Below are 56,578 nucleotides of genomic sequence, written 5' to 3' on the forward strand. Positions count from 1 at the left end.
GTGAGAGGGACCGCCTGTGTGTAGTCGTGCCCGGTAAGAACGCGGAGGTGAACGTCGACTGGCCAAAAGGGCGGGTGGCGACGTCGGTCACGCGGCCCGCGGCGCGCGCCGCGGCGGTCCCGAGCGGGTCGATGTCCGACAGGGGCTTGTGCCGTGCGGCCGGCCCCGCGGGCTGAGGGGCGCGCCTCTTGGGCATCGTGCTGAGGTTCATGATGGCTTCGTCGCTCCGGTTCGGGTGCGTGGAACCGAGTCTGGTCCCGATGGTGCGGACCCTATACCAGGAATGCCCGGCGAACCTCTTGTGCACGGGGCTGCTTTCCCCACTCATTGTGTTCTTAGGCCATCTTGTCGGGGGCGCGCGCAAGTCTTCGGAGGCGTGCGGTGAATTCGGGGGGCGTTCATGGGGGCCGCAAGCACTCCTGTACCGGGTACCACCCTGGGCGAGCAGGATCTGCCGCCGCTGTTCCAGCTGAGTGACCAGTGGGCGTTACGCCATCAGAGTGACTCGTTCCGGGCGGTGCGTACGCACCTGGTCCTGCTGCTGCTGGCCACCGCGGCCGCCGTCCTGACCGAGCAGGCGTCGGGGCACGTCATGACGGTGCTGGCGGCCGTGCTCTACGCGCTGACGATAGTCCTCGGCCTGAGCACCTCCCGGCGCCGGTCCCGGGCGCACTGGCAGGCCCACCGGGCGGCCGCCGAGCTGCTGAAGTCGCTGGCCTGGCAGTACATGGTGCACGGCGGGCCCTTCCACTCCCATGTCGTCGACCCGGACGCGGTGTTCGCCGAGCGGCTGGAGGAACGCCTGCGCGAGCTGCGGGCCTGCGGCTGGGAGGACTCCCGCGACCCCGAGGAACGGCGCAGGGGGCAGATCACCCCGCGGATGCGCGCGGAACGGGCCAAGTCCTACGCGGCCCGCCGGGACCTCTACCTGCGCGACCGGCTCCTGGAACAGGCCGTCTGGTACAAGAACCGGGCCGCCCGCGCGCACCGCGCCGCCGCCCGCTGGTCCTCCGTCACCGCGGCGCTGACCCTGTGCGCCCTCGCGGCCGCCCTGCTGCGGACCGTCGGCCTGCTCGGCGGCGCCGACCTCGCGGGGCTGCTCAGCGCGGCCGCCGCGGCGGGCGTCGCCTGGCAGGAGGTACGCAGGCACGGCCCGCTGACGTACGCGCACTCCCTCATCGAACAGGATCTGGAGACCACCCGGATCGCCATGACCACCACGGTGACGGAGGCGGGCTGGGCCGAGGCGGTGGGGGAGGCGGAGCGCCTGATGTCCCCGGCGCACACGGAGTGGCTGGTGCGCTTCGGCACCTGAGGCGGGCCCGCCGCGCCCCGTCAGTCGCGCAGCACCCCGTCCGGCCACAGCACGGTCACCGGCACGCCGATGTGCCGGGCGTAGGCCACCACGTCACCTGTGCCGCCCAGGCCGCGTGCCGGACGGCCGTCCCACACGGCGAGCAGTTCGTCGGAACGCTCCGCGATCCACTGGCCCGCCGCGAAGTACGCCTGCTCGTGGGTGGGCTGGACAGGGAGCTCGACCCGGTTCGCGCAGCGCCGCAGGATCCTGCGGTACGACGCCCGTGCCGCCTCGTCCCCCAGGTGGGCCTCGTAGTCCATGCCCGGGATCACGGCCGTCACCGGGACGCCGTGCGCCAGGGCGAGGTCCGCGAAGAGCTGGTCCGTACCGGCGGCGAGGCAGCTGAGTGCCTCCAGGGCCACGTCGGTGCGGCTGAGGTGCCGGTGCAGGGCGGAGCGGACGTAGGGCAGGACGGCCGGCGGGATCACCCGGTGCCCGGTCACGCCGACGCGGGTGACGGCGAGGCGGGGGACCGGTGCCGTCTCGGCGAGCTGGTCGGTGAACATGGTGATGTCGGCTGTCACGGAACGTCCCCTCCCGTCACCATCGGTGAGTCCACCCTAATCGAGGAGTGACGAGGCGCGCACGGGGCGCGTCGGCTCACATCGGTGCCCGGTCGGCGGGTACGCGTGTTCAGGCGGCCAGCGGGTCCAGCACCAGCGGCTCGATCCGGCCCTCCAGCATCGCCCCGATGCCCTGGACGGCGCACACGTCCGGCCGCTCCGCGATGTGCACCGGCATGCCGGTGGCCTCCCGCAGCAGCTGGTCGAAACCGGGCAGCCGCGCCGAGCCGCCGACCATCACGATCCCGCGGTCGGCGAGGTCGGCGACCAGGTCGGGCGGGCAGTCGCGCAGCACCTTGCCGATCCCGTCCAGGACGGACATGAGGGGCGTCTGGATGGCGTCCCGGACGGCCGCGGTGTCCACCCGCACGCTGCGGGCCAGCCCGGTGACCACGTCCCGCCCGTGGATCTCGGTGGAGGCAGGGCCCTCCGGGGTGAGGCCGGTGCCGTCCAGGGCCAGCTGCAGGGGGCGCACGGCCTGGTTCGGCAGCATCAGCTCGTGCTCGTGCCGCAGGTGCTGGACGATCGCGTGGTCCACGGCCTCCCCGCCGACGGGCATCCGCTCGGCGCACACGATCGACCCGAGGGAGAGCACGGCGACCTGGGTCGCGGCGGCCCCGCAGACGAGGATCATGCTCGCCTCCGGCCGCTCGACCGGCAGCCCGCACCCCACCGCCGCGGCGATCAGCGTGTCGACGAGCTCCACCCGCCGGGCCCCCAGCCCCACCAGCGTCTCGATGGTGGCCCGCTGGGCCAGCGGGTCGGCGTCGTGCGGGGTGCAGGCCGCCGCCCGCAGCCGGGGCTTGCGGCGCAGCGAACGGCGGATCTTGTCGCCGAGCAGCTGGCGCAGCATGCGCTGGGCCATCTCGATGTCGACGATCGTCCCGCCGGAGACGGGCCGCACGACACGGATGTAGTCGGGGGTACGGCCCGTCATCCTCTCCGCGAAGTCGCCGACGGCGATCAGGGCACCGGTGCGCGTGTTCATCGCGGCGACGGAGGGCTGGTCGACGACCAGGCCCATGCCCCTCACGTACACCCGGGTGCGGGCGGCCCCCAGATCGACGGCGAAATGGCAGCGGCGCAACTGCTCCAGACTGACGGTCACGGCAGATCCTCCCGGTGCGCGGGCCGTGTGGGGTGGCACCGCCGGTCGGCGGCCTGCTTCGCATCCTCCGGGGGATCGCAGCGGCGCGCCTGCGGGGAGGGTCCGGGCGGGGCACCGCTGAATGGGGGGTTTCGGGCCCGCCCGGCCGCCCGCGGGTCAGCCGGGCGGTGCGGTCGGCGCGGGCGCGGCGAGGCCGTCCGGGGAGTTACGCACGATGCCGCGGACCACCCCCAGCTCCACCAGGTCCTGGGGCCGGATCCGCAGCTGGCCGGCGGTGGTCTGGACGTCCTCGGGGGCGCGTTTCAGGATCGCCGCCGCCAGTTCCGGTGCGATGACGGAGAAGTAGCTGTCCGGGGTGGCCCAGGTGTTGCCGGGCGCGGCCAGCGCGAGGGCGCCGCCCGAGCCGCCCTCCCCGACGACGAGGGTGGTGATCGGCGTCCGGGCCGCCGCGACCTCGCCGAAGAGCTCCGCGATGGCGGCGCCCGCGCCCTGCCGTTCCGCCTCGGCGTCGTTCGCGGCGCCCGGGGTGTCGACGAGCGTCAGCACGGGGATCCCCAGCCGGTCCGCGAGCCGTATCAGGCGGGCGGCGGTGCGGTATCCGGCGGGCCTGGTCGCCGTCCCGGTCTGCGCGGCGAAGGCGACCGTACGGCCGTCCGCCCGCTCGCCGAACCCGCACAGCATCCCGCCCGGGTCCGCCCCGCCGCACCGGTCGCCGACCAGGGCGACGCGGCGGGTGAAGTACGCGTCCAGGTAGGCCTCGGCGCGCGGGCGGTGCGGGGCGCGGGCGCGCCGGACGGCCTCCCAGCCGGTGGCGGGCAGCGCGCCGGCGCCGAGGGCGAGCGGCGGGTCGGCGGGTATCGGGGCGGGCGCGGTCAGCAGCCGCAGCCACAGCCCGAGCGACGCCTTCAGCTCCGCCGGGGGCACCACGGCGTCCGCCGCCCCCGCCGCGAGCTGCGCCTCGGCCGTGTACGCGGCCGGGTCGGCGTCCGGCGGGCGGACCCGCGAGCCGGCGAAGCCCACCTGGGCGCCGGGCAGCGCCAGGATCACGTCGGCCCCGGCGCCCAGGGTGGCCCAGCCGCCGCCGGTCGTCGGATCGCGCAGGACCGCGACCTGCGCCAGCCCCGCCTCCCGGGTGAGCGCCGACTGGCGGGCAACCCGCTGGAGCTGGGACAGGGCGAGCATGCCCTCCTGCATCCGGCTGCCGCCGGTGGCGACCAGCGGGACGACCGGGAGCCGGTGGGCGCGGGCATGGACGTACGCCGCCTCCAGCCGGTCGCCGGTCCGCTCGCCGAGCGAGCCGCCGAGGAAGCCGAACTCGAAGGCGATCAGCACCGCCGCCGTACCCTCGACCCGCGCGGTGCCGACGACGACGGACTCCTCCTCGCCGGTGCGCTCGGCGGCGCGGGCGCGCGAGGCGTCGTACCCCTGCCAGCCGAGCGGGCCGTCGGGCACCGACTGCCGCGCCGGGTGCGGGAGTTCGGCGAAGGTGCCGGGGTCGGCGACGAGGGCGAGGGCGCGGCGGGCGGAGAGCCGCGCGGGTGCCGGACCGGGCGCCGGCCCCGGCTCAGACACCGAGGGCCCGCTTCATGATCTTCCCCATGTCGTTGCGGGGGAGGGCGTCCAGGTAGTGGACGACGCGGGGCCGCTTGTGCGGGGCGAGCCGCCCGGCGACGTGGTCCGCCAGCTCCTGTGCCGAGGGCGGCGACTGAGGCTCCGCCGGCACGATCCAGGCGACGATCCGCTCGCCCAGGTCCGCGTCCGGCTCCCCGGTGACCGCGGCCTCCCGCACCCCCGGATGCTCCAGCAGCGCGTTCTCGATCTCCCCGGCGCCGATCTTGTAACCCCCGCTCTTGATCAGGTCGGTGGCCTTGCGTCCGACGATGCGCACATAGCCGTCCGGCTCGCGCACCGCCATGTCCCCGGTGCGGAACCAGCCGTCGGCGGTGAAGGCGGCGGCGGTCGCGTCGGGCCGGTTGAGGTACTCGGTGAACAGGTTCGGGCCGCGTACCTGGATCTCCCCGACGGTCTCCCCGTCGTACGCCGTGATCGCGGTCCCGTCCTCCTCCACCAGCCGCAGCTCCACCCCCGGCAGCGGCACCCCCACGGTCCCCGCGCGGGCCTCGCCGTCGGCCCTGACACTGGTGTTCATCAGGGTCTCCGTCATGCCGTACCGCTCGACGACCCGCCGTCCGGTCGCCGTCGCGATCCGCTCGTGGTCGTGGACGGGCAGCGCGGCCGAGCCGGAGACCAGCAGCCGGGCCCGGCCGAGCGCCTTCGCCAGGCCGGGGTCGGCGGGCAGCGCCTCCGCGATGCGGTGGTACATGGTCGGCACGCCGAAGAACATGGTCGCGCCGCCGTTCAGTTCGCGGGCGACCCCGTCGGTGCCGAACCGGCCGAGGTGCCGGACCGAGCCGCCGCGCCGCAGCGGCCCGAGGATGCCCAGCACGAGCCCGTGCACATGGAACAGCGGCAGGCCGTGGACGAGGACGTCCTCCCCGGTCCACTGCCAGGCGTCGGCGAGCGCGTCCAGGGTGGCGGCGAGCGCCCGGCGCGGGATGACGGCGCCCTTGGGCGGCCCGGTGGTGCCGGAGGTGTACACGACGAGGGCCGGGTCGGACTCGTCGGTACGGTCCTCGGGCACCGGCCCCACGGCCGCCGCGTCGACGTCGATGCGCGGCAACCCGGCGAGGGCCGAAGGGAGTTCGGCGCCGGGGGCGGCCAGCACGGCGGCCGGCCGACTGTCGGCGAGGATGTGCGCGAGCTCCTTCTCCCCCGACCTGGGGTTCAGCGGCACGGCCGCCCGCCCGGCCAGCAGGGTGCCGACGACAGCCACCGCCGTCTCCAGCTCCGGCGTCGCCCACACCGCGACCCGCTCGGCGTCCCCCACCCGTCCGGCGAGGGCGCCGGCCGCGGCGGCGAGTTGCCCGTACGTCAGCGACCGCGCCCCGAACCGCAGGGCGGCCTTCCCGCCCGGACCGTCCACCAGGGCCGGAAACAGAAACGACACGCGACGACTCCTCACCGTTCGGAACCTCGACAGCCTCTTCCTACACCAGCCGCCACCCTCCGGGGCCGCCCCACTCGCGCTCCGCACCACGACGTTGATCACACCGTCGGCCCTTCACCACCGCCGTGTCCCGACGACCGCGCTCAGATCGGGCGCGAGCCGCACCTCCACCGACCGGAGGGCGGGATGCCCGAGCCAGTGCAGCCGCGCCCGATCGACGTCCCCGCCGAACCGGGGCGGCCACCGGTCGGCGGGGGTGAAGTCGAGGCGGCTTTTCGTTCCGGTCGGGTCTTGTTCTTCCCTGGTCTCCTATCCGGCCGAGACGGGTGGATGGGTGGGCGGTACGACGTCGGCCACGACCACGCTCACGTTGTCGGCGCCGCCCGCTGCATTGGCCGCCTCGGTCAGCGTTCGCACCGCGTCGCCCGGTTCGCCGCCGCCCAGCAGCTCCCGGATCCGCTCGTCGGGGACCTGCCTCGTCAGGCCGTCCGAGCAGAGCAGGTACCGGTCGCCGGACCGGGCCTCGTGCAGTTTCAGGTCCGGGGTGTCGGCGGCGTTCCCCGGCAGCGCCTTCGCCAGCAGCATCCGCTGCGGATGGCTCTCGGCCTCCTCCGGCGTCAGCCGGCCCTCGTCGATCAGCGACTGCACCACGCTGTGGTCGTGCGTGATCCGGAACAGCTCCCCGTCCCGCAGCAGATACGCCCGCGAGTCCCCGATGTGCACGAGGGCCAGCCGGGACCCGGTCCACAGCAGCGCGGTGAGTGTCGTACCGACGTCCGTACTCCCCTCCGCCACCTCCTGTACCGCCTCGGCCGCCGAACGCACCGTGTCCTCCAGGAGGTTCAGCACGTTCCCCGCGGACAGCTCCGCCTCCTCCAGCGGCCTGAACGCCGCAACGGCGGCGGCACTGGCCGACGCCCCGGCCGGCCCGCACCCGTCGGCGACGGCCAGCAGCCGGCGCCCCGCGTACGCGGTGTCCTGGTTGGACGGCCGGACACGCCCCCGGTCCGAGTGGGCGGCATAACGCAGTTCCAGCATGTTCGTGGTATCCCTTCTCGACTCTCCGGACAGGTGGTCGACGAGGAACGCGGCCAGGTCACGCCGTACGGCGGTGTCCGCCTCGACACGGGCCCAGTACGCCCGCACCTCCCGGGCGGCCCGGTCCGCAGGCAGCGCGCACACCTCGCGGATGCGCGCCAGCGGCATGCCCAGCCGCCGCAGCCAGGCCACCAACCGGGCGCGTTCCAGTTGCGCGCCGGCGTAGTACCGGTAGCCGGTCTCCGGGTCGACCCGGGCGGGCTTCAGCAGGTCCAGCTCGTCGTACAGCCGCAACGCCTTCGGCGACAGCCGGCAGACCTTCGCGAAGGCCCCGATGGTCAGCCACTCCATGCCGTCTCCATGCCGTCTCCATGTCGTCTCGGCGCCGTCGCGATGCCGCCTCGGTGCCGGTCTCCGTGCTGTCGCCCCACCGACCGGTGCGGGCCTCGCGTTCCGCGTCGTCCGCCATCGATGCTGGGGCTTCACCGAAGGTGAAGGTCAACGGTGCTCGCGGGTTAGCCTGCCGGAGGACGCAACGCAGACCCCGACAGCCAAGGGAGCCCCCGCCGTGCCCCGCATAGCCCTCGCCACCTACGACCCCGGCACGGAACCGAGCAAGGACCAGGATCTGCCGGTGCTGGTGGCGGCGCTGACCGCCGCCGGAGCGGAGGCCGTCGCCCGCCCGTGGGACGACCCCGAAGTGGAGTGGGGCGGCTTCGACCTGGTCGTCATCCGTTCGACCTGGGACTACGCCTGGCGGACGGACGAGTTCGTGCCGTGGGTGGAGCGGGTGGGCAAGGCGACCCGGATCGCGAACCCGGCCGAGGTCGTGCGGTGGAACACCGACAAGCGGTATCTCGGTGACCTCGCGGCGGCCGGGGTGCCCGTCGTGCCGACCCGGTATCTGGCCCCCGGCGACCGGGCCGCCGACCTGCCGGCCGACCGCGACTTCGTCGTCAAGCCCACCTTCGGCGCCGGCGCCCGGTTCGCCGCCCGCTACACCCCCGGCGAGCACGCAACGGCCGTACGGCACCTGGCCCGGATGCACGAGGAGGGGCTGACCGCGATGGTCCAGCCGTACGTCGCCGGGATCGACGTCAGCGGCGAGCGGGCGCTGCAGTTCTTCGGCGGGCGGCTGCTGCACGCCAGCCGCAAGCGGGCCGTGCTCACCCCTGGCACGGCGTACGACGCGGACAAGGTCGCCCACCCGGACCTGGCGGCCTGGACCCCGACTCCGGCCGAACTCGCCGTGGCGGAGCGCGCGTTGGCCGCCGTACCGGATGCGCCCGAGCTGCTGTACGCCCGGGTGGACCTGGTCGACGGCGCGGACGGGCGGCCGCAGGTGATGGAGCTGGAGCTGGTCGAGCCGAACCTGTTCCTGTTCCTGCACCCGGGGTCGGTGGCCGGGGTGGCGGAGGCGATCCTCACCGCGGCTCGTCGATGACCGCGGTGCGCTGCAGCAGGCCCCAGGTGAACTCGGCGACCACCTGACGGCCGTCGGGCACCTGGAAGGTGAGCCCCCATCGGGTTGGGGCCGTACCCTCCAGGGGGCGCGCGGGGGCGAAGGCGCGGGCGGCCTCGTCGACCGTGCAGGACCAGGGGGTGAGGTCGTCGTAGGACTCCAGTCGCGGGGCGGCAGCGCCGGGGGCGCGGACGAGCCATTCGTTCCAGACCGCGCCGCCGGGACCGATCATGACCTCGAAGCGCAGGGTGGGCCAGAGGGGGAGCGGCCACTGCCAGGCCGCGCACTCCAGGTCGCCGACGGTGCGCTTGGTCTCCCACTCGGGCGGGCCGAGGACGGAGCGGTAGCGGGCCGCCGCCGAGCGGGACCGCGGCGAGCGGGCCATCGCCTGCCAGCGCTTGTTGGCCTCCCGCATGTCCGCGATCGACGCACCCAGCGTGCGCCGGGCGTCCTCCACCAGGTCCGGGTTGTGGTCGGCCATGCGGCGCAGCAGCACCAGCTGGAAGTCCAGTCGCATGCCACCCATGGTGCACGCGCCGGTACCCGGCTGGTTCCCGGCCATTGCCCACGGAATCCCCGGTGGCTAGCCTGTGTTCGTCATGCCGATCGCCTGTTGATATCTCGAACGGCTCCGCAGCTGAGACGCGCGCCGCACCGATATCCGGCGCCTAGACCCAAGGGAGGGGGCCGGACGTGGGACGCCTCGTGCCTGCCGTGACCCGGGCTCTCGACATTCTTGAGCTCTTCCTGGACGGGGACGGGACCCTCTCCGCCCCCGACATAGTGCGCAAACTCCAGCTGCCGCGGACCACCGTGCACGAGCTGGTGACCACGCTGTCCGCCCGGTCGTACATCGTGCCCGTACCCGGACAGCCCGGACGCTACCGGCTCGGCGTCCGTCCGTACCAGCTCGGCAGCAGATACGCCGAGCAGCTCGACCTCGCCGCCGAGGGCCAGCAGGTCGCCCGGTCCGTCGCCGAGACCTGCGACGAGACCGTCCACGTGGCGATCCTCGAAGGCACCGACGTCATCTACATCGCCAAGGTCGACTCCACCCACGCGGTCCGCATGGTCTCCGCCGCCGGCCGCCGGCTGCCCGCCCACTGCACCTCGGTCGGCAAGATGCTGCTGGCCTCGCTGCCGGAGCCGGAGCTGACCTCCCGCATCCCGGACGACGCCGAGCTCGTCGCGATGACCCCGAACAGCATCACCGAGCCGGGCGCCCTGCGCGAGGTCCTCACCGACATCCGCGCCCGCGGGATCGCCGTCGAGAGCCGGGAGTCCAACCCGGACGTCTCCTGCGTCGCCGCGCCGGTCCGCGACCGCACCGGACAGGTCGTCGCGGCCCTGTCCATCTCCGTCCCGATGATCCGCTGGAGCGACGAGCGCCGCCGCGAGCTGGAGCAGCTCGCGGCCAAGGGCGCCGCCGAACTCTCCGAGCGCCTCGGCCACCGGAGCGTGGCATGACGACGGTGACGACGACGGCGTACGAGGTCGCGGTCGCCACGGAGGCGACCCTCGGCGAGGGCCCCACCTGGGATCCGGCGACCGGCCGCCTGCTGTGGATCGACGTCCTCGGCTCCCGGATCCACACGTACGACCCCGCGACCGGGCGCCGCACGGTCCGCACGACGGACCAGCACGTCGGCGCGGTCAAGCCCCGTGCGGGTGGCGGCCTGGTCCTCAACCTCCGGGACGGCGTCGGCCTCCTGGACCCCGACGGCACGTTCCGCTGGCTGCACCGCGAACAGGTCCCGGGCCGCCGCGCCAACGACGCGGCCGTCGCTCCCGACGGCTCCCTGTGGGCCGGCACGATGCGCTACGACGAGGCGACCGGGGGCGGCACCCTTTCCCGGGTGGCACCCGACGGCACGGTGACGACGCTGCTGCCGGACGTCACCGTCAGCAACGGCATCGGCTGGAGCCCGGACGGCCGCCGCGTCTACTACGTCGACACGCCGACCCGCCGCGTGGACGTCTTCGACTGCGCCGACGGACTCCCCGTCGGCCGCCGCCCGCTGGTGACGATCGAGGAGGACGCCGGTTTCCCGGACGGCCTGACGGTCGACGCGGACGGCTGCGTGTGGGTGGCGCTGTGGGGTGGGGCGGCGGTGCGCCGCTATACGCCCGACGGCGAGCTGGACCGGGTGATCAGCCTGCCGGCATCGCTGACGACGGCCTGCGCGTTCGGGGGCGCCGACCTGACGGACCTCTACGTCACGACGGCGCGGGTGGGGCTGGACCGGCCGCATCCGACGGCGGGGTCGCTGCTGGTGATTCCGGGCGCCGGCAAGGGCGTCGCCCAACCGCCCTTCCAGGGCTGACCTCAGCGCCCCGTCAGGGGCGCGGGGAACTGCGCGATCAACCCCCACTCGCCCGCAGGCGAAGGACAACCCTGCGGCCCCGGGCAGTAGACCGTCCGCGGCACCGTCGTGGCTGGTCGCGCAGTTCCCCGCGCCCCTACGGGGCGCTCAGCTCGTCCAGCAGTTTCTGCTCCGCCGGCGTCAGGGGCGGGCCCGAAAGCGGCGGTAGCAGCGGGCCGTTGAGCGCGGCCAGGAGCGCGCTGGGGCGCAGCAGTCGGGACGGGCCCGTTTCGAGGCTGCTCACGTCCCAGAGCGCGGCCGCCGCCGGGTAGGAACCCGTGGCCGCCTTCAGCAGGCGCCGTGAGTAGCGGGTGACCAGGCGGTCCGCGGCTTTCGGCGCGCCGCCGCGGGTCTCGGGGTACCAGACGTCCTGGCCCACCGCGGTGGCCCAGGGGCCCTCCACGACGGCGGCGACCCGGCGCTGCACGCGGCGGGACAGGCCGGGCGCGGCGGGGCCGGAGCGGTCCAGCTCGCGGGAGAGGGTGCGGGCACCCTGTGCCGCCACCGACATGCCCTGTCCGTAGGCGGGGTTGAAGGTGGCCAAGGCGTCGCCGAGGACGACGAGGCCCTCCGGCCAGGTCCGGGCCTTCTCCAGGTAGCGGCGCGCGTTGTGCGTGCTGTGGCTGGTGTGGACGTCGGTCAGGGGTTCCGCGCCGGAGACGAGGCGGCCGAGGATGGGGTCCGGCAGCCGGCGGATGTACTCCAGGAAGCCGTCAGGGTCGGCCGGCGGTTCGCCGCCCCGGGTGCCGGCCAGGCTGACCATCCAGCGGTCGCCCTCGATGGGCAGGACCATCCCGCTGCGGCCCGGCCGGGACGCGTACGGGTCGGCGTGCAGCACCGTGAGCGGGAAGTGCTCGGCGCCCTCGGGCCTGCGGTAGATCCGGGTCGCGTTGACCAGGCCGGAGTCGACGGTCCGTTCGGGTATGCCGGTCACCCCGAGCGCCTCCAGCCAGCGCACGATGCGCGAGCCGCGACCGCCGGCGTCGACCACGAGGTCGGCGTCGAGCACCGCCTCCCCGGAGCTGGCCGAGTCGCCGGCCGGGGCCTTCGCGGAGATGCGGACGCCCGTCACCCGGTGCGCGGTGCCGGTCAGGGACAGGGCCTGTGCCGTGCGGATCTCGGTCTTGGAGTGGGCGAGCACCTCCGTGCGGACCACCCAGTCCAGCAGTGCCCGGCTGCAGGTGATCATCCGGGGGCCGTCGTGCCGCCAGCGGCGCATCCAGCCCTCGGAGGTCAGCGTCAACATGCCCGAGCCGAGGGGTATCTCGTGGGCACCGGCGGCGAGCAGCCGCTCGCGCATGCTCACCCCGGGCACGAGGTCCTCCACGGCGGCCAGACCGCCGGACATCAGCAGATGGGCGTGGCGGCCCTGCGGGAGCCCCCTGCGGTGGTCGGGCCCGTCGGGCAGTTCGTCCCGGTCGAGTACGACCACTTCGTCCACGTGACCGGACAGCGCGGCGGCGGCCAGCATGCCGGCCAGTCCGGCACCGATGACGACAGCTCTCCGCGGCATGGGGCTCCTTGTGTCCGGTCAGGGGTGTGCGGTCAGGGGACGGTGGTGCGGACGGCCGGGGCGGACGCCCTTGTTGCAGGGGGGAGTTCACCCCGGTGAGGCCCTCACCCCGGCGTGGCCCTCACCGTACCTTCCGGCACCGTGGCGGTGAGCCGGGACCGGGTGAGCGCCTGCGCCAGCTCGACCAGCCCGCCCGGGCCGGCCACCTCCGTGGCGTGGAGCCGGTACGTGCTCGGGGTGGTGCGGGGCTCCTCGTGCGCGGCGGCGCGGCGGGCCGCGTCGCTCACCATGGCCGCTTCCGCCGCGACCCGGGCCTCGTGCGCGGAGCGGCCCTCGTGCAGGGCGGCGTCCCGGGCGCGCTCGCGCACCCCGTCGTCGAAGTAGGGCGCCAGCGCCAGCAGGCCGTCGTGGATGGAGACTTCCCGCCAGTGCAGGCGTACCCGGGGCGGCTGCCACACGGCCATGGGTGGCTTCGGCGCGAGGGAGGCGAAGCGCACCTCCGACCACAACGGGCCGAGGCCGCGCAGGTCGTCGAGGTCGCGCCGGCAGGCCAGGGCCACCGGCAGCAGCCTCGGCAGGACGAAGCCCAGGGAGCACGTCAGGGCGCCCAGCGACGCCACCGGCGGGGCGACGGAGGTGGACAGGAAGTCGAGGTCGTGACCGGACCAACGGGCCACGAGCGCCGTGTACTTGGCGAGCTGGAAGCCCACCACGTCCAGCAGGATCCCGGCCAGGATCAGCCGCAGCCCGGTCCTGAGCAGACCGGTGACCTCGCGGCTCCAGGTGACGCACACGGCGCACATCACCAGGGTGGCCGCGCTGTGCCCGAGCAGGTAGAGCACGATCATCTCGCGCATGTACGGCGTGTTCGCGTAGTACGTGTCGAGGTCGGTGAGCCGCTCGGTGCTCGGGCCGGCCAGCGTGAACAGCACGACGATGGCGACGATCAGCGCGCCGTAGGCGGCCATGGTGCGCAGCACCAGGCGGCGGATCCGGGCCGGGGGTCCGCCCCGCCAGTTGATCAGCAGGACCAGCAGGGAGCAGCTGTACGCGGAGAGCATGCCGTAGGTGAGGGGCGCGCCGAAGTTCGCGACGCCCGTGAGGCGGTTGACGGCGGACAGGGTCAGCGGGGCCGAGCAGACGAAGACCAGGGCGCCCAGGACGATCGCGACGCAGGTGGACACGGTGAGCGGATGGCGCGGGGCCGCCAGGGGTCTGCGGAGCAGGACGACGCAGGAGAGCCCGAAGACGGCGCCCGCGAGGTACACCACGAGGCTCATGCCCGGGTAATCCCTTCCGTCGTACCGACGCGGAGCCGGGCGGCCGCGACGAGCGGGGACAGCACCAGGGCGTCGGCCACCCGTACCAGCAGGGCGGGGGCAGGGTTGCGGTCGGCGAACCAGTCCGGTTCGCCGACGGGCGCGAGCCGGTGGCCCGGGTCGCGCTCCTCCACCGCGGCCGCGGCGATCACCGCCGCCCATGCGGTGGCCTCGGCCCATTCCGCGTCGTTCGTGGTCCGTGCCGCGGTCTCCAGTGTCCGTTCGTACAGGGCCCGGTCGAAGAACGCGTTCAGGTGGCCGAGTGCGTTGTGGATGCTCGTCTGGCGCCACACCAGCCGGGTGGCGGCGGAGGACCAGCGCGGCCGGGGCAGCCGCAGCGCGCGCCGGCTGAGGAGTTCGTCCAGCTCCCGTTCCAGCGGTTCGAGGCGGGCGAAGGTCCGCCGGGCCCGCCACCGCTGCGTCAGCCGGGGGCCGGTCAGCGGGATCAGCACGCCGATGACGGTCAGCAGCGCGCTGACCCCGGCGGCGGCCGGTGACACGGTCGTACTGACCCACGACCAGTCGAGGCCGCACCAGCGGGCCACCACGGCGGCGAGCTTGGGCAGGCTGTACCCGGCGCCGCACAGCGAGCCGATGCCGAGGATGACCAGGCCCGCCCGCAGCCAGCCGTGCACCCGCCGGGCCCAGCGCAGCGACGACACCGCGGTGACGCTGACGGCGGCGAGGTGCCCGGCCAGGTACAGCACGATCATCTCGGCGGTGAACGGGGTGGTCGCGTAGTAGGTGTCCAGGTCGGTGCGGCGCTCCACGGGCGTGTCGCCCAGCACGAACATCGCCGCGATGCCCACGAGGACGATCGCGTAACCCACGATCCAGCGGCGGGCCGTGCGGTGCACATGGGGTCCGCCGCGCCAGTAGACGATCAGGACCTGGGAGGAGGCGCTGTAGGCGGTGATCGACGCGTAGGTCAGCGGGGCGGCGAGGTTCGGGACGCCGCTGAGGTGGTTGACCGCCCCGACGGTGGGCGGTGCCCCGAGGAAGAAGCAGGTGCCGGCCAGGCCGAGGACCACGCAGATGACGCGCAGGTAGGGGTCGCGCCAGTGACGTACCAGGTCGGGGGCCTTCACCAGCAGGCCCAGCCACAGCAGACCGCAGCTGACGTAGTTGATCAGGCCGTTCATCTTCCCGGTCCGTCTCCCGATCCGCTTCCCGGACCGCCGCTCGTGCCACGGTAGTTGAGGGCGGCGCCGATGCGCCCGGCGAGGCCCTGGGCGTCGTCCCCGGCCGCCGCGCCGCCCCCGGCGGCCTCCAGCCAGGGGCGCAGCCGCCCGCTCATCAACATGCCGAAGCGGTCGGCCTCCTGCTCGTCGGCGAGGCTGAAGTCGGTGCGCGCGGCGACGGGGCGCGGGCTGCCGTCCGCGGCCGGCGCGGGCGAGGGGCGGGCGTCGCGCTGGTGCATGTGCCACACCTCGTGGCAGAAGATCACGATCTGGTGCCAGACGGCGGCCCGTTTGTCCACGACGACGACGTCGTACGTGTCGCCCTCCAGCCACAGCCCGCTCGCGGTATGGGGCGGGAACACCTCGCGCCGGACCACGACCTCACGTCCCCGCCAGCGGCAGACGGAGTCGACCAGTGCGTCGAACAGGGCCTCGGGGTCGGCGGGCACCGGAACCCGCATGGGCTCGACGAGGGCACCGGCGAGCCGGCGCATCTCCTTCTTCGTGCGCACCGCTGCAATATGCCAGGACATGATCAGCCTCAGCCACCTCACCGTCGACGCGGCAGGAAGGAACCGGCCGCCTCCGCCGAACGAGCCGCCTCCGCCGGACGAGCCGCCTCCGCCGAACGAGTCGCCTCCGCCGGACGAGCCGCCTCCGCGGATCCGGCCGGCTCCGCCGCACCGGTTTCCTTCGGCCGCGGCGGCCCCGCCGCCACGCGAACGGCGTCGATCACGTCGGGGTGGCGCAACTCCCGTGAGACCGCCCCGATCTCCTGGAGCAGCTCCGTCGCGTCGGGGTGGCTCGTCGCACCGTCGCCGTGGGCGGAGCGCCCCCCGTCGGCCACGGCATCCAGGATCGCCACCGCCGCGGCGAGGGCCCGGGCCCGGGCCGGCGGGAACTCCAGCCGCAGCGCCGCCCGGTACGCCCGGGCGCGCAGCTCCTCGTCGAGGTGCCGGGCGAGCGGGAGCAGTACGTCGCGGATGTACGTCTCGCGTCGGACCAGGCGCAGTTCGGGGGTGGCGCGGGGCGGGAAGGGGAGTCCCTCGCCGTTGACGGTCCGCAACAGCCGGTACAGCGGCCGCAGTTCGCGGTGGGCGAGGCGCACCCGCCGGCGGTCGTGCAGGTACTGGCCGGCGTGCGGCAGGATGAAGCCGACGGCGATCAGGATGGCGGCCAGACAGGCCACCGGCGGGGCGACGTCCGTGCTCAGCCGGTCCAGGTCGTGGCCGGTCAGACGGGCCGTCACGGCGGTGAACTTGGCGAGGTCGAAGACGAGGTTCAGGCCGTAGCCGATCCCCAGGAACGTCAGCCCGCAGCGCAGCCGGGCGCCGAGACCGTCGGCGCGGACCCAGTTCCACACGAGCCACGAGGTGATCGCCACGGCCACCGTGTGGGCGAGCAGATAGAGCAGGATCTCCTCGCGCATGAATGGCGTGTTGGCGTAGTACGTGTCGAGGTCCCGCACCCGCTCCACGGGTACGTCCGCGAGGGCGAACAGCACCCACAGCGCCACGATCACGGCCGCGTAGACGGAGATCACCCAGCGCCTGGCGCGCCGGTCCGCGGCCGAGCGGTCGGCGGGGCCGCCCCGCCAGGCGATGATCAGCAGCAGCCCCGAGCCGCTGAACGCGGTCAGCAGCGAGTAGACCCAGGGCGCCGAGATGTTGGGCACGCCCGTGACCCGGTTGGTCCAGGTGATCGTGGCCGGCGTCACGGACACGAACACGGCGCAGGCGAGCAGCAGCAGCCCGCCGACCGCGCGCAGCAGCGGGTCGCGCCAGAGCCGGAGGATGCTCGGCAGTCTGAGCACGAGGGCGGCGACGAGGATCGCGGTGGGGATCCACACGAAGGACGTGTACAGCTCGCCGAGGAAGGTCATCACCACGTCGTACGCTCCCCCCTGTCCCCGGCCGTCCGCCGCCGTCCGCCGCACGGCCGGTCCGAGGTTACGCGCCCGGAACTGACGGCGTCATGTCCTGCGATGACCGTCGTGGGACCGCGAACGACCGCTGTGTCCGGAAAACGCCGTCGGGGAGGCGCGCGAGGGTACGGACCGAAATCCGTCGAAGCCTGCTCACCCCATTGACGCGCGAGCGCTCGGATTTTACGGTCCCGTTCGAAGTTACGAGCGCCATACGGCATTTCGAACAGGTAGGACTTCCTCAGTAACGGCCCAGCTTCCGTCCGGGGCGCGGGGAACTGCGCGACCGGCCACGGACAACCTGCACCCGCCCACGACCGAGAACAACCCACCCCCGAAAGGCGAACATTGCGCACCGCCCGCTTCACCCTCGACCCCGCCTTCAGCGTCGGCGAAGTCAACCCCCGCCTCTTCGGCTCCTTCGTCGAGCACCTGGGCCGCTGCGTCTACACCGGCATCTTCGAGCCGACGCACCCCACCGCCGACCCCGCCGGCCTCCGCCAGGACGTCCTCGACCTGATCCGGGAGCTCGGCGTCACCACCCTGCGCTACCCCGGCGGCAACTTCGTCTCCGGCTACCGGTGGGAGGACTCGGTCGGCCCCGCCGAGGACCGCCCCCGCCGCCTCGACCTCGCCTGGCGGTCGACGGAGACCAACCGCTTCGGCCTCTCCGAGTACATCGGCTTCCTGAAGAAGGTCGGCCCGCAGGCCGAGCCGATGATGGCGGTCAACCTCGGTACGCGGGGCGTGGCGGAGGCCCTGGAACTCCAGGAGTACGCCAACCATCCCTCCGGCACCGCCCTCTCCGACCTCCGGGCCGCGCACGGCGACAAGGACCCCTTCGGCATCAAGGTCTGGTGCCTGGGCAACGAGATGGACGGCCCCTGGCAGACCGGCCACAAGACGGCCGAGGAGTACGGCCGAGTCGCCGCCGAGACGGCCCGCGCCATGCGCCAGATGGACCCGTCCGTGGAACTGGTCGCGTGCGGTTCCTCCAGCCAGTCCATGCCGACCTTCGCCGAGTGGGAGGCGACGGTCCTCGCGGAGACGTACGACCTGGTCGACTACATCTCCCTGCACGCCTACTACGAGCCCCAGGACGGCGACCTCGACTCCTTCCTGGCCTCCGCCGTCGACATGGAGTCCTTCATCGAGAACGTGGTCGCCACCTGTGACCACGTGGGCGCCAGGCTGAAGTCCCGGAAGAGGATCAACCTCTCCTTCGACGAGTGGAACGTCTGGTACACGTCGAGGTGGCACGAGATCGAGAACTCCGACGCGCGGGACTGGCCGGAGGCCCCGCGCCTGCTGGAGGACAACTACAGCGTCCTGGACGCCGTGGTCTTCGGCTCCCTCCTCATCGCCCTGCTCCGCCACGCCGACCGCGTCACGGTCGCCTGCCTGGCCCAGCTGGTCAACGTCATCGCCCCGATCCTGACGGAGCCCGGCGGCCCGGCCTGGCGCCAGACGACGTTCTTCCCCTTCGCCCAGGCGTCGCGGTACGGCAGGGGCCGGGTCCTGGACGTACGCGTGGACTCGCCGACGTACGACACGAGGAAGTACGGCGAGACGAACCTGCTGCACGCGACCGCGGTCAGGGCCGACGACGGCACGGTCACCGTCTTCGCCGTGAACCGCAGCCGCACGGAGCCGCTGCCGCTGGAGGTGGCCCTGAGCGGCCTCGGCCTGACGTCCGTGGCGGAGCACAGCGTCCTGGCCGACGAGGACCCGGACGCCCGCAACACCCTGGAGGAACCGGAGCGGGTGGCACCCCACCCGGCCAAGGGCACGACATTGACCGACGGCACCCTGACGGCCGTTCTCGAACCCCTCTCCTGGAACGTGATCCGCCTGGCGTGAGCGCCCCCACACGCGCCCCGCAGTCAACGGCCGGGGGAGTCCACCTCCACCACCTCGACCCCTCCGGCCGCACTCCCCAGCAACTCCAGCCGCACGACCCCCGGTCCGACCTCGCTCGTCCCGTCCGCGAGCACGGCCAACGCCAGCGTGTTGGCCCCCCGGGTCCGCAGGATCCCGTTCGGCAGCACGAACGTGTGCTGCGGCCCCACGTCGTTGACGTACTGCCCGAGGTTCCACCCGTTGAGGAAGATCTGCACCCGGTAGGCCCGCGCCGGATCGTCCTCCAGGACCAGCCCGACCGACGCGTCCACCCCGCCCGGCACGGACAGCCGGAACCCGGTGCGGTACCAGGTGACGCCCATCCCCTCGTCGGAGCGGGGAAGCGTGACCGGCTCCCAGCCGCCGTCCGCGAACCCGGGCAGGTGCCAGCCCTCCCGCTCCCCGTACAGCCCGCCGTTGTTCTGCGGCCCCCGCACCGGATCCGGTGCGACCGCGCCCTGGATCCGCCAACTCACCTGCGGCGAGACGCCCCTGAAGGAGACGTCGGTCAGCCCGCGCGCCGCCTTGTGGGTGTCGAGCGACCCGCCGTCCATGTCGTGCTGCATCCGCCGCACCAGCACGGACAGCACGTGCCCCGGCTTCCTGAGCTGCTTCTTTTCGAGCTTCTTCCTGAGCCCGTCGGCGGAGAACTCGGCGGTGGCCGTCCAGCTCCCCTTGCGTACCGTCTTCGCATCCGGCACCGGCATCCGGTGCGAGCCCAGCGGCACCCCGTCCAGCCAGGCCATCAGCATGCCCTGGGTGCCGGTGCTGTAGGCGAGGGAGACGGACTCCAGGTCCTCGATGCCTCCCTCGATCCGCGCCCGGTACCAGACGTCCCCGTAGTGGAAGCCGTAGTCGTCGGCGAAGAGCACCGGTCGGCCCGCCGGGACGGCCGTCGTGCTGAACGACGTCTTCTTGTCGGCGGTCTGCCACGCCGAGTCGTCGAAGCCGGCCGCGGCCTCGGGGTTCTCGGTCTTCCGGCGCCAGCCGGTCAGTTCCGGCAGCGCCGGCCGCGGCGCCGCCGGCATCCGCGCGAGGGCGACCAGGCTCTCCGAGACGGTCACCCGGGTCCGTACCGGCTGCCCGTTCCAGGTGACCGAGGTGATCCCGCGGGGCCCCCAGACCTCGACGCCGATCGACTCGACGATGTCCCCGGTGAGGTGCACGGCGGACCCGTCGAGCTTCGCGTGGCGCAGCAGCGCCGGGCCGTAGACCAGGAGCGTGCCGGACGGGGTGTCGTAGGGGAACAGCCGTACGGAGGTCGCGTCGTCGGCGAAGAGGAGGAGCAGCGGGGTGTCGGACTCGCCGCGCTGGACCAGGACCCGGGTGAGCCCGCCCTTTCCGAGCGGCGCGGTGACGTGCAGGACGCCCTGCTCGTAGACCCAGGCCGCCTCGGGGTCGATGCGCTGGACCAACGGCTCGGCCGGGCACTCCAGGACGAGGTGCGCCATCTCGCCGTAGCGGCCGGTGAACAGGGCGATGTCCTGGCGGCCGGCGGTGAGCACGAACATCGGCTGGGCGGTGCAGTAGCGCAGCTTCCGCCTGCCGAGGGAGAGGCCGGTGGTGACGAGCCGGGCGTCGTGGCCCGCGACGGTCAGCTCGACGTCGTCGCCGTCGGTGGTGCGCAGCGTGGAGGTGACCTCGTCGGCGCCGTCGTTGCGCAGGACGTAGACGTGTGCCTGGGTGTCGGGGTTGGTGAGGTGGTACGTCTTCAGCCCGGCCACGTGGACGTCGGCCGCGCGGTCCAGCTTCGCGAAGTCCGGTACGCGCTGCAGGAGATGGCCGAGCTGGTGCATCGGCGCGATCTTCGGGGTGACGTTGCGGGCCTCGTCGATGGCGGCGCCGTAGTCGTACGACGTGTAGACGACCGGTGCCGGCAGCCACCCCCAGGTGGTGCCGCCGAAGGTCATGTAGACGTTGTGGAGGGTGAGGCCGTTGGCGAGGTTGGTGAGGTAGAAGCGGCGTTCGTAGGCCGCGTCGCGGGTGCGCCGCGACTCGGCGTACCCCTTGCCGCCGAACTCGACCCCGCCCCACGGGTCGAACCAGCCGCCTCCGTACTCCGGCACGAACCCGGGGGTGCGCGGGCTCGCGGTCGCACCGCCCTTGAGGCCGCCGATCCCGAAGTCGCCCCAGTCCGGCGGGGGCTGGGAGGGCGAGGGATAGCCGTCGAAGCCGTACAGCCACCTGCCCCGCTCGCCGCCCGTGTCGAAGGAGCCGGGGATCCAGTAGCCGTTGCGGCCCTTGTCGTTGTGGAAGAGGGGGACGTCGATGCCGTCGGCCCGCACCTTCTTGTAGAGGTGGGACATGTAGGCGGGGCCGCTCGGGTCGGCGACGTGGCCGTCGTACTCGTTCTCGATCTGGTAGAGCAGGACGGTGCCGCCGCCGTCGGTGTGCTGGTGACGGCGGACGATGCGGTTGACGGCCGTCAGCCACTGGTCGACGTGGCCGAGGTAGGTCGGGTCGGTGCCGCGGGCGGCGCCCTCGGTGGCGGTGAGCCAGCCGGGGAAGCCGCCCGCGTCGACCTCGGCGTTGATGTAGGGGCCGGGGCGGAGGATCACGTACAGCCCGGTCTCGGCCGCCGTGCGCAGGAAGAGGTCGAGGTCGCGGACGCCGGTGAAGTCGTACTCCCCGGGCGCGGGGGAGTGGTAGTTCCACGCCACGTAGATGCTGACCGTGTTGTAGCCGTGCCCCCGCATCTTCTCCAGGACGTCCCGCCACAGGGACGGGCTCGGCAGGCGGAAGGGGTGCAGCTCGCCGGACCAGACCACCAGGCGCCGCCCGTCCACGACGAGGGAGTAGTGGTCGTAGCCGATGGTGTGCCGCCGTCCGTCGGCTCTCGGCGCGGCCGGTGCCGGGCCGGTCGGCACACTGCGTGCCGCGTAGGCCGCGGGCGCCCCGGGGCCGCCGCTGCCGCCCAGGGCGAAGCCGAGCGCGGCCGAGCCGGCGAGGGCACTGAAGGTACGTCTGCTGAGCGCCAAGGGATCCTCCCGGGCGATCTTACGGGGCGCGGGTGCGGCCATTGTCCACGGGAGGACGCCCCACAATGGACGCATGAGGATCTCGGCACGAGCGGATTACGCGGTACGGGCGGTTCTGGAGCTTGCCGTACGGCAGGGTGAGGGCCCCGTGAAGGCGGAGGAGATCGCCGGCGCCCAGGACATCCCGCACAAGTTCCTCGAGGGCATTCTGGGTGACCTCCGGCGTGCCGGGATCGTCGGCAGCCGGCGTGGCGGGGGCGGCGGCTACCGCCTGGCGCGGGAGGCGTCCGCGATCACCGTGGCCGACCTGATCCGCGCGGTGGACGGCCCGATCGTCTCGGTGCGCGGCGAGCGCCCGACGGGCCTGGCCTACACCGGCACCGCCCAGCCGCTGCTGCCCCTGTGGATCGCCCTGCGCGCCAACGTCCGCAGGATCCTCGAAGGCGTCACGGTGGCGGACATCGCGGCGGACGCCCTGCCGGAGCCGGTACGGGCGCTGGCGGCGGAACCGGCGGCCTGGGAGAACCCTTGAGCCCCTGCGGCGGTCCCTCCGGCGGGGTGTGAAATCCGGCGTTGTGAATGGCCGGAGTTCGACCTGACCGGTTCATGCCATGGTTCCTACGATTCGAGCGCCCCGGCCTTCACAGGAAACGCACAGTTTCTTCAAAAGTGAACTACGGAACTACGGGACGGCCGCGGGTGCAACCCCCCACTCGATCACCGAACCGGAGAAACCATGGGACCCAGGAGACACCGACTCCTGTTCGGCGGAGCGCTGGCCGCGCTGCTCACCGCCGGGCTGCCCGCTCAGGCCCAGGCCTCGTCGTCGCCGGTCTTCGACGACCCGCCGCCGGACAAGATCGTCATCAACGTCGCCACGGTGAACGGCTCCGGCTGTCCGCAGGGAACCACCGCGGTCGCCGTGTCCGAGGACAACGAAGCCTTCACCGTCACCTACAGCGCCTACCTCGCCCAGGCCGGCGGCAACTCCGACCCGACCGCCTTCCGGCGCAACTGCCAGCTCAACCTGGTCGTCCACGTGCCGGGCGGCTTCACCTACGCCATCGCCAGCGCCGACTACCGCGGCTTCGCCTCGCTGCAGCCGGGCGCCACCGGCACCCAGCGCGCCTCGTACTACTTCCAGGGCTCCTCCAACACCGCGGCCGCCAACCACCCCTTCACCGGCCCCTACAACGACAACTGGCAGGCCACCGACACCACCGACTGGGCCCAGCTGGTCTGGGCGCCCTGCGGGGTCCAGCGCAACTTCAACATCAACACCGAGCTGCGGGTGAGCGCCGGCAGCGCGAACCCCGGCAAGGTCAGCTTCATGACCATGGACTCCACCGACGGCGAGATCAGCACCGTCTACCACCTGGCCTGGAAGCAGTGCCCCGCCACATAGCCCGGCCGGTCACAGGCTTCCGGGCCGGACCAGCCCGGTCCGCTTGACCCCGGTCAGGATGGGCGTGACCTCCATCGCGGAGACGTGCTCCAGGGCGCCGACCGTGTCGCTCAGGAAGACGTAGAGCGCGTCGAGGTCGGCCGCCGCGACGGCCACGACCAGGTTGGCCGAGCCGGTGGTGGCCGAGGCGAACCGCACCTGTGGATGACGGCTCAGCCGCCGCCCGGTCTCCTCCAGACGGCCGGGGGCCACCGTCATCCACAACAACGCCTCGGTACGGATGCCCAGCCGGGCGAGATCGACCTCGGTCGCGAGCCTGAGGACCAGGCCGCCCGTCAGCGCCTCCAGGCGCCGGCGGGCGGTCAGGGCACTGATGCCGGCACGGCGGGCGAGGTCCGTGTAGGAGGCCCGCCCGTCCTCGACGAGCCCGGCGACCAGCTGGTGGTCGGCGGGGGTGAGCGTCGGGTGCGGGGCGCCCTGCGAAAGGCCGGGCCGCAGACTGGCCAGCTCCTCCTGCGACAGCAGGCCGCCGCTCCAGTCGAACCCGGCCGGGAAGACGCGCAGCAGCGCGTGCGAGGTCCACGACTGGACCGCCGCGGTGGCCGGAAGGTCGCGCAGCAGCAGGTTGTTGCGGGCGTCCGGCCCGTCCAGGAACAGGATCGTGCAGATCTCGTCGCCGCCGCCGAGGACGTCCACCCAGATCGTGTCGGGGCGGCGGGCCAGGGTGGCGGCGACGGCGCTGATCCGGTTGGGCTTGCAGCGGATGCGCAGGGCCAGCGGGATCAGGCCGGGGAAGCACACCGGGTTGCGGACGGCCGTGGCCCGCAGCGTGCCGTCGTGGTAGAGCGGCGCCGCCCGCCGCACCACGGTCCGCTCCGAGACCCCGAGGACCCGCCCGACCGTGCGCCAGGAGGCTCGCGGGGAGGCCAGCATCGCGGCGGCGATCCGGCTGTCGGTCTCGTCCAGCTGATGACGCGCTTTCTCCATGTTGCACGATGCTATGACGCTCTTTCTCGATATTCAGCCCGCATTCTGGCTCATCTCCGCACTCCTGGTGAGGATCGGTGACGTCGCAGCCGAACCGAGAGAGGTGAGCACCATGGCGGGCATCGAGAACCCGGTCGTGGCCACGGAGCAGGGCAGGGTCCAGGGCGTCGCGGAAGGCGGGGCGGTCTCCTTCCGGGGCATCCCCTACGCCGCGTCGCCGGTCGGCGGGCTGCGGTTCGCCGCACCGCGGCCGCACGAGGGGTGGACGGGGGTGCGGGAGGCGGTCAAGGCCGGACCGTCCGTCCCGCAGGGCCCGTCCCGCCTGGAGCGGGTGATGGGACACCGGGTGCCGGACTGGGACGAGGACGGCAGCCTCACCGTCAACGTCTTCGCGCCACGCGGGGCCCTGGCGGACGGCACACCCCGCCCGGTCCTGCTCTGGTGGCACGGCGGCGGCTTCACCAGCGGCTCCGGCGGCTGGGACTGGTACGACGGCGGCCGCCTCGCCGCCCTCGGCGACATCGTGGTCGTCACCGCCAACTACCGGGTGGGACCGCTGGGTTACCTGTACCTCCCGGAGATCGGCGCCGCCAACCTCGGCCCCCAGGACCAGGCCGCCGTGCTGCGCTGGGTGCGGGACAACATCGCCTCCTTCGGCGGCGACCCGCGCGCGGTGACGGTCGGCGGCCAGTCGGCCGGCGCCTACTCCGCGCTGTCCCTGGCGCTCGACCCGGCGACCTGCGGCCTGGTCACCCGGGTGCTCGTGCAGAGCGGCCCGTTCGGACTGGCCCCGCAGGACCCCGAGGACGCGGCGGCGAACGCCGGGGCCTACCTGGAGCTGCTCGGCGTCCCGGCCGGTGCCGGCACCGCGCAGGCCCTGCGCGCCCTGCCCGCCGAGCAACTCCTGTCCGCCTACGGGCAGCTGGCGGCGCGGCTCGCCCGCCCCGGCAACGCCGCCCCGCCCATGTACCCGGTGCTCGGCGCCCCCGGCATGCCCCGCACCTGGCAGCGGGCGCTCGCCGACGGTGCCCTGGAGGGCAAGCCGCTGCTCATCGGGACCACCGCCGACGAGGCCACGTCCTTCTTCGCCTTCGACCCGGCCGTCCAGAACCTCACCGGTGCCGGCGCCCTGGACCTCCTGTCCGCCCAGGCCGGCGACCGGGCCCGGGAGCTCTACGACGCGTACGCCGCCCGGCTCCCCCAGGGCACCCCCGCGCAGATCTTCACCGCGATCGGCACGGACACCCTCTTCCGCGACGGCTCGCTGGAGATCGCCGACCACCACGCGGCCGGCGGCAACGCGACCCACGTCTACGAGTTCGACTACCGCCCGGCCGCGGACCCGCACGCCCTCGGCGCCGCGCACTGCGCCGAACTCCCTTTCCTCTTCAACACGTTCGACGCCTACCCGGACAGCCCGATGCTCGGCAGTGTCGGCGATGCCCAGCGCGCCCTCGGGCACGAGTTCGCCACCGCCGTCGCCGAGTTCGTCAGGACCGGCTCGGTGCGCGACTGGCTCCCGTACGCCCCCGGCACGCCTGCCCGCGTCCGCCACTTCGGCTGACCCGGCTGACCCGGCTGAACCGGACCCGGCTGAACCCGGACGGCGGCGGCCTGCTCAGACCCTGCCGGCCGCCGTGGCCCGGAACGTGTTCCGGTAGGCCTGCGGGGAGACACCGATCGCCGCGTGCAGGTGCTGCCGCAGCGACGTGCCGGTGGCGAAACCGACCTCGGCGGCGATCCGGTCGACCGACAACTCACTGGTCTCCAGGAGGTCGCGGGCGCGCCGCACCCGCTGCTGGATCAGCCAGCGCCCGGGGCTGGTCCCCGTCTCCTCCTGGAAGCGGCGGGCGAAGGTGCGCCGGCTCATCCGGGCGTGCTCGGCCAGCTCCTGCAGTGCCAGCGGCCGTTCCAGGTTCTCCAGGGCCCACGCCCGGGTCGCCGCCGTACCGGTGGCGCCCTCGTCCGGCACCGGCAGCTCGATGTACTGCGCCTGGCCGCCGTCCCGCCACGGCGGTACGACGCACTGCCGGGCCACGCTGTTGGCGACCGCGCTGCCGTGGTCGGAGCGCACGACGTGCAGGCACACGTCGACGCCGGAGGCCGCTCCCGCCGAGGTCAGGACATCCCCGTCGTCGATGAACAGCACGTCCGGATCCAGCGCCACCTGCGGGAACATCCGCCGGAACAGCGGCGCCAGCGCCCAGTGCGTCGTCGCCGGCCGCCCGTCGAGCATCCCGGCCGCCGCGAGCGCGAACGCCCCCGTGCAGATGGAGACGATCCGGGTCCCGGGCCGGATCCGCGCCAGCGCGGCGGCATCGGGCCCGGACAGCTCCTGCGCGATCCGCGCCATGTCGTACGGCGGTACGACCACGGTGTCCGCACTCTCCAGCGCCTCGGGCCCGTGCCCGACGGTGACGGTGAAGTCGGCGTTGGTCGCCACCGTACGGTCGTCCGTCGCCGTGCAGGTCACCACGTCGTAGGCGCCGGGAACGCAGGCGAAGACGCGGTTCGGGATCCCCAGCTCGAAGGGGTAGACCCCGTCGAGAGCGAGCACGACGACCCGGTGCGGGCGGGCGGGCAGGAAGTCGATGTCGTCGGACATGGCACGATCCTATCGCTCACGGCCTATCCTGCCACCACACGGCAACCCGACTCAGCGAGGGCTTGGACACGAATCCCCTCCAGATCGTCGAGGCCGTCAGGGGCAATCCGCACTATGAGGGCGGATGTGTGAGACTCCCTGTCTGTCATTCCGGTGTATCCGGAGTGGGGCAGGATGTCGCCAATGGTCTGGGCGTGCCGGTCTGGACTCCCACCACCAAGGTCGGCGTCCTGCCGAGCCTCGGGAGGGGCACATTAGTCATGCTGAGAGTCGGGTTTGTCCGCGAGTTCTTCGAGGGGCCGGTCGATCTTCCCGGGATCGGTGAACTCACGCGCTCGGACTCCGGGGAGTGGCAAGGGATCGCGGTCGTCGCCGTCGCGTACCTTGCCAACTCCCCGGTGGTTGCCGAATTCACCGAGACCGACAAGTGCTTGCTGGGCTGTGGCGAGAACCTTGTAGGCTGCTCGTCATTGTTCACCGACGGGGCCTGGGTCTGGCGCCGCGATCTCGCGCATTACGTGGGACGCCACGGCGTGGTGCTGCCGGCGGAGTTCGTCGAGCGGATGCGGGGGTTCGACTGGAAGCCGCCTGTAGAGGCCGTCGACGCGTCGCTGGCGCGCCTGGCATTGCAGACCGCCTGGCAGGTGGTCTGACGTGTTGAGCGACATGACGGATGGGACCACGTATATCGCCGCCGCGGGAATTCGGACCGTCCCGGGAATTTCGTCGGCACGGTGCTGAGGTTGGGGAGTGGGAAGTGACAGGATCACGCGCGGAACGCCGTTCCGCCGGTACCGAGACCATGGTGGACGTGCTGTTGCGCTGGGCGTGGATCCGGCGCCGCACGCCCGCGCGGGACATTGCGGACTTCGACGGCGGGCAGCCGCTGCGGGTCGTCGGGTTCACTCAGAGCATCGGTGGGACGGTCAAGGTCTCGGTCGGTAAGGGCAAGCAAATCGCGCGGCTGAGGCAGGGCTACCTTCGGCTCGCCGCCGGTGAGGCGCCGGTCTGGACCGACGCGCGAGGAGGCCGGAGCGAGACTCTCCAGGGACCGTTCCGGCTGAAGCCGGCTGCCGGGAAGGTACGTCTGGCCCGGAAGTTCGAGCGATACGAACTCGTCACGGGCGCGGGGACGTATGACTTGACGGTTCCTAGGAAGGACGGGGAGCTGGTACGGCATGTGTTGGGCGGCGGGGCGGGGACTCGTTAAGGCTCCAGGGTCGTGGACGACGACACGCTGGTGAGCGATCTGCTGGAGCCCCACGTGGGTGTATGCCACCGGGTCGCCTGCCAACGCCCTGCAGCCGGAAGTGGCTGAGTACGAAGATCTCTCGGTCTACCGCGACGGCTACTCGCCGTTCGCGATGAAGAACGTCGGTTGGCTGCGCAGCCTCACACTCGGCAGCCACGACTGCGATTTCTGTTCCGATGAAGACGGGCGGGGTGGCGATGGAGAAATTCACGTCTACTCCGCGGATCAGCCAGTGGTGTTCTCGGCTCCCTTGCTCGTCCTCCACTATGTGACACGGCATGGATATACACGTGAGGGGAGCGCCCTTTCGCTGGGACTCCAGGGCGGAAACCCTGGCCGCCATCCTGGCGGATCCCATGAGTCACGCATTCGGCTCGTGTCCGGCGAGCACGGCCTCCACCGCCTCGCGCGCCGCGCCGAGATCGGCGTAGGCGCGTTCGCGGTGCACCGGGGCGAAACCGGCCTCATCGACTTCCGCAACCAGTTCGCCGCCCACATGGGCCCGGTCGCCCTCCGGCTGCGCGAGCAGCCGCAGATCCACCACGGCCGCGCCCGGGTCCGCTGGGAGATCCTGACCGGTGGCGGCGCGGAGGCCTCCTGCGCCACCGGAACCGACCGACGTCCTGCACCTCGAGGAGGACGGCCGGTCGCGGGTAGAGGCGGGGCATGTCTGCCCCCGGGCTTGCCCCTCCGCACCTTCCCCGCGAGCCGCCAGGGGTGGAGGATCCTCCCTCTCTGCCCTGGCCGACATGAAGGAGAAGTGGCGTGCGCGCGCAGACACGGCCCGGTGCGGTCGAGGCGACCGGGGCCGGGCCGCAGCGGTCCGAAGCGGCGACCGTCCGGCCGCCCGTGCGGGACCTGAGCCCTGCGGGCGTCCGGGATTTCCAGGGGACCGCCGGCAACGAAGCGGTGACCCGGGTGGTTCAGCGGCTCCGGGACCCCGTCGCGACGGTGCAGCGGACCAGGACGGCCGATCCGGAGATCCAGCCCATCGTCGACGCGGTGGAGGAGATGCTGGGCACCGCCCGCTCCCTGATCGCCACGGCACAGGGGTTCGCGTTCCGGCTGCGGGGCAGGGAGAGCCAGCAGAAGCACTGCGACGACCTCGGCATGTCTCTGGACACCGCCGAGCACATGGTCTACGGCCAGTTCCGCGCCGACGGCCCGGCCGGCCGGACGGCCAACCCGCGCACCACCGCGCTGAAGGCCCTGCTGGACGAGATCCAGCAGCGGCACATCGAGTACGTGGGCATCCTGCGCCGGTTCGGCCTGCGCCCCGTCGGCGCCGACATCGGTCCCCAGGACACCGAGGGCCTGGCGCAGCTGTCCGACACCTGGTCGCGGGTGGTCGGCGGCCAGGGCATCAGGACCTCCTCCACCCCGCGGCCGTTCGGCGAAGACCGTACGCCCGCCCCGGTGCGGGGCTTCGAGGACCAGATGCTGTCCCACCACGCCCGGCTGCTCTCCCGGCAGCACGGCCGGGACCTGGTCGGCGGTCTCACCGCCGGAGTCGCGGGCGCCGGCACGGCCATGGTGAGCGTCGTGCCCTTCCACCCCGAGCAGATCGAGTTCATGGGCGGCAACAGCGTGGTCGGCGCGGAGGCGGCCGTCGACACGCCCGAAGGACTCGCGTCCGCCCCCGACACCCCCGGCAGGGGCAGCACCAGCGTCGTCGCCGTGCCGCACGGCCTGCGGGACAGCGAGGGCGCGCACGAGGGCGAGGCCGTCTCGCCCGCCTTCCTGGTCTACGGGCACGAACTGATTCACGCGCAGCACAACATGCACGGCATCAACATCCGCAACATCGGTGACGAGGAGGCGGCGACCGTCACCGGCAACGAGACCTCCACCGCCCTGCACGAGCAGCGGCGGGTGCCGGTCACCACGGAGGAGATGCTGCGCGACGAACACGGCCTGCCACGCCGCGGCGGCTACACCTGAGGAACGGCCGCCGGCCACAACGGCCGCCGGCCACAACGGCCGCCGGCCACAACGGCCGCCGGCCACAACGGCCGCCGGCCACAACGGCCCTACGCCTCGCGCCCTAGTCCCGACGCCGGATGCGGCCGGACGCGTCACCTCATAGCCTCGCCGCATGGCATCAGTTGACTCTCCCCGCAGCGAACCCCGAAGCCAGGAGCAGCGCAAGCGCGAGGCCCTGGAGCGGCTCGCGCGGGACAACGACGTATGGGTCGCCACGGCCGACGCGGGCGGCGAGCCGTGCCTCGTCCCCCTCGCCTTCTGGTGGGACGGCGAGAGCGTGTGGCTGGCCACGCGCGACACCAACCCGACCGGACGCAACCTCATCGCCTCCGGCCGGGTCCGGCTCTCCTTCGGCCACACCCGCGACGTCGTCCTGGTCCACGGCACCGCGCGCATGCTCACCCGGGAGGAACTCCCGGCCGCGGTGGGCGACTCCTTCGCCGCCAAGGACGGCTGGGACCCCCGCGAGGACCACCCGTCGTACGTGTTCTTCCAGGTCGCCCCGCAGGTACTGCAGGCCTGGGGAACGGTGCCGGAGCTGGCCGGACGGACCCTGATGCGCGACGGGAAGTGGCTGGTCTAGGGCTGCGGGCCACGTACGGGCCCGTGCACGGGCTTGCCGAGACGAATCCGGTGGAAAGGCGTCTGCGGCCGAGACGCCGGAGGCCTGCCGGTGTGCGCGCCTGCCGGACAAGGACCGTGAGGCCACCCGCTTCTCCGGCCAGTGTCGTGCCTCCGCGCACCGAGTAAAGGGCGCTGCGCGTCGCCTTCGGCGATGGGCCTGCGGCCCACCCTTGACTCGGTGCGTTCCAGCACGGGAGAGAAGCGTGCGGGCGGCCGGAGGGGAACGGGGGCCGACCGGAGTGTACCAGCCGTCGGTCAACTCCGCATCGCGGCCGGGGGCGCGACCGCGCCTCGGCGGCACGCCGCGCGGGCAAAGCGGCGAACGGCCGGTGGCGGCCGGACCGCTCAGCCCAGCCGCAGAGTCCTGCTGTTCCGGTGGCGTCACGGGTGGATCGGAGGATCCGTGCCACCCGTCCACCGGTCCATCCCCGCCTCACCTGGCGGACATCCCCCCAGCCCGGCACACATCCTCCTTTCGCGCCTCCAGACGGTGCGGCGATGCGGAGGGCCGATGCGGCGCTGGTGGCTCCGGCCCTGGCTTTCGGCCACCCACCACCGGCCGTTCGCCGCTTTGCCCGCCCGGCGTGCCGGCGAGGCGCGACCGCGTCCCTTCACGCCGGACGCGTCCGCAGCCGACCGTGGGGCCTGTTTGCCTGAGCCGCCCACTTTCGCGGGCAGCCCGCTCGCTTCTTCCCCGTGGTGGAGCGACCCGTGTCAAGGGTGGGCCGCAGGCCCATCGCCGAAGGCGACGCGCAGCGCCCTTTACTCGGGTCGCGGAGGCACGACCATGAAAGAGAAGCGGGCGGCCCTACGGTCACTTTCCGGTGTGCGTGAGGAAGTTGGCCCACGCGGTGGGGGAGAGGGCGAGCTGGGGGCCCTGGCGGTTCTTGGAGTCGCGGATGTGGATGGTGGTGGGGCAGGGGGCGATCTCAATGCAGTTGTCGCCGGATCCGCTGCTGTAGCTCGACTTATGCCAGGTGAGGGCCACTTCGACGCAGTCGCCGTCGCCGCCGCTGCTGTAACTGCTCTTGAACCACGACAGGTTCATGGTGCTCATAGGTCCCCTCGCATCCGCTGCAACAGGCTCCGTGAGTCTTTCAGCGTAAGAGCCTGTGAGCGCATCCTGGCATAGCGCTGCTGGAGGATGCTGACTTCCTTCGGGTCGGATACGAGCAGGCCCCCGCGTTGCCCCTCGCAGTAGGCGAACCACTTGTTCTCCGGTGTCTCCATAAGCTGCACCGGGCCGTCGAGCCCCGCGTGTGACTCCCGTACCGTGGGCATGACCTGGATCTCGACGTTCCGCAACTCCGCGAGCCGCAGCACATGAGCGATGAGTTCTCGGGTGACCTCTGTTCCGCCGGTCCGGCGCAGGAACACCCCCTCTTCCAGGATGAAGCTGAACGCCGTGTTGGGGCGCTCGCGCAGTAGTCGCTGTCGGTCGGCTCGGGCCACCCACTGTGCCTCGATCTGCTCGTCGTCCAGCGGCGGCAGCTGTTGGGTGAACAACGTCCGCGCGTACGCCTCCGTCTGCAACAGGCCGGGCAGCAACCGGCATTCGTAGGTGTACAGCGTGATCGCCGCCGCCTCCATCCGAGCCCACCGCCGAAACCAAGCCGCCAACCCAGGCTGCCGAGCCACATGCCCCGCCGCCCGCCGCAGCGCGCCCGTGTTGCCCAGGGCCTCCTCCGCCGCCTCCACGAAGGACTCGTCCGGCATGCGGCGGCCCAGCTCCACGGACGCCACCGTGTGTTTCGAGAACCGCACCCGTTCGCCGAACTCCTCACGGCTCAGCCCGGCATGTTCGCGCAACGCCTGGACCACTGCCCCGAAGGTCCGCAGACTGTCCGACGACTCCGGCTCCGCTCCATCGCCCACGTAGGCCACCTCCCGGCCCCATGGTGACGGCGCGTCACCGGTACGGTCCAGTCCGTGACCGCGTACGCGGGACCGGCGTACGCGGCTCCCACCTGGAGAAGTGCCCGTCGTCGGCGGCAGATTGGGGGCATGGACGTACCCCTCACCACCGTCACCGTCAGTCGAACACTCGCCCAGCGGCTCAGTGGCACCCCGCGGGGTGCCCGGCTCGCGCGGCATCTCGCGGTCGCGCAACTCCACGCATGGGGTGGCCGGTTCGCGTCGGCGGAGGTGATCGACAAGGTGTCGGTGATCGTCGCGGAGCTGGCGGCGAACGCCGTGACGCACGGCCGCGTGCCGGGGCGGGACTTCGAGCTGCGGCTGTCGGTGGTGACGGGGAGCGTGCGGGTCGAGGTCACCGACACCCGGGCCGAACGGCGGCCGCCCGGCCCCCGGGACGTACGGCCGTCGGGGCCGCTGGACGCCGGTGGGCGCGGGCTCGTGCTCGTGGACGCGCTGGCGGATCGGTGGGAGGTGCTGGAGCGGGACTGCGACGGCGCACCGGGCAAGACCGTACGGGCCGAGGTGGACCTGCCGCTTCGCCGCCGGTCCTGAGCGGGGCCCCGGGAGGGTGTCCCCCCGGGGCCGGGGGGCGTCAGGTCGAGACGCCCAGGGTGAGCGTGCCGGTGTAGCCGGCGGTGGTGGAGCCGGTGACGGTCATGAGGCCGGAGGAGGCGCCGCCGTCGTCGTAGATCGAGTCCTGCGCGAGGGTGGTGCGGGTGGTCGTGTTGGTCGAGTAGGGCGAGACCTTGGCGACCGCCGTGGTGATGGTCTCGTCGATGAAGAGCTGGCCGGTGTGCACGGTCCTGCCGCCGGTGAAGGAGCCGTTGGACGTCAGGGTGACGCCCGTGTGGACCTTCACGTGGATGTGGATGCAGCGGCCCCGGTACCAACCCGGGTAGATCGTGGTGATGTTGGCGACACCGCTGGAGTTGGTGAGAACGCCGCCGCGCAGGAAGGTGCCGTCGTCGGCCTCGTTGTGGCCGTTGTTGCCGACATAGCCGGAGTACTCGCCGAGCGCGTCGGTGTGCCAGACCTCGACGAGGGCGTTCGGGACGGCGGTGCAGGCGGAGTTGACGACGGTGAGGGCGAGCTTGAGCGGGATGCCCGCCTTGCCCTCGGTGATGTCGGTGCGGACCAGCGCGCCGTCGAGGTAGTAGGGGCCTTCGGTCATTTCCTCCGTGAGAGCGCAGACCGCCGCGGCGGCCGGCCGGAGGTCGGGGGCGGCGGCTGCCACGGGGGCCTCGGTCGAGACCGCTGCGCCTACGGCCAGGGCGGCGGCGGTCGTCCCGGTGGCGACGAGTACGGTACGGCGGCCGACGGAGCGGGCGCCATCTGAGGTTTCTGTCATGGACACGGCACCGTAGGGGGGCCTCCTGTCGGCGAGCTGTCAGTTCCGTAAAGCGACCGGCCGTCAAGTCCCGAGTTGAGACAGCCGGGTCGGCGAGTGGTGTCCGGCATCGCGGACAATACGCGGGCAAAGGGGCCATTAGGGTAGTTCGCCGCGACAAGGGCGCCCCCTGAACGGCGAGGGCTCGCGGAATTCGGTGCGGGATCCGGGTCTAATCGCGCCGGAGAACCGAGACACCGCACGGACAGTGCCGGGTGGCGAGGGGCTTCGACGTCACCACCCGGTCCCGCAGTGCTGGAGGAGGATTTCCATGGGCGCCACCCCGCCCCTGCCGACGCCGTCCGGTCCCTACCTGGGCGAGGGGCTGCTTCCCGCCGACTTCTACTCCTTCGAGGAACTGCTGACGGACGGCGAGCGGGAGAAGATCGAGCGCGTCCGTGCGTTCCTGGAAACGCAGGCCGCTCCCCTTGTCGACGACTACTGGGCACGGGCCGAGTTCCCCTTCCAGCTGGTGCCGGGATTCGGCGGCCTCGGGCTCGCCGACTGGGCGGACCCGGACTCCACGGAGTCGAAGCCGAGCAATCTCCTCTCGGGATTCCTCGCGCTGGAATTCGCGCATGCCGACGCGTCCTTGGCGACCTTCTCCGGCGTGCACACGGGGCTCGCCATGGGCTCGATCCTCGCCTGCGGCTCCGAGGAGCAGAAGCGGCGGTGGCTGCCGGCGATGAGCCGCTTCGAGAAGATCGGGGCCTTCGGGCTGACCGAGCCGCACGGCGGGTCCGACGTGGCCGGCGGCCTGCGCACGACCGCGCGCCGCGACGGCGACGGCTGGGTCCTCGACGGGGCCAAGCGGTGGATCGGCAACGCCACCTTCGCCGACCTGGTCGTGATCTGGGCGCGGGACACCGAGACGAACCACGTGCTGGGCTTCGTCGTGGAGAAGGACACCCCCGGGTTCACCGCGACGAAGATCGAGAACAAGATGGCGCTGCGGATCGTGCAGAACGCCGACATCGTGCTCGAGGGCTGCCGTGTTCCGGAGGCCAACCGGCTGCAGAACGCGAACTCGTTCAAGGACACCGCGGGCATCCTGCGCCAGACGCGCAGCGGGGTGGCCTGGCAGGCCGTGGGCGTGATGTTCGGCGCGTACGAGATCGCGTTGCGGTACGCGAAGGAGCGCGAGCAGTTCGGGCGCCCGATCGGCGGCTTCCAGCTCGTCCAGGACCTGCTGGTGAAGATGCTCGGCAACGCCACGGCCTCGTGCGGGATGGTGACGCGGCTGGCGCAGCTGCAGGACGCCGGGATCTACCGGGACGAGCACTCCGCCCTCGCGAAGGCGTACTGCACCGTGCGGATGCGGGAGAACGTCGGCTGGGCCCGGGAGCTGCTGGCCGGAAACGGCATCATCCTCGACTACAAGGTCGGCCGCTTCGTCGCCGACGCCGAGGCCCTCTACTCGTACGAGGGCACGCGGGAGATCCAGACCCTGATCGTGGGACGCGCCGTCACCGACGGCCTGAGCGCGTTCGTGAAGTGACGGCGATGACTCCCGAATCCGTGACTCCCGAATCCGGCACCCCCGAATCCGTCTTCAGCGGCCTGAAGGTCCTCGACGCGTCCTCGTTCATCGCGGCACCGGCCGCGGCCACCGTTCTCTCCGACTTTGGGGCGGACGTCATCAAGATCGAGCCGCCGGGGGCGGGCGACCCCCAGCGGCGGCTGAGTTCCGTGCCGCCCAGTCCGCAGGCCGCGGCCAACTACAGCTGGCACCTCGCCAACCGTAACAAGCGGGGCATGGTGCTGGACCTGAAGACACCGGCGGCCGTCGAGGTCCTCAAGCGGCTCGTCGAGTGGGCCGACGTAGTGATCACCAACTTCCCGCACGGCACGCGCGAGAAGCTGCACCTCGGCTACGAGGAGGTCGCGGGCTGGAACCCCAGGGTCGTCTACGCCGACATCACCGGCTTCGGGGACACCGGTCCCGACGCCCGGCAGCCGGGCTTCGACCTGACCGCCTACTGGTCGCGCAGCGGCCTGCTGGCCTCCACCCGTGACGCGGGCGCCCCGCCGACCGTACCGGTGTGGGGCAGCGGTGACTACGCGACGGCGATCGCCGTCTACGCGGCGATCACGACCGCCCTCTACCACCGCGAGCGGACGGGACGGGGGGCCAACGTCGGGACGTCACTGCTCGCCTCGGGCGTCTGGGCCACCGGAACCCTCGTCGCCGGTGCCCTCGCCGACGGCACGCCCTTCGAGCTGCACGACCGGAAGGCACCGGCGAACCCGCTGGTCAACCCCTACCGGACCGCGGACGGCGAGTGGTTCATGCTGGTCGCCTCGCACGTGCGCCGGCAGGGACTGGCACGCGCCGTCGGACACCCCGAACTGCTCGACGACCCCCGGTTCGCCGACCCGGAGGCGCTGGCCGAGAACTCCGTCGCGCTGGCCGAACTGCTCGACACCGCGTTCCGCTCGCGGCCCTTCGCCCACTGGAAGGAGGCGCTGGACCGGGAACGCATCACCTACAGCCTCATCCAGACACCGGAGGAGGCCGTGCGGGACCCGCAGCTGCGTGCGAACGGCATCGTCGTGCCGCTGGCCGGAGTCGACGGGCTGACGGAGACCGTCAGCAGCCCGGTCGTCCTGCGCGGGGTCCCGAAGGTGCCGGCGAAGCGGGCGCCGGACCTGGGCGAGCACAACGACGAGATCCTCGCCGAGCTGGGATTCGGCCCCGCCGAGATCGCCGAACTGCACGCCGGGGGAGCGGTCCCCGGCACCCCGCCGCAGGAGCCACCGCACTGAACCCTTCATCTCGGCTTCACTTCGAAATCGTCCGGAAGTAGGGGTCCGGCCGGTCTGCGTTTCCCGGGTGGGACAGGGTCCGTTGGTAGCGTCCGCGTACCCCGTGCCGTCCGACCGAGAGAGACCTGATGTCCCCGACGATCCGCAGGGCCGTGATCCCCGCCGCCGGACTGGGCTCCCGCCTGCTGCCCCTGACCAAGGCCACGCCGAAGGAGATGCTCCCCGTCGGCGACAAACCGGTGATCGAGCACACCGTGCGGGAGCTGGTGGACTCCGGGATCACCGACATCACCATCGTCGTCTCGGGCGGCAAGAGCCTGATCCAGGACCACTTCCGGCCCAATCCCGCCCTCGTGGAGCAGCTGCGCGCCGACGGCAAGACCGCCTACGCGGACGCCGTCGAGGAGGTCGCCGAGCTGGCCCGCAAGGGGCACATCACCTACCTCGACCAGTACGGGCCGTACGGCAACGGCACGCCCGTGCTGAACGCCGCCCGCTCCTTCGGCGACGAGCCCGTCCTCGTGCTCTGGCCCGACGACGTGTTCGTCGCCGAGGTGCCCCGCGCCCAGCAGCTCATCCGCGCCTACGAGCAGACCGGCTGCCCGGTCCTCGCCCTGCTCCCGATGGATCCTGCCGACTCCCAGCGCTACGGCGTGCCCATCGTCAAGGAGGACCTCGGCGACGGCCAGCTGCGCATCACCGGCCTGGTCGAGAAGCCCGCGCCGGCCGACGCGCCGTCGCCGTACGCGGCCATCGGCGGCTACGTCGTCACCCCCGGCATCATCGACGAGCTGCGCGAGCAGACCCGCCGCTGGTACGAGCACCGCACCGGCGAGGTGTACCTCACCGACGCCATCAACGCCTACGCCGGCAGCCGGGCCGTGTACGGGCAGGTCATCCAGGGCCGCTGGTACGACACCGGCAACCCGGCCGACTACCTCGTCGCGCAGATGGCCTTCGCCCTCGCCCACCCCGAGTACGGGCCCGTGCTGCGCGGGCTGGTCAGCAAGCTCGACGAGGGCGACGGGCGGGGCGAGTTGCGGGGCGACGTGCGGGGCGGGTCGCAGGGCGAGTTGCGGGACGACGTGCGGCGTACGGTATGATCGTTTCAGAGCTGGTCGCCGCAACTCGCGGAGGCTGGTGCTGCGTTGGTGGTCCAAGGAAAGACGCCCCGCTTCCTGCGGGGAGATGCAGGTGCAAGGCCTGCCCGGCGCTCGATCCGGTGCCCGTTCGCATTCGATGCGGACGGGCACCGTTCCGTTTCCGCCCTGGTTCCCGGCGTTTCCCGGCAGCTCTCGTCACCTCGGACAACCCTTTAGGGGTAATTAGTCCACTTCCACGCCTTATGTATGGGATGCGGCTGATATGAAACCTTCTGGACAGAGGGCAACTCCAGGGGCGGGGCATGGCAACAGCACAGGCCGGTGTAGTGATCCTCGGCGCCGGCCCGGCAGGGCTCGTACTGGGGAACCTGCTGCTGGACCGCGGCGTCGACTGCGTGATCCTGGAGCGGCGCGACCGTGCCGCGGTCGAGGGCAGGGCCCGCGCCGGATTCCTGGCCGCCCACTCCGTGCGCGTGCTGACGGAACACGGCCTGGCCGGGGGCCTGCTGGCCCGCGGGAAGACCCACACCACCTGCCTGTTCCGCAGCGAGCGCGGCGGGTTCACCCTGGACTACGGCAAGTTGGGCCTCGGTGAGCCGCACACCGTCTACCCGCAGCAGGAACTCGTACGGGACCTGATCGCCGAGTACCTGCGGCGCGGCGGGGAGATCCGGTTCGGCGCCGAGGCCGGCGAAGTGACCGAGGAGGGCGCGACGGCCCGGGTACGGGTGCGCGGCGGCGCCGACGTCACCGGGCGGTACGTCGCCGGCTGCGACGGGCACCGGGGGACCGGCCGCGCCGCGCTGACGGCCCGCGGCATCCGGACCGCCCGCCGGGACCACGGGGTCTCCTGGCTGGCCGTGCTGGTCGCGGCCCCGCCCAGCCTGGAGGCCGTCGGATACGCCCTGCACGAGCGCGGGTTCGCCGGCCACATGGCCCGCACGGACACCGTCACCCGGTACTACCTCCAGTGCCCGCGCGGCACCGACCCCGCCGACTGGAGCGCGGACCGGATCTGGACGGAGCTGGCGACCCGGCTGCGGACCGCCGAGTTCGGGCCGCTGCGCCACGGCCCCGTCCTGGAGAAGGCCGTCGTCGACCTGCGCTCCGACGTCCTGGACTCCCCGGGCGCCGGACGGCTGTGGCTGGCCGGTGACGCCGCCGGACTCATCAGCCCCTCGGCTGCCAAGGGCGCCAACCTCGCCGTCCTCCAAGCCGAGTTGCTGGCCCTCGCCCTCGAAGCGGCCCTGGTCCACGGCGACGGAACCGGCCTCGCCCGCTACGCCGCCGACTGCCTGCCCCGCGTCTGGCGGGCCCACGAGTTCTCGCACTGGATGAGCGGCCTGCTGCACGGCCCGGCCGGTGCGGACGACGAGGCCCGCTACGGCCGCCGGCTGCAGTACGCCCGCCTGGAGAGCCTGCGCACCTCCCGCGCCCACCAGGACTTCTTCGCCGAGAACTACACCGGCATCTGACCCCCGGGCCGGCGCTGCCGCCCCCGGTTCCTCCTGCCCCACGATCATCGGGAATGCTTCATGAACCTCTCCGTCGTACAGGCATGTCTGACGGAAACCGACCTGGACCGGATCCGGCACGCGGCCGACCACGTTCGCGACCACGACACGGACCAGGTCCTCGCCGGGCTGCTGCCCGGCCTGACGGCCGACGAACGGGCCGACGTCGCCCGCCACCTCGGCTACGACCACACCGCCGTCCTGGTCTTCCCCTCATCCCTCGACGGGCTCCGCGACGACCTGCGCAGCGCGGGCCTCGACCCGGGTCCCATCACCCCGAGCGTGGTGGTGCGCGGACGGCTGGCCCGGCGCTACGGCGCCGTCCTCGGTGACAGTCCGGTCGGGATCGTGCACGTGCCGGTGGCCGGGCGGACCGTGGAGATCTTCGCGCTGCCCGTGCCGCCCGGCTCCCCGCTGGAGGCGGTCGCCGCCGACGAGCGGGCGGGCGGCCACGAGTCGCACCACGCCTTCGCGGTGACCGCACCGGGCCGGGTGATCCCCGCCGGACTGCGCACCCTGCTGACGGAACGCGGCCGCGCGGTCCCGGACGGCGGCGGCTACAACAACCACGAGAACGTCACCGTCCTCTACTTCCGCACCGCCGGCCACCGGCGCTTCGAACTCCGCCTCCCCGGCCGCCAGGAACCCCTGCCCGACCCCGCCCTCGCCCTCCTCGGCGTCATGACCGGCGCCTGGGCCACCCAGGCCGTCCGCACCATGGCCGAACTGGGCATCGCCGACCACCTGGCCGCCCACCCCGCCCTGGACACCACCACCCTCGCCACCCTCACCACCACCGACCCGGACGCCCTGCGCCGCCTGCTGCGCTACCTCACCACCCTGGGTCTGCTCACCTCGTCCCCCGACGGCACCCACCACCTCACCGCCCTCGGCGAACCCCTGCGCACCCACACCGAGCACTCCCTGCACCCCCTCGCACTGCTGTACGGCGGCCCGTTCTACGACTCCTTCGCCGGGCTCCCGTACGCCGTCAGCACTGGGAAGGAAGCTTTCGCCCACCGCTACGGCAAGCACCACTTCCGCTACTTCGCCGAGCACCCCGAACTCGCCGGCCTCTTCCACCGGTCGATGGCGGCGAGCGCGGAGATGTTCACGCCGGTGCCGGACCTCGTCGACTTCTCCGGCGTCCGGCGCGTCGTCGACGTCGGCGGCGGCAACGGCGCCCTGCTCGGCCGGATCCTGCGGGCCCACGGCCACCTGGAGGGGGTCCTGCTGGAACGCACCGACGCCCTGGCGGCGGCCCGGTCGGAACTGGCCGGCCTCTCCGGCCGCTGCACGTTCGCCGAGGGCGACTTCACGGAGTCGGTCCCGTCCGGCGGCGACGTCTACCTCCTGTCCCGCGTCCTGCACGACTGGGACGACGACCGCTGCCTGACCATCCTGCGCCGCTGCGCCGAGGCGATGCACGAGGGCAGCCAACTGCTCGTCGTGGAACGCCTGCTGCCCGGTGACACGGCCGCGGCCTGGGACCTCCACATGCTGTGCAACGTGGGCGGCCGGGAACGCGACGAGGCCCATTACGGGCGCCTGCTGGAGCAGGCGGGCTTCACACAGGCGGCCTGCCATCCCCTCCCCCTGGGAGCCTCACTCCTGCACGCCGTGCGGGACTGACCGCGGGTCGTCCACCGCGGCCCGGTGGGGGGCTCAATGCGCACGGCCCCGCGCCCCTTGCGGGGCGCGGGGCCGTGCTGTGTGTGCGGCCGGCGCCGCATCACACTCGGTGCACCGGGAAGGGGGTGAGTTCCTCTCCCGACCTCAGCAGTTCGTCCGCAGCCCGTGCGACCTCCCTCGGGCCGGTCACCCCCATGGTCTGCGCCAGTCGCCGCCAGGTCACCGCGTCCGGACCGTGCTCGGGCGCGCCCGGGTGCCGACGCCGTTCGGGCGTCACTCCCGCGCACTCGTGGGGGGCCAGGGCGAGGGGCTCGTCCGCGGCCGTGAACCGGACCACCCTGGCCGAACTCCGGTCCACCCGCGCGATGTCCCCGTCGGGAAAGGTCGCCACGTCTCCCTCGAACCCCATCGCTGCCGCGCAGGCGAGGGACAGGACGTCAGAGCAGTCCTGCACGACGACGGTGGCGAACTCGCGGGCGGTGCCCTCCTCGATGCCCGATTCCCGGGCGGAGGTCAGCCCGGACACGAACTCCCAGTAATCCGAGGCGGAGCCGGCGGAGCCGTCGCCGGCTCCCACGAGACAGACAGTGACGTCGTCGAGCAGCGGCAGCAGTGACGCTACGGCGTCCCCGGACCTGCCAGGTGGCATGAGCCGTACCGCCGTCGCGCAGGCGCAGCGGAACGGGCCGCCGACCGACACCACCTCGACACCCGGGCTGCCGCGCTCCCGCAGGAACGCGGCCAGCGCTTCGTGGGCGGCCCGGTTCGGCAACTCCGCATCCAGCAGTACGAGTTCGAGCGGTGTCTCGTGCGCCGCCCGGACCCAGTCAAGGTCCAGGGGGAGTTCCTGGAGCAGGGCGGGGGACAGGCGTACGACGCCGTTCTCCCCGCCCGCCCGGGTACCGGCGATCTCACGGACGACCCGTCCCTCGTCGCCGACCAGCACGACGGTGGACACCTGTGGACCTCCGTCGTGCGGCCGCGTCAGCGGCACGGCCACGAAGTCGCCGAGCCCGTTGCCGGCCATGACGTACGTCTTTCCAGTTCTCAGCGCCATCACGGCCTCGCTAGTCCCATTTTCCGTAGCCGTACAGGGTGTACGACTTCCCGCCGGGCATGATCACGTCGCCCGCGAAGTCGATCTCCACCTTGGTGTAGCCCTCCACATGGCCGATGAAGAACACGTCGTAGCGGTAGCGTCCGCGGTCACTCCCGCTGTGCTCGCCCCATGATGCGTGCCAGTAGTAGTCGCCGGGCTCGGGGTGGCCGTAGTACGACCAGGCAGGTCCAGTCGGGTGTCGGCGCGGTGACGCCCGAAGTCCAGTTCGGTTCGGGAACGGCGACCTGTCCGACCTTGCGGCGGCGCCCTGCGGGTTTCGGGAGGAGAACGCGCGGGTCACGGTCGCACCGAACGCGGAGGCGTCCGTGGCCGACAGACCGACGTCACCGGTGAGCAGGTCGACCGAGCCCGGACCGACCGCGCCGCTGGGGGCGTTGGCGGCCTTGCGGTCGACGGTGACGGCGGCGGCTCGAGGCCTGTTTCAGGCGGAACGGCCTAGCCGGCCTGCCCCATCCCTGCCGCGTTGGGCCAGCTCTGGGCGTTCGGCCAGCCGGTGGCCGGGGCCGGGGCCAGGTTCGGGACCGGCGGTGCGGGGGCCGTCATGCCCCGGACCTGCGCCGCCGTCAGCCCGCCCCGCGCCGGCACCCCGGGCGGCGTGGGCCCGGCCGGCGCGGGAGCAGCCGGAGCGGGGGGCTGCATCTGCATGGGCATCGGGGCGGGCGCGGGCGCGGGCACAGGCGCGGGCGCCGGTGTCATCGGCGTCACCGGTGCCATCATCGGCTGCTGCTGAGGCTGCTGCATCTGCATGGCTGCCGCCGGCATCGGCATCCCGGCGCCGCCCTGCTGCGCGGCGACGGGGAGCGGCATGCCGACACCGGCGGCGGGAGCGGCGGCGAGCCCCGGGACGGGCCCCGCGCCGACGGCCTGGGCGAGCTGGAGGCCCGCCCCGTTGGTCTCGCTCACCAGCCGGTCCACCGCCGCCGTACCCGAGCTGTAGCTGGTCCCGGCGCTCAGCTCGGGTACGGCGGCTCCCCTCCTGGTCCCGTAGAGCACCTGTTCCATGGCGGACACCAGGCGACGCACGTCCACTTCGGGGCGCACCACGAGACGCAGGAAGCGGCTGGAAGACCCGATCTTGTTGCCGCACTCGCGGACCAGGATCCGGTGCTCGGTGAGCATCCGGTCCCGCACCACGGTGCCCTCGGCGCCGACGGGAAGGCGCACGAAGAGGAAGTTGCCCTGCGAGGGGTAGACCGTCAGTCCGGGCAGGGTGGCGAGCTGGCTGGCCATCTCCAGGCGGTCCCTGCGGATCTGGAGCAGGCTCTGCGCGTACTCGGTGCCGTGTTCCTTGAGCATGAAGACGACGTACTCGGCGAACGCGTTGAGGTTCCACTTCGGGAGCATCGAGCGGACCTTGCCGGCCAGTGCGGGGTTGGCGACCATGTAGCCGAAGCGGATGCCGTGCAGGCCGAAGTTCTTGCCAAGGCTGCGCAGCACGATGACGTTCGGCCGGAGCATCGCCTCCTGGACGACGCTGGGCTCGGCCTCGGCGTCGGCGAACTCCAGGAACGACTCGTCGACGACGATCAGGTCCAGGTCGGCCATCGCGTCCATGAACTGCACCAGCGCCTGCTTGTGCAGGAAGCCGCCGTCGGGGTTGTTGGGGTTGCAGACGACGGCGACCCTGGTGCCCCGCTTGCGGATGAACTCGGCGTACTGCGCGAGGTCGAGCGCGAAGCCGTTGGACTCCTGGAGCGGGAACATGTCGACGCGCTTGCCGGTCTCCATCGGCTGGTCGGTCCAGCGGCCGAAGGTGGGGACGGGGACGGCGAGGGACTCGCGGACCAGCAGGTGGTCGATCCAGGTGATCAGCTCGGTGGACCCGTTGCCCATGGCCACGGCCTGCGGGGGGAGCTGGAGGAGCTCGCACAGCTCCGCGGTGATGGTGTCGGCGCTGCTCGGGTAGAAGGTGACGATGTCCTTCAGGCGGGCGGCCATCGTTTCCATCATGACCGGGGTGGGGAAGTACGGGTTGCAGGGTATGCAGAAGTCGACCGGGCCGGTGCCGTCGCCCCCCTCGCGGGTCAGTGCCGCCATCGACGGGCTGTGAGCTCCGCTGCGGAACAACGAGGTGACGCTGCCGGCCATTGAACCTCCGTATGAGGCGGGCCCGATGGGGACGTCCGGGCCCGTCGTCTTGGGCGGCCCGCGCGGGGGAGCACGGGCCGCCCTTGAGTACGGCGGCGGGTGCGGCGCTGTTCAACCCGTGTGAAAAAAGTGTGGGTTTACGTTTCTTCTTGGAACCGAACGCGCGTGGGCGCGACCAGCCCCTTACCGGCCGCGCCCACGCCGTCCCACCTCAGGCGTCGAACGAGTGAACCGTCCGCGTCCTGTACACCTGCCCCGGCCGCAGCACCGTCGACGGGAAGCTCGCGTGGTTCGGCGAGTCCGGGAAGTGCTGGGTCTCCAGGCACAGCCCGTCGCCCTGCCGGTAGGTGCGGCCGGAGGTGCCGGTGAGGGTGCCGTCGAGGAAGTTGCCCGAGTAGAACTGCAGGCCGGGCTGGTCCGTGGCGATCTTCAGGGTGCGGCCGGAGCGCGGGTCGCGCAGCGTGGCGATGTGCTCCGGCTTCGCCGTGACGCCCTTGTCCAGGACCCAGTTGTGGTCGAAGCCCTTGGCCTGCACCTGCTGGGGGTGACCCGCGCGGATGTCCCGGCCGACCGGCTTGCCCTTGCGGAAGTCGAAGGGGGTGCCGGAGACCGTGGCCAGCTCGCCCGTGGGGATCAGGCCCGAGTCGGTGGGCGTGTAGCGACCGGCGGCGATCGTCAGTTCGTGGTCCTCGATCGTGCCGTTGCCCTCACCGGCGAGGTTCCAGTAGGTGTGGTTGGTGAGGTTGACCACGGTCGGCTTGTCGGTGGTGGCCTCGTAGTCGATGGTCCAGTCGCCGTGCCGGTTCAGGGTGAAGGTGACCTTCGTCCTGAGGGTGCCCGGATAACCCATCTCGCCGTCGACGCTCGTGTAGTGCAGGTGCAGGCCGACGTCGGAGCCCGAGGTGAAGCCCTCGATGTCCCAGACCTTCGTGTTGAAGCCCTTGGCGCCACCGTGCAGGCTGTTGACACCGTCGTTGACGGAGAGCTGGTAGCTCTTGCCGTCGAGGGTGAACTGGCCCTTGGCGATCCGGTTCCCGTACCGGCCGATGGTCGCGCCGAAGAAGGTGGTCCCGGCGACGTACGCGGCCAGGTTGTCGTAGCCGAGCGACACGTTGGCGTACCTGCCGTGCCGGTCGGGGATCTCCAGGGACTGGATGATGCCGCCGTAGGAGAGGACCTTCAGGCGGGTGCCGCCGTTCTCCAGGGACCAGCGGTGGACCTTGGTCCCGTCGGCGAGGGTGCCGAAGAGCTCCTTGACCGGCTTCCTGCCTGCCGAGGCGGCCTCGGCGGTGCCCGTGCCGAGGGTCGTGGCGGCCAGGCCTGCTGCCGCGGCTCCCGCGATGACCGTGCGTCTGTTCAGTTCCATGTGCGGCTCCTTACGAAGGAGGGGCCCCGCCTTCCGGCGGGGCCCGCGCTGACTACGAACCGGACTTGCGCTTGTTCCACACGTCGAAGCCGACCGCCGCGAGGAGGGCGAGGCCCTTGATGACCTGTTGCCAGTCGGTGCCGACGCTGAGGAGGTTCATGCCGTTGTTCAGCACGCCGAGGACGAGACCGCCGATGATGGCACCGAGGATGGTGCCGACACCGCCGCTCATGGAGGCGCCGCCGATGAACGAGGAGGCGATCGCCTCCAGTTCGAAGCCGTCGCCCGCCTTCGGCGAGGCCGCGTTCAGCCGGGCCGCCACCACCAGGCCGGCCAGGGCCGCGAGCACGCCCATGTTCAGGAAGACGTAGAAGGAGACCTTCTTGTCCTTCACGCCGGACAGCTTGGCCGCCGGCAGGTTGCCGCCGATGGCGTAGATGTGCCGCCCGAAGACCGCGTTGCGCATCACGTAGCCGTAGCCGACGACCAGCGCGCCGAGGACGATCAGGATGATCGGGGCGCCCTTGTAGCTGGCCAGCAGCATGGTCATGACGAGGATGGCGGCGACCAGCGCGGTCAGCTTCAGCAGGAACAGCCGGGTGGGCGGTACCTCCAGCGCGAACTCCTGCTGGCGGCGCCGGTCCCGGAACTCCTGCCAGACCACGGCGGCGATCAGCACGATGCCCAGCAGCAGCGTGATGTTGTGGTAGTTGGTGTTCGGACCGACCTCGGGGAGGAAGCCGTTGCCCAGGTTCTGCAGCCCGTTCGGGAACGGGCCGATGGTCTGGCCCTGGAGCAGAATCTCGGTGAGACCGCGGAAGAGCAGCATCCCGGCGAGGGTGACGATGAACGACGGTATGCCCAGGTAGGCGATCAGGAACCCTTGCAGCGAGCCGGCCACGGCGCCCATCACCAGGCACAGGATCAGCGCGACGGGCCAGGCCACCCCGTGGTTGACCGTCAGGACGGCCGCGAAGGCGCCCACGAACGCGGTCAGCGAGCCGACCGAGAGGTCGATGTGCCCGGCGATGATCACCATCATCATGCCGATGGCCAGGATCAGGATGTAGCTGTTCTGCAGGACCAGGTTGGAGACGTTGCGCGGCAGCAGCAGGTCGCCGTCGGTCCACACCGCGAACAGGGCGACGATCAGGCCGAGCGCGATCAGCATGCCGTACTGGCGCATGTTGCGGCGCAGCCCGCCGAGGACCAGCTGGAGCAGGTTCCCGTCGGCGGCCGATCCGCTCCTGCCCGGCGGCGCGGGCGCCGGGCTCTTGGCGGTGACATCCGTGCTCATCGCGTTACCTCTTTGTCCTTCGCCTTGTCTTTCGTCATATGGCGCATCAGCACTTCCTGCGTGGCCTCGGCCCTGGGCACCTCACCGGTCAGGCGGCCCGCGGCCATGGTGTAGATGCGGTCGCACATGCCGAGCAGTTCGGGCAGCTCGGAGGAGATGAAGACGACCGCCTTGCCCTGGGCGGCGAGCTGGTCGATGACCGTGTAGATCTCGTACTTGGCGCCGACGTCGATGCCGCGGGTCGGCTCGTCCAGGATCAGCACGTCCGGACCGGCGAAGATCCACTTGCTGAGGACGACCTTCTGCTGGTTGCCGCCCGACAGCTTGCCGACCGGCTCGAAGACCGTCGGCGCCTTGATGTTCATGGACGTGCGGTAGCCCTCGGAGACCTGGCGCTCCTCGTGCTCGTCCACGATCCCGCGCTTGGCGACCTTGTTCAGCGCGGTCAGCGAGATGTTGCGGTTGATGGTGTCGATGAGGTTGAGGCCGTAGTGCTTGCGGTCCTCGGTGACGTACGCGATGCCGTGCCGGACCGCCTCGGCGACCGACTTGGTACGGATCTCCGTGCCGTCCTTGAGGACCGTGCCGCCGTCGTAGCGGCCGTAGGTCCGCCCGAAGACGTTCATCGCGAGTTCGGTGCGGCCGGCGCCCATCAGGCCCGCGATGCCGACGATCTCGCCGCGCCGGACGTGGATCGACACGTCGTCGACGACCTTGCGCTCCTGGTCGATCGGGTGCCGCACGGTCCAGTTGCGGATCTCCAGGGCCGGTGCCGCGTCCTCCTCGCCCTCGTACGCGGTCCGCTCCGGGAAGCGGTGGTCGAGGTCGCGGCCGACCATGCCCGCGATGATCCGCTCCTCCGTCGTCTCCTTCGACTTCACGTCGAGGGTCTCGATGGAGTGGCCGTCCCGGATGATCGTCACCGAGTCGGCGACCTTGCGGATCTCGTTGAGCTTGTGCGAGATGATGATCGAGGTGATGCCCTGGTTCTTCAGCTCCAGGATCAGGTCGAGCAGTTTGCCGCTGTCCTCGTCGTTCAGGGCCGCCGTCGGCTCGTCGAGGATGAGCAGCTTCACCTTCTTCGACAGCGCCTTCGCGATCTCCACCAGCTGCTGTTTGCCCACGCCGATGTCGGTGACGCGGGTCTCCGGGTGGTCGTCGAGACCGACCCGGCGCAGCAGTTCGGTGGCGTGCCGCAGGGTCTCCCGCCAGTCGATGAACCCGCCCTTGGCGTGTTCGTTGCCGAGGAAGATGTTCTCCGCCAGCGAGAGGTACGGCGACAGCGCCAGCTCCTGGTGGATGATGACGATGCCGCGCTGCTCGCTCGCCCGGATGTCCCCGAACCTGCAGAGCTCACCCTCGAAGAGGATGTCCCCCTCGTAACTGCCGTGCGGGTGGACGCCGGAGAGGACCTTCATCAGGGTCGACTTGCCGGCGCCGTTCTCCCCGCAGATGGCGTGGACCTCGCCCTGGCGGACGGTCAGCGTGACGTCCGACAGCGCCTTGACGCCGGGAAAGGTCTTGACGATCGAGCGCATTTCCAGGACGGGTCCCGCCATGGTCGTGCCTTCCAATCAGTAGGACAACGTGTGGGGGACGGAGGTCACTTGAGCTCGGCGTCGGTGTAGTAGCCGCCCTTGACGAGGACTTCCTCGTAGTTGGACTTGTCGACGCTCACCGGCTGCAGCAGGTAGGCGGGCACGACCTTGGTGCCGTTGTTGTACGTCTTGGTGTCGTTGACCTGCGGGGTCTTCTTGTTCAGGACGTCGTCGACCATGGTCGCGGCGACCTTGGCGAGCTGCCGGGTGTCCTTGTAGACGGTCTGCGTCTGCTCGCCCGCGATGATCGACTTCACCGAGGCCAGCTCGGCGTCCTGCCCGGTGATCACGGGCAGCGGCTGACTGCTGGAGCCGTAGCCGTCCGACTTCAGCGCGGCGATGATGCCGATCGAGATGCCGTCGTACGGCGAGAGCACCGCGTCGACCTTGGCGGACTTGTAGGAGGAGGTGAGGATGTCCTCCATCCGGGACTGCGCGGTCGCGCCGTCCCAGCGCAGGGTGGTCACCTTGTTCAGCGCGGTCTGGCCGGACCTGACCACCAGCTGCTTCTTGTCGATGTACGGCTGGAGCACGCTCATCGCGCCGTTGAAGAAGTACTTGGTGTTGTTGTCGTCGTTCGAGCCGGCGAACAGCTCGATGTTGAACGGGCCCTTCTTGCCGCTGTCCAGACCCAGCTTGTGCACGATGTAGGTGCCCTGCTCGACGCCGACCTTCTCGTTGTCGAAGGACGCGTAGTAGTCGACGTTCTTCGTGCCGAGGATCAGCCGGTCGTAGGCGATGACCGGGATGTGGGCGTCCGCCGCCTCCTGGAGCACGTTGTTCAGGGACTTGTTGTCGATGGCCGCGATGATCAGGCCCTTGACTCCCTGCGTGATCAGGTTCTCGATCTGCGAGACCTGGGTGTCCGGGTCGTCCTCGCCGTAGACCAGCTTGGTCTTGTAGCCCTTGGACTCCAGGTCCTTGACGACGTTCTTGCCGTCCGCGATCCAGCGCTCGGAGGACTTGGTCGGCATCGCGATGCCGATGGTGCCGCCCTTGGCACTGCCGCTGTCCTCCTTGCTGCCGCCTTCACTGCTCTGGCCGCAGGCGGACAGGGTCAGGGCGAGCGAGGCGGCCCCGGCTATGAGGGTGAGGGCGCTTCTACGAGTGCGCATGTGATCGGTCCCTGTTCTTCTCGTCGTTGAGATGTGTCAAGCAAGGTTGTGAAGCGCCCCGAGGGGCAGCGCCCCGTAAGGGGCGCGGGGAACTGCGCGACCAGCCACGAACGACCCGCAGTCCCCGACGTTCATCAGGCAGAACCCTCGACCGGGAACCGGTTCAAAGCCCCCGGCAGCCGCGACCCCAGCGGCGCCATGTCCCCGTCCGCCCCGTGCCGCGCCAGCAGGTCCAGGGCGAGCCGCCCCCGCCGCACCCGCTCCTTGGCGGTGCTGAGGGTCACGTCCCGCAGGTGGTTGCCCCACGGGTAGATGCCGGGGGCCTTGGACAGGCCGAACTTGAGGTACACCGGCGCCCCGCGTCTGATCAGCTCGGCGACCTCGTACATCCGGATGTAGCCGCCGAGGTCGTCCGGAGCCTCGATGTACATGTCCATGGGGGCGCCGGACACCCGCCGGATCTCGGTGAGGTGATCGAGCGTCAGGTCGCTCGGCACGTTGATCGAGTCGGCGCCGAGGCGCTCGAAGACGGCGTACGAGGCCGGGTTGACGGGACCGACCAGCGCCGAGACCTTCAGGGTCGTGTCGGCCGGAATGATCCCCGCCTGCCGGGCCCGGTGCAGCGTCCACAGCACGCCCTCGTCGGCGACGAGCAGGCACTTGACGCCCAGCTCGGTCGCCCGTACCGCGTCCTCGACGCACCCGGCGACGGCGTCGTGGCCGCGGGCGCGCAGTCCGGCCCCCCGCGAGTCGGACCGCACCGAGCCGCCGATGTCCCAGGTGCCGCGCGGGCCGGTGAACAGGCAGAGCTCGATGTCCCGTTCGTTCGTCGCGTCGACCATCTCGGTGATCTCGGCGTCGGTGAGCATCCACACGCCGCTGCCCTGGCTGATCCGGTGGATCGGGACGTCCAGCCGCGAGGACTCCTTGAGGACGACGGCCAGCGCCTCGGGACCCTCGCAGGAGGGGATCTCGGTGCGCCACTTCCCGCCGCCCGGGAAGCTGTGGGCGGAGGCGTCGGCGGGGTCGAGGGCGGGCGCGCCCAGACCGAGGGCGGCGAGCGCCTGCTCACCGGGTCGGCGGGCCGCCGTAACGGAAGCGTCGGTCGTCACAAGCTGTCCTTCGTGTTCGGTATTTCGGACAAGGTTCGCGGCTCGGGGCAGAAAAAAGGCTGTGGTGGTACGCCGGCCACGGCGAGATCAGGGCACGCCGCGGCCGGCGTACGACTAGGGGCGGAGCAGCACCTTGCCCACCTTCGGATCACCGGCCCCCACCAGCTCGATGGCGTGCGGGAACTCGGTCAGCGGCAGCTCGTGCGTGACCAGCGGCAACGGGTCGAGGAGGCCGGCCGCGAAGACCCGGACCGTGTGCGCCCAGGCGTCCGGCGGCGCCCCGAAGACGGTGTGCACCTCCAGTTGCCGTACGACGAGGTCGGTCGGGTCCAGGCCGTCGGCACCCGCGGCCGGGATACCGGTCAGGACCAGGCGTCCGCCGCGCCTGAGCAGAAAGGCGGCGGTGCGCGCGGCGGACGCGGACCCGGCGGTCTCGATGACGACGTCGAAGTCGTCGGGCAGTTCCTGGTCCTTCGTGCGGAAGCCGGTCGCCCCGAACTGCCGGGCGAGGGCCTCACGGTCGTTCGTGGTCCCCACCACCAGCAGTTCGCCCGGCGAGATCGCGTGCAGGAACTGCACGGCGAACATCCCGAGCGTCCCCGTGCCGACCACCGCGACCCGCTCGCCCGGCTGGGCCCTGCCCTTGAGCGCGGCGGCCGCGACGCAGGCGGCCGGTTCGAGGAGGGCGGCGGCGGTGAGGTCGGCGTCGTCCGGGAGGGCGTGCAGCAGCCGGGCCGGGAGGGTGAGGGTGGCGGCCATGGCGCCCGGCTGGGTGAAGCCGGTCTCCTCGTAGCCGTCGGTGCACAGGGTGGTCTCGCCGGCGTGGCAGCGGTCGCACACCTGGCAGTTCCGGAACCCCTCGCCGACCACCTTGCGGCCCACGAGCGAGGCGGGGACCCCGGCGCCGACCGCCCGTACCGTCCCCGACCACTCGTGGCCCGGCGTCAACGGGTACCGGACGTACCCCTCGGGCCGGTTCCCCTGGTACACCTCACGGTCGCTTCCGCAAATCCCGACCGCGTGCACGGCGACCAGCGCCTCGCCGGGACCCGGCTCGCGGGGCGTGTGCTCCTCGACCCGGTGGGCGCCCGGCGCCTCGACGACGACCTGCGACGCGCTCACTTCGTGCCCTTCGGCCTGCGCTGCTCCCAGCCCTCGGCCCACAGGTCGAAACGGGCCTGCTGCTGCGGGAACTCGGCGGCCGCGTCGGCGTCGAACTCGACCCCGAGCCCCGGCGCGTCGGACAGCTGGAAGTACCCGTCCACGACCTCCGGCGCCCCCCTGACGACCTTCTTGATCTCGGCGTCGGCGAAGTCGTTGAAGTGCTCAAGGATCTTGAAGTTCGGGGAGGTGAACCCGACCTGGAGGGAGGCGGCGGTCAGCACCGAGCCGCCCACGTTGTGCGGGGCGACCAGCACGTAGTGCGTCTCGGCGGTGGCGGCGAGCTTCCTGGTCTCCCAGATTCCACCGATGTGGCCGACGTCCGGCTGGATGATGTCGACGGCCTGGCTCTCGAAGAGCTCGCGGAACTCGATGCGGTCGTGGATGCGCTCACCGGTGGCGACCGGGATGTCCACCTTGGCGGCGACCTTCTCCAGCGCCTTCAGGTTCTCCGGCGGCACGGGCTCCTCCAGCCAGGCCGGCTTGTAGGGCGCGAGTTCGCGCACCAGCCGTACCGCGGTGGAGGGCGAGAACCGGCCGTGCATCTCCAGCATCAGCTCGGCGTCCGGCCCGATGGCGTCCCGGACGGCCTCGATGAGCGACACGGCGTACAGGGTCTGCTCGTGGTCCAGCTCGTAGTGCCCGGTACCGAACGGGTCGATCTTCAGCGCCCGGTACCCGCGCTCCATGACCCCCTGGGCGGCCTTGTGGTAGGCCTCGGGCGTCCGCTCCGTCGTGTACCAGCCGTTGGCGTACGCCTTGACCCTGTCGGTCACCTTCCCGCCGAGCAGCTGCCACACGGGCACGCCCAGCGCCTTGCCCTTGATGTCCCAGCACGCCATCTCGACGACGGCGATACCGGACATGACGATCTCACCCGCCCGGCCGTAGTCGCCGTACTTCATCCGGCGCACCAGGTCTTCCACCGCGAACGGGTCCGATCCGAGAATGTGGTTGGCCTCGGCCTCTCGCAGGTAGCCGATCAGCGCGTCGGTGTGACCGAGCATCCGGGTCTCGCCGACTCCGGTGATCCCCTCGTCGGTGTGCACCTGGACGTACGTCAGGTTGCGCCACGGCGTCCCGACCACGTGTGTGCTGATTCCGGTGATGCGCACGGCAGTTGCCCCTCAGCTGTTCGAGATTTCGTCACACGTTCGAAATGCTGGCGTGACAGTAAGGACGGGGCGGTAGGGGTGTCAATGGGTCGAACAGGTAACAGTTTCGGCAAGGCTTGCGAGAGGTTTTTCGGTCCCCCACAGAACCTTCACAGGGGTGGCTGGTTATGTGACCGGTGGGGAACTTAGTCTTCCCGCGTCATGGACTACTGCCACCCGTGCCGACGGCACCTCAACGGCGCCCTTGCCTGCCCGGGGTGCGGCACCGCCGCCGAGACGCTACGCGCGTCAGCGCCGCGAGCGGCCACCTCCGGACCGGTCACTCCCGGTGAAACCCCGTACACGGAGCCGGAGTTCACCGACAACGGGTACGACGTCGGCCCGGCGGGCGAGACGAAGGCCGAGACCGACGAGGCCGACGGACCGGCGTCGGGCGGCAGGGCCGAGCGGCGGCGGGCGGCGCGCGGGCGCGGCGGCCGGAGCCGGGGGCAGGCCGCCGAGAGCCTCGGCGAGGATCCCGAGGAGTGGCAGTCCGCCCCCGACGGGAGCCGTCGCGACCGCAAAGCCGCGGCGCATCGGCGCCGGCGCCGCAGGGTCCTGCTGGTGGTCGCGGCGTGCGTGCTGGCGGCCGGCGGCCTGAGTCTCGCCGAACTCGGCACGGACGCCATACCGTTCACCAGCCCCGGTCCGGCCTCGGCGGGCGGCGACACCACAGACGGCGGTACGTCGACGTCGTCCCCGACCACCACGGCCCAGCCCCTGGGCGACACCTCCGGCGCGACCGGCGCGACGGACTCCGCCTCGGCCGACCCGTCCGCCTCCCCGTCCCCGTCCTCCTCGAAGGACAAGGCGTCCGCCTCCCCTTCGGCCTCCCCGAAGGACACGGAGGAGCAGTCGGCGTCGACGGGTCCGGGCACGGTCACGTCCCCGGCGACGACCCCGACCACCACGGGCGCATCGACCCCGACGGCAGACCCGACGACCTCGCATCCATCCCCGGACCCGTCCCCGAGTCAGACGTGCAACCGGTTCTTGTGGTGGTGCACGTAGCCCCGTAAGGGGCGCGGGGCTGTGACACGTGCGGCTCCGCCGCGTGGGCGCGACCACTCCCCACCGGCCCGCACCCGACCCGTCCACCGGAGCAAACCCGGCGAACAACCGACTCAGTCCACCGGAATCACCGTCCGTCCCGGATGACTCCCGTTCTCGGCCTCGTCGAGCATCGCCGCCGCCACCGTGGCCCTCCCCACCCTCGCCGGGAAGAACCTCCTCGGCACCTCCGCCACGGTCAGCGTGCGCCGGCCCGCACTCAGCGGCGTGTCCGCCAGCGGACCCGCGTGGAACACCGTGCCGCCGGCGGCGGTCACCACCTCACACGCCGTCACCCGGTCGCTCATCTCCGACTTCATGAACGTCCGCAGCAGGTTCCGGGTGAACCCGCCGGCCGCCTGCGCGGTCGCGCCCGTGCCGAAGGCGCCGAGCCAGATCACCCGGGCGCCCGCGTCGACGGCCGCCCGCGCGCCCGCCGTCAGGACGCCCGGCCCGCTGCCGCCGCTGATGCCGAGTCCGGACAGCACGGTCGTGCTGTCCCGCAGTGCCTCGGCGACCCGCGCCGCGTCGAGCACGTCCGCGGCGATCCGGGTCAGCCGGGTCTCGTCCGGCACGGAGATCCGCCCCGGGTCGCGGGCGACCGCAACCACCGTGTGGCCGCGTTCGAGGGCCTGCCGGGTCAGCTGCAGTCCCGTGCCGCCCGACGCGCCGAGGATCGTGACGTTCACGACGCGGCGCCGTTCAGGACGGCGCGGGCGGCCTCGTGGAGCCCCGGCGCGGCGATCAGGACGTCGGCACTGCCCGGCCGCCACGGCTCACCGCGCAGGTCGGTGACGGTCCCGCCGGCCTCGGAGACCAGCAGCGCACCGGCCGCGACACCCGGCAGGTCGGGCTCGTACTGCCAGAAGACGTCGTACTGCCCGGAGGCGACGGCGAGCAGCGGGAACGTGGTCGGGATGGTGTTGCGCACCAGCAGCGACACGCCCATCAGCGCGGCCACCGCGTCGCCGAAGCGCCGGTTGGCCTCCGGGCTCCCCGGAGCCTGACTGGCCGTCACGACCGCCGCGTCCAGGCTCCGCTTCTCCGACACGCGCAGCCGCACCCCGTCGAGGAAGGCGCCCTCGCCCCGTACGGCGGTGTAGGTCAGGTCCGGCACCGGCATCCGCACGACGGTCAGCACGGGGACGTTGTCCCGGAGCAGCGTGATGTTGACCGACCACTCGGGCAGCCCGTGGACGTGGTTGACACCCCCCTCGATCCCGTCCGTCGCCCACCATTCGCCGGCGGGCAGGTCGCCGCCCTCCATCTCGTCGGTGACCCAGCCCGCCCCGGGCCGCAGTTCGCGCAGCGCGGCCTCCAGGTATGCGCTGGTGCCGCCCTCGATCTGCCGGCCGAAGGTGTACATGTCGGTCCGGCTCTTCGGGCGCGCCTCGGCCGAGTACGTCTTCAGCAGCCGCTCGCCCGCCTCACGGGCGATCTCGACGACTTTCCCCAGGAGTTCCATGGGTTTTCCTCCCCTTCGCTGGCCTTGACACCAGTGAAGAGTCCGGATGACGTTGCGTCCAGTGCAACGTTCTCAACTCTGGATTTACCGAGACGCAATCATGGCCTTGACCTGCTCACGCAGCCACCGGTGGGCGTGGTCGCCCTCGTAACGCTGGTGCCAGGCCGCGATCAGCGGTACGGGTGCCACGGTCACCGGCAGCTCCGCGAGCCGCAGCCCGTGCCGTGCGACGGCCTCCCCGCACATCCGCGCCGGCACGGTCACCAGCACGTCGTTGCTCCGCGCGAAATCGAGTGCGGCCGCGGCCGTCGGCACCGCGGCGACCGTGCGGCGCCGGAGACCGTGTTCCGCCAGGGCGTCGTCGACCGGGTCCCGCAGGCGGCCCCGCCGGGACACGAGGACATGGTCGGCCGCGGCGTACTGGGCGAGGGTCAGCGGCTCGCCCGGACGGTCCCCGGGCACGGCGACCATCAGCCGGTCCTCGCCCAGCGCCTGCGAACGGATCTCGGGTGCGACGGGCTCGTTGGCACCCACCTCGATGTCCACCTGTCCGTGCCGCAGGTCGTTCGTGTCCGTACCCGCCTCGGCAAGGAACCGCAGCCGCACACCGGGCGCCTGGTCCCGTACGGCCTTCAGGAGCCCGGGGCCGATCGCGGTGGTGACGGCGTCGTGGAACTGCAGGGTGAACGTCCGGTCCAGCGTGGCCAGATCCAGCCGCCGCTGCGGCGCCAGCAGCCCCTGCGCCTCCTGCACCAGCCGGTGCAGGTCCGCCCGCACCGCCAGCGCGTACGGCGTGGCCGTCATCGTCCGGCCGGTGCGCACCAGGATCTGATCGCCGGTCAGCCGCCTGATCCGCCCCAGACTCCGGCTGACCGCGGGCGCGGAGAGCCGCAGCCGATCCGCGGCCCCCGTGACACTCCCCTCCTCCAACAGCGCGTCGAGTACCGTCAGAAGATTGAGATCCATCTGCATCCGGCGACTCTAGGCGCGCCCGGCTCGGTGCGCCCCGTAAAGGGCGCTGGGGGTGACCCCGGCCGAAGGCTGGGGGAGGAACTGCGCGGCCGGCCCCCACCGGCCCGCGGTGAACGAACGGCCCGACCGGCGGAGCGTCACGCGTCGAGCATCCTTTGCAGCAGATCCCGCAACGACAGCCGCTCCTCGTCCG

At 72.0% G+C, this 56,578-nt stretch carries 50 protein-coding genes and 1 pseudogene (1 of these 51 running past the window's edge); 20 read left to right on the forward strand and 31 right to left on the reverse strand.

The genetic code is table 11. The annotated features are described in order from the left end of the window. Positions 1 to 400 precede the first annotated feature (400 nt). Complete coding sequence (locus ACZ63F_RS14715; RefSeq protein ID WP_469711115.1) at positions 401 to 1,315, forward strand: DUF4231 domain-containing protein; 915 nt, start codon at positions 401 to 403, stop codon at positions 1,313 to 1,315. A 20-nt stretch (positions 1,316 to 1,335) separates the two neighbouring features. Here the strand turns inward: ACZ63F_RS14715 and ACZ63F_RS14720 are convergent, their stop codons facing one another. From ACZ63F_RS14720 to ACZ63F_RS14740, 5 genes are all read right to left on the reverse strand, one after another. Further along, on the reverse strand, positions 1,336 to 1,863 hold the full coding sequence (locus ACZ63F_RS14720) for a hypothetical protein (RefSeq protein ID WP_469711394.1): 528 nt from the start codon (positions 1,861 to 1,863) through the stop codon (positions 1,336 to 1,338). 127 nt (positions 1,864 to 1,990) lie between these two features. Further along, the gene (locus ACZ63F_RS14725; protein ID WP_469711117.1) at positions 1,991 to 3,028 is read right to left on the reverse strand and encodes a rod shape-determining protein; all 1,038 of its coding nucleotides are present in this window, start codon (positions 3,026 to 3,028) and stop codon (positions 1,991 to 1,993) included. A 156-nt stretch (positions 3,029 to 3,184) separates the two neighbouring features. Continuing rightward, complete coding sequence (locus tag ACZ63F_RS14730; RefSeq protein ID WP_469711119.1) at positions 3,185 to 4,600, reverse strand: carboxyl transferase domain-containing protein; 1,416 nt, start codon at positions 4,598 to 4,600, stop codon at positions 3,185 to 3,187. After that, entirely contained in the window at positions 4,593 to 6,035 is a 1,443-nt protein-coding gene (locus ACZ63F_RS14735; protein WP_469711121.1) for an acyl-CoA synthetase, read from the reverse strand. The genes ACZ63F_RS14730 and ACZ63F_RS14735 overlap by 8 nt, the downstream gene beginning before the upstream one ends. Positions 6,036 to 6,344: 309 nt before the next feature. Then, positions 6,345 to 7,424 (reverse strand): MerR family transcriptional regulator, encoded by a 1,080-nt coding sequence (locus ACZ63F_RS14740; RefSeq protein WP_469711124.1) that lies wholly within the window; start codon positions 7,422 to 7,424, stop codon positions 6,345 to 6,347. A gap of 217 nt (positions 7,425 to 7,641) precedes the next feature. Here ACZ63F_RS14740 and ACZ63F_RS14745 point away from each other — a divergent pair, with 217 nt between their 5' ends. Next, positions 7,642 to 8,517 carry an ATP-grasp domain-containing protein gene (locus ACZ63F_RS14745; protein WP_469711126.1) on the forward strand — a complete coding sequence of 292 codons (876 nt, stop codon included), beginning with the start codon at positions 7,642 to 7,644 and terminating at the stop codon, positions 8,515 to 8,517. Here ACZ63F_RS14745 and ACZ63F_RS14750 read toward each other — a convergent pair. Further along, positions 8,498 to 9,097 (reverse strand): hypothetical protein, encoded by a 600-nt coding sequence (locus ACZ63F_RS14750; protein ID WP_469711128.1) that lies wholly within the window; start codon positions 9,095 to 9,097, stop codon positions 8,498 to 8,500. The genes ACZ63F_RS14745 and ACZ63F_RS14750 overlap by 20 nt on opposite strands. A gap of 131 nt (positions 9,098 to 9,228) precedes the next feature. Here ACZ63F_RS14750 and ACZ63F_RS14755 point away from each other — a divergent pair, with 131 nt between their 5' ends. Together ACZ63F_RS14755 and ACZ63F_RS14760 are read left to right on the forward strand one after the other, a co-directional pair. Beyond that, positions 9,229 to 10,002 carry an IclR family transcriptional regulator gene (locus ACZ63F_RS14755; RefSeq protein WP_469711131.1) on the forward strand — a complete coding sequence of 258 codons (774 nt, stop codon included), beginning with the start codon at positions 9,229 to 9,231 and terminating at the stop codon, positions 10,000 to 10,002. Beyond that, positions 9,999 to 10,859, forward strand: a complete 861-nt coding sequence (locus ACZ63F_RS14760; protein ID WP_469711132.1) for an SMP-30/gluconolactonase/LRE family protein — start codon at positions 9,999 to 10,001, stop codon at positions 10,857 to 10,859. Before ACZ63F_RS14755 ends, ACZ63F_RS14760 begins: the two co-directional genes overlap by 4 nt. A 136-nt stretch (positions 10,860 to 10,995) precedes the next feature. Here the strand turns inward: ACZ63F_RS14760 and ACZ63F_RS14765 are convergent, their stop codons facing one another. The 5 genes from ACZ63F_RS14765 to ACZ63F_RS14785 form a co-directional block, all read right to left on the reverse strand. Beyond that, entirely contained in the window at positions 10,996 to 12,411 is a 1,416-nt protein-coding gene (locus tag ACZ63F_RS14765) for an FAD-dependent monooxygenase (RefSeq protein ID WP_469711134.1), read from the reverse strand. 104 nt (positions 12,412 to 12,515) lie between these two features. Further along, complete coding sequence (locus ACZ63F_RS14770; RefSeq protein ID WP_469711136.1) at positions 12,516 to 13,691, reverse strand: MAB_1171c family putative transporter; 1,176 nt, start codon at positions 13,689 to 13,691, stop codon at positions 12,516 to 12,518. Next, positions 13,688 to 14,872, reverse strand: coding sequence for an MAB_1171c family putative transporter (locus tag ACZ63F_RS14775; RefSeq protein ID WP_469711137.1), 1,185 nt, complete (start codon positions 14,870 to 14,872; stop codon positions 13,688 to 13,690). The genes ACZ63F_RS14770 and ACZ63F_RS14775 overlap by 4 nt, the downstream gene beginning before the upstream one ends. Continuing rightward, entirely contained in the window at positions 14,869 to 15,423 is a 555-nt protein-coding gene (locus ACZ63F_RS14780) for a toxin (RefSeq protein ID WP_352353416.1), read from the reverse strand. Before ACZ63F_RS14780 ends, ACZ63F_RS14775 begins: the two co-directional genes overlap by 4 nt. A 38-nt stretch (positions 15,424 to 15,461) precedes the next feature. Continuing rightward, on the reverse strand, positions 15,462 to 16,793 hold the full coding sequence (locus ACZ63F_RS14785; RefSeq protein WP_469711396.1) for an MAB_1171c family putative transporter: 1,332 nt from the start codon (positions 16,791 to 16,793) through the stop codon (positions 15,462 to 15,464). Positions 16,794 to 17,183: 390 nt separating this feature from the next. Between ACZ63F_RS14785 and arfA the strand changes: the two genes are divergently transcribed. Continuing rightward, the gene (gene arfA / locus ACZ63F_RS14790; RefSeq protein WP_469711139.1) at positions 17,184 to 18,695 is read left to right on the forward strand and encodes an arabinosylfuranosidase ArfA; all 1,512 of its coding nucleotides are present in this window, start codon (positions 17,184 to 17,186) and stop codon (positions 18,693 to 18,695) included. Positions 18,696 to 18,718: 23 nt separating this feature from the next. Here the strand turns inward: arfA and ACZ63F_RS14795 are convergent, their stop codons facing one another. Next, entirely contained in the window at positions 18,719 to 21,712 is a 2,994-nt protein-coding gene (locus ACZ63F_RS14795) for a glycoside hydrolase family 35 protein (protein WP_469711141.1), read from the reverse strand. A 73-nt stretch (positions 21,713 to 21,785) separates the two neighbouring features. On the opposite strand from ACZ63F_RS14795, the gene ACZ63F_RS14800 reads away from it, so the two are divergent. After that, entirely contained in the window at positions 21,786 to 22,244 is a 459-nt protein-coding gene (locus tag ACZ63F_RS14800; RefSeq protein WP_469711143.1) for an RrF2 family transcriptional regulator, read from the forward strand. Between the two features lie 204 nt (positions 22,245 to 22,448). Continuing rightward, positions 22,449 to 23,117 (forward strand): DUF4360 domain-containing protein, encoded by a 669-nt coding sequence (locus ACZ63F_RS14805; protein WP_469711146.1) that lies wholly within the window; start codon positions 22,449 to 22,451, stop codon positions 23,115 to 23,117. 9 nt (positions 23,118 to 23,126) lie between these two features. Here the strand turns inward: ACZ63F_RS14805 and ACZ63F_RS14810 are convergent, their stop codons facing one another. Beyond that, positions 23,127 to 24,104 carry an Lrp/AsnC family transcriptional regulator gene (locus tag ACZ63F_RS14810; RefSeq protein WP_469711148.1) on the reverse strand — a complete coding sequence of 326 codons (978 nt, stop codon included), beginning with the start codon at positions 24,102 to 24,104 and terminating at the stop codon, positions 23,127 to 23,129. Positions 24,105 to 24,216: 112 nt separating this feature from the next. Here ACZ63F_RS14810 and ACZ63F_RS14815 point away from each other — a divergent pair, with 112 nt between their 5' ends. Continuing rightward, positions 24,217 to 25,668, forward strand: a complete 1,452-nt coding sequence (locus tag ACZ63F_RS14815; RefSeq protein ID WP_469711149.1) for a carboxylesterase/lipase family protein — start codon at positions 24,217 to 24,219, stop codon at positions 25,666 to 25,668. A gap of 54 nt (positions 25,669 to 25,722) precedes the next feature. On the opposite strand, the gene ACZ63F_RS14820 is transcribed toward ACZ63F_RS14815, so the two are convergent. Then, entirely contained in the window at positions 25,723 to 26,709 is a 987-nt protein-coding gene (locus tag ACZ63F_RS14820; RefSeq protein WP_469711151.1) for a GlxA family transcriptional regulator, read from the reverse strand. Positions 26,710 to 26,873: 164 nt separating this feature from the next. On the opposite strand from ACZ63F_RS14820, the gene ACZ63F_RS14825 reads away from it, so the two are divergent. The 3 genes and pseudogenes from ACZ63F_RS14825 to ACZ63F_RS14835 form a co-directional block, all read left to right on the forward strand. Further along, the gene (locus ACZ63F_RS14825) at positions 26,874 to 27,362 is read left to right on the forward strand and encodes a hypothetical protein (RefSeq protein WP_469711153.1); all 489 of its coding nucleotides are present in this window, start codon (positions 26,874 to 26,876) and stop codon (positions 27,360 to 27,362) included. 149 nt (positions 27,363 to 27,511) lie between these two features. Next, entirely contained in the window at positions 27,512 to 27,919 is a 408-nt protein-coding gene (locus tag ACZ63F_RS14830; RefSeq protein ID WP_469711154.1) for a hypothetical protein, read from the forward strand. A gap of 154 nt (positions 27,920 to 28,073) precedes the next feature. After that, positions 28,074 to 28,235, forward strand: a pseudogene (locus tag ACZ63F_RS14835) (DUF7919 family protein); the annotation flags it as partial. Between the two features lie 87 nt (positions 28,236 to 28,322). On the opposite strand, the gene ACZ63F_RS14840 reads toward ACZ63F_RS14835, so the two are convergent. Continuing rightward, positions 28,323 to 28,505 (reverse strand): hypothetical protein, encoded by a 183-nt coding sequence (locus ACZ63F_RS14840; RefSeq protein ID WP_469711409.1) that lies wholly within the window; start codon positions 28,503 to 28,505, stop codon positions 28,323 to 28,325. A gap of 221 nt (positions 28,506 to 28,726) precedes the next feature. Between ACZ63F_RS14840 and ACZ63F_RS14845 the strand changes: the two genes are divergently transcribed. Next, positions 28,727 to 29,902, forward strand: coding sequence for a type III secretion system effector protein (locus tag ACZ63F_RS14845; protein ID WP_469711156.1), 1,176 nt, complete (start codon positions 28,727 to 28,729; stop codon positions 29,900 to 29,902). Between the two features lie 154 nt (positions 29,903 to 30,056). Next, a complete protein-coding gene (locus ACZ63F_RS14850) occupies positions 30,057 to 30,527 on the forward strand; it encodes a pyridoxamine 5'-phosphate oxidase family protein (protein ID WP_469711158.1) in 471 nt (156 codons plus the stop codon). Between the two features lie 855 nt (positions 30,528 to 31,382). On the opposite strand, the gene ACZ63F_RS14855 is transcribed toward ACZ63F_RS14850, so the two are convergent. Then, positions 31,383 to 31,625, reverse strand: a complete 243-nt coding sequence (locus ACZ63F_RS14855; protein WP_469711159.1) for a DUF397 domain-containing protein — start codon at positions 31,623 to 31,625, stop codon at positions 31,383 to 31,385. Further along, positions 31,622 to 32,443: a helix-turn-helix domain-containing protein gene (locus tag ACZ63F_RS14860; RefSeq protein ID WP_469711161.1), complete on the reverse strand. Its 822-nt coding sequence runs from the start codon at positions 32,441 to 32,443 to the stop codon at positions 31,622 to 31,624. Before ACZ63F_RS14860 ends, ACZ63F_RS14855 begins: the two co-directional genes overlap by 4 nt. A 129-nt stretch (positions 32,444 to 32,572) precedes the next feature. Here ACZ63F_RS14860 and ACZ63F_RS14865 point away from each other — a divergent pair, with 129 nt between their 5' ends. Then, positions 32,573 to 33,037 carry an ATP-binding protein gene (locus tag ACZ63F_RS14865; RefSeq protein WP_469711163.1) on the forward strand — a complete coding sequence of 155 codons (465 nt, stop codon included), beginning with the start codon at positions 32,573 to 32,575 and terminating at the stop codon, positions 33,035 to 33,037. Between the two features lie 40 nt (positions 33,038 to 33,077). On the opposite strand, the gene ACZ63F_RS14870 is transcribed toward ACZ63F_RS14865, so the two are convergent. Continuing rightward, on the reverse strand, positions 33,078 to 33,833 hold the full coding sequence (locus ACZ63F_RS14870) for an intradiol ring-cleavage dioxygenase (RefSeq protein WP_469711165.1): 756 nt from the start codon (positions 33,831 to 33,833) through the stop codon (positions 33,078 to 33,080). 310 nt (positions 33,834 to 34,143) lie between these two features. Here ACZ63F_RS14870 and ACZ63F_RS14875 point away from each other — a divergent pair, with 310 nt between their 5' ends. The 5 genes from ACZ63F_RS14875 to ACZ63F_RS14895 all read left to right on the forward strand — a co-directional run bounded on the left by ACZ63F_RS14875 (position 34,144) and on the right by ACZ63F_RS14895 (position 40,887). Continuing rightward, on the forward strand, positions 34,144 to 35,370 hold the full coding sequence (locus ACZ63F_RS14875) for an acyl-CoA dehydrogenase family protein (RefSeq protein ID WP_352353380.1): 1,227 nt from the start codon (positions 34,144 to 34,146) through the stop codon (positions 35,368 to 35,370). Positions 35,371 to 35,375: 5 nt separating this feature from the next. Further along, complete coding sequence (locus tag ACZ63F_RS14880) at positions 35,376 to 36,638, forward strand: CaiB/BaiF CoA transferase family protein (RefSeq protein ID WP_469711167.1); 1,263 nt, start codon at positions 35,376 to 35,378, stop codon at positions 36,636 to 36,638. Positions 36,639 to 36,766: 128 nt separating this feature from the next. Continuing rightward, positions 36,767 to 37,741, forward strand: a complete 975-nt coding sequence (locus ACZ63F_RS14885) for a UTP--glucose-1-phosphate uridylyltransferase (protein ID WP_469711168.1) — start codon at positions 36,767 to 36,769, stop codon at positions 37,739 to 37,741. A gap of 302 nt (positions 37,742 to 38,043) precedes the next feature. Continuing rightward, positions 38,044 to 39,216 (forward strand): 4-hydroxybenzoate 3-monooxygenase, encoded by a 1,173-nt coding sequence (locus ACZ63F_RS14890; RefSeq protein ID WP_469711170.1) that lies wholly within the window; start codon positions 38,044 to 38,046, stop codon positions 39,214 to 39,216. A 60-nt stretch (positions 39,217 to 39,276) separates the two neighbouring features. Next, a complete protein-coding gene (locus ACZ63F_RS14895; protein ID WP_469711171.1) occupies positions 39,277 to 40,887 on the forward strand; it encodes a methyltransferase in 1,611 nt (536 codons plus the stop codon). Between the two features lie 100 nt (positions 40,888 to 40,987). Here the strand turns inward: ACZ63F_RS14895 and ACZ63F_RS14900 are convergent, their stop codons facing one another. The 9 genes from ACZ63F_RS14900 to ACZ63F_RS14940 form a co-directional block, all read right to left on the reverse strand. Continuing rightward, positions 40,988 to 41,944, reverse strand: a complete 957-nt coding sequence (locus ACZ63F_RS14900; protein WP_469711173.1) for a hypothetical protein — start codon at positions 41,942 to 41,944, stop codon at positions 40,988 to 40,990. Positions 41,945 to 42,442: 498 nt separating this feature from the next. After that, entirely contained in the window at positions 42,443 to 44,095 is a 1,653-nt protein-coding gene (locus tag ACZ63F_RS14905) for a pyridoxal phosphate-dependent aminotransferase (RefSeq protein ID WP_469711175.1), read from the reverse strand. A 211-nt stretch (positions 44,096 to 44,306) separates the two neighbouring features. Next, positions 44,307 to 45,461 (reverse strand): aldose epimerase family protein, encoded by a 1,155-nt coding sequence (locus ACZ63F_RS14910; RefSeq protein ID WP_469711176.1) that lies wholly within the window; start codon positions 45,459 to 45,461, stop codon positions 44,307 to 44,309. A gap of 52 nt (positions 45,462 to 45,513) precedes the next feature. After that, positions 45,514 to 46,758 carry a multiple monosaccharide ABC transporter permease gene (gene mmsB / locus ACZ63F_RS14915; protein ID WP_469711178.1) on the reverse strand — a complete coding sequence of 415 codons (1,245 nt, stop codon included), beginning with the start codon at positions 46,756 to 46,758 and terminating at the stop codon, positions 45,514 to 45,516. Beyond that, positions 46,755 to 48,317, reverse strand: a complete 1,563-nt coding sequence (gene mmsA / locus ACZ63F_RS14920; protein ID WP_469711180.1) for a multiple monosaccharide ABC transporter ATP-binding protein — start codon at positions 48,315 to 48,317, stop codon at positions 46,755 to 46,757. The genes mmsB and mmsA overlap by 4 nt, the downstream gene beginning before the upstream one ends. Before the next feature lie 44 nt (positions 48,318 to 48,361). After that, complete coding sequence (chvE, locus tag ACZ63F_RS14925; protein WP_469711183.1) at positions 48,362 to 49,471, reverse strand: multiple monosaccharide ABC transporter substrate-binding protein; 1,110 nt, start codon at positions 49,469 to 49,471, stop codon at positions 48,362 to 48,364. A 134-nt stretch (positions 49,472 to 49,605) separates the two neighbouring features. After that, complete coding sequence (locus ACZ63F_RS14930) at positions 49,606 to 50,583, reverse strand: hypothetical protein (protein WP_469711184.1); 978 nt, start codon at positions 50,581 to 50,583, stop codon at positions 49,606 to 49,608. Positions 50,584 to 50,697: 114 nt separating this feature from the next. Beyond that, positions 50,698 to 51,705, reverse strand: coding sequence for a zinc-dependent alcohol dehydrogenase (locus ACZ63F_RS14935; protein WP_469711186.1), 1,008 nt, complete (start codon positions 51,703 to 51,705; stop codon positions 50,698 to 50,700). Then, positions 51,702 to 52,859 carry a mandelate racemase/muconate lactonizing enzyme family protein gene (locus ACZ63F_RS14940; RefSeq protein WP_469711187.1) on the reverse strand — a complete coding sequence of 386 codons (1,158 nt, stop codon included), beginning with the start codon at positions 52,857 to 52,859 and terminating at the stop codon, positions 51,702 to 51,704. The genes ACZ63F_RS14935 and ACZ63F_RS14940 overlap by 4 nt, the downstream gene beginning before the upstream one ends. Positions 52,860 to 53,060: 201 nt before the next feature. On the opposite strand from ACZ63F_RS14940, the gene ACZ63F_RS14945 reads away from it, so the two are divergent. After that, the gene (locus ACZ63F_RS14945) at positions 53,061 to 53,909 is read left to right on the forward strand and encodes an SCO2400 family protein (protein ID WP_469711190.1); all 849 of its coding nucleotides are present in this window, start codon (positions 53,061 to 53,063) and stop codon (positions 53,907 to 53,909) included. 113 nt (positions 53,910 to 54,022) lie between these two features. Here the strand turns inward: ACZ63F_RS14945 and ACZ63F_RS14950 are convergent, their stop codons facing one another. The 4 genes from ACZ63F_RS14950 to ACZ63F_RS14965 form a co-directional block, all read right to left on the reverse strand. Further along, positions 54,023 to 54,637 carry an NAD(P)-dependent oxidoreductase gene (locus ACZ63F_RS14950; protein ID WP_469711192.1) on the reverse strand — a complete coding sequence of 205 codons (615 nt, stop codon included), beginning with the start codon at positions 54,635 to 54,637 and terminating at the stop codon, positions 54,023 to 54,025. After that, positions 54,634 to 55,413: an inositol monophosphatase family protein gene (locus ACZ63F_RS14955; RefSeq protein ID WP_469711193.1), complete on the reverse strand. Its 780-nt coding sequence runs from the start codon at positions 55,411 to 55,413 to the stop codon at positions 54,634 to 54,636. Before ACZ63F_RS14955 ends, ACZ63F_RS14950 begins: the two co-directional genes overlap by 4 nt. Positions 55,414 to 55,497: 84 nt before the next feature. Then, entirely contained in the window at positions 55,498 to 56,385 is an 888-nt protein-coding gene (locus ACZ63F_RS14960; RefSeq protein WP_469711196.1) for a LysR family transcriptional regulator, read from the reverse strand. A 137-nt stretch (positions 56,386 to 56,522) separates the two neighbouring features. Beyond that, a protein-coding gene (locus ACZ63F_RS14965) for a MarR family winged helix-turn-helix transcriptional regulator (RefSeq protein WP_469711198.1) crosses the window boundary here: on the reverse strand, positions 56,523 to 56,578 show its 3' end. Its footprint extends 394 nt past the window's final position; 56 of the gene's 450 nt are visible here — the last part of the coding sequence; the start codon falls outside the window, past its right edge; its stop codon occupies positions 56,523 to 56,525.

Source organism: Streptomyces sp. NPDC104761 (genome assembly GCF_055583445.1).

Excerpts from the sequence above, each read along its gene's own strand:
- ACZ63F_RS14715 (WP_469711115.1), top strand. The coding sequence starts at position 401 with ATGGGGGCCGCAAGCACTCCTGTACCGGGTACCACCCTGGGCGAGCAG.
- ACZ63F_RS14720 (WP_469711394.1), bottom strand. The coding sequence starts at position 1,863 with ATGTTCACCGACCAGCTCGCCGAGACGGCACCGGTCCCCCGCCTCGCC.
- ACZ63F_RS14740 (WP_469711124.1), bottom strand. The coding sequence starts at position 7,424 with ATGGAGTGGCTGACCATCGGGGCCTTCGCGAAGGTCTGCCGGCTGTCG.
- ACZ63F_RS14750 (WP_469711128.1), bottom strand. The coding sequence starts at position 9,097 with ATGGCCGGGAACCAGCCGGGTACCGGCGCGTGCACCATGGGTGGCATG.
- ACZ63F_RS14760 (WP_469711132.1), top strand. The coding sequence starts at position 9,999 with ATGACGACGGTGACGACGACGGCGTACGAGGTCGCGGTCGCCACGGAG.
- ACZ63F_RS14765 (WP_469711134.1), bottom strand. The coding sequence starts at position 12,411 with ATGCCGCGGAGAGCTGTCGTCATCGGTGCCGGACTGGCCGGCATGCTG.
- ACZ63F_RS14770 (WP_469711136.1), bottom strand. The coding sequence starts at position 13,691 with ATGAGCCTCGTGGTGTACCTCGCGGGCGCCGTCTTCGGGCTCTCCTGC.
- ACZ63F_RS14775 (WP_469711137.1), bottom strand. The coding sequence starts at position 14,872 with ATGAACGGCCTGATCAACTACGTCAGCTGCGGTCTGCTGTGGCTGGGC.
- ACZ63F_RS14785 (WP_469711396.1), bottom strand. The coding sequence starts at position 16,793 with ATGACCTTCCTCGGCGAGCTGTACACGTCCTTCGTGTGGATCCCCACC.
- ACZ63F_RS14800 (WP_469711143.1), top strand. The coding sequence starts at position 21,786 with ATGAGGATCTCGGCACGAGCGGATTACGCGGTACGGGCGGTTCTGGAG.
- ACZ63F_RS14805 (WP_469711146.1), top strand. The coding sequence starts at position 22,449 with ATGGGACCCAGGAGACACCGACTCCTGTTCGGCGGAGCGCTGGCCGCG.
- ACZ63F_RS14810 (WP_469711148.1), bottom strand. The coding sequence starts at position 24,104 with ATGGAGAAAGCGCGTCATCAGCTGGACGAGACCGACAGCCGGATCGCC.
- ACZ63F_RS14815 (WP_469711149.1), top strand. The coding sequence starts at position 24,217 with ATGGCGGGCATCGAGAACCCGGTCGTGGCCACGGAGCAGGGCAGGGTC.
- ACZ63F_RS14820 (WP_469711151.1), bottom strand. The coding sequence starts at position 26,709 with ATGTCCGACGACATCGACTTCCTGCCCGCCCGCCCGCACCGGGTCGTC.
- ACZ63F_RS14830 (WP_469711154.1), top strand. The coding sequence starts at position 27,512 with ATGGTGGACGTGCTGTTGCGCTGGGCGTGGATCCGGCGCCGCACGCCC.
- ACZ63F_RS14850 (WP_469711158.1), top strand. The coding sequence starts at position 30,057 with ATGGCATCAGTTGACTCTCCCCGCAGCGAACCCCGAAGCCAGGAGCAG.
- ACZ63F_RS14855 (WP_469711159.1), bottom strand. The coding sequence starts at position 31,625 with ATGAGCACCATGAACCTGTCGTGGTTCAAGAGCAGTTACAGCAGCGGC.
- ACZ63F_RS14865 (WP_469711163.1), top strand. The coding sequence starts at position 32,573 with ATGGACGTACCCCTCACCACCGTCACCGTCAGTCGAACACTCGCCCAG.
- ACZ63F_RS14870 (WP_469711165.1), bottom strand. The coding sequence starts at position 33,833 with ATGACAGAAACCTCAGATGGCGCCCGCTCCGTCGGCCGCCGTACCGTA.
- ACZ63F_RS14875 (WP_352353380.1), top strand. The coding sequence starts at position 34,144 with ATGGGCGCCACCCCGCCCCTGCCGACGCCGTCCGGTCCCTACCTGGGC.
- ACZ63F_RS14880 (WP_469711167.1), top strand. The coding sequence starts at position 35,376 with ATGACTCCCGAATCCGTGACTCCCGAATCCGGCACCCCCGAATCCGTC.
- ACZ63F_RS14885 (WP_469711168.1), top strand. The coding sequence starts at position 36,767 with ATGTCCCCGACGATCCGCAGGGCCGTGATCCCCGCCGCCGGACTGGGC.
- ACZ63F_RS14890 (WP_469711170.1), top strand. The coding sequence starts at position 38,044 with ATGGCAACAGCACAGGCCGGTGTAGTGATCCTCGGCGCCGGCCCGGCA.
- ACZ63F_RS14895 (WP_469711171.1), top strand. The coding sequence starts at position 39,277 with ATGAACCTCTCCGTCGTACAGGCATGTCTGACGGAAACCGACCTGGAC.
- ACZ63F_RS14900 (WP_469711173.1), bottom strand. The coding sequence starts at position 41,944 with ATGGCGCTGAGAACTGGAAAGACGTACGTCATGGCCGGCAACGGGCTC.
- ACZ63F_RS14905 (WP_469711175.1), bottom strand. The coding sequence starts at position 44,095 with ATGGCCGGCAGCGTCACCTCGTTGTTCCGCAGCGGAGCTCACAGCCCG.
- ACZ63F_RS14910 (WP_469711176.1), bottom strand. The coding sequence starts at position 45,461 with ATGGAACTGAACAGACGCACGGTCATCGCGGGAGCCGCGGCAGCAGGC.
- mmsB (WP_469711178.1), bottom strand. The coding sequence starts at position 46,758 with ATGAGCACGGATGTCACCGCCAAGAGCCCGGCGCCCGCGCCGCCGGGC.
- mmsA (WP_469711180.1), bottom strand. The coding sequence starts at position 48,317 with ATGGCGGGACCCGTCCTGGAAATGCGCTCGATCGTCAAGACCTTTCCC.
- chvE (WP_469711183.1), bottom strand. The coding sequence starts at position 49,471 with ATGCGCACTCGTAGAAGCGCCCTCACCCTCATAGCCGGGGCCGCCTCG.
- ACZ63F_RS14945 (WP_469711190.1), top strand. The coding sequence starts at position 53,061 with ATGGACTACTGCCACCCGTGCCGACGGCACCTCAACGGCGCCCTTGCC.
- ACZ63F_RS14955 (WP_469711193.1), bottom strand. The coding sequence starts at position 55,413 with ATGGAACTCCTGGGGAAAGTCGTCGAGATCGCCCGTGAGGCGGGCGAG.
- ACZ63F_RS14960 (WP_469711196.1), bottom strand. The coding sequence starts at position 56,385 with ATGCAGATGGATCTCAATCTTCTGACGGTACTCGACGCGCTGTTGGAG.